Origin of the sequence: Saccharopolyspora spinosa NRRL 18395, assembly GCF_000194155.1 — a bacterium.
Taxonomy (GTDB): Bacteria; Actinomycetota; Actinomycetes; order Mycobacteriales; family Pseudonocardiaceae; genus Saccharopolyspora; species Saccharopolyspora spinosa.
Map to the genome: position 1 here is coordinate 56,698 of NZ_GL877881.1, position 48,412 is coordinate 105,109.

Sequence of the window (48,412 nt, forward strand, 5' to 3'; positions counted from 1 at the left end):
GCTGGGCCGGTGGGGTCGCGGTATCGGATGCCGTCGTGGAGGCATCGCTGCCCGACTCCCCCGATGCGGTCTCGGTGCCTGCCGGGCTGCTGGTCGGGCTTCCGACACCGACCATGCCGCAACGCAGGCCGTGCCGGTGGCCCCGCAGCATCCCCGCATCTCGCTGGCAGTGACGCCGACCCCGCGCAGGTCGCGGCTCTGCTCGGCAGCTTCCCGCCGAGCTGCGAGCTGGTGCCGATCGGGCCCGCGACGGCGGACGGCCGAGTGGCTACGGAAGGTGCCGTCACCGCCGGGCACGACGTGCTCACCACCACCGGGCCGCCTGCCGCACCGTCCGAAACGGGCACCAACGTCGTGGTGACCGACGAGGAGGGTCACCCTGCGTGGCGGGCGTTCGCTGCGGTGCTCCGGCACGCGCCGACCGGTCAGACGCACGTGGTGCGGGCCGGTCCGCCGCCCGAACGTTGGACCCATTGCGGACCGTTGCAGTACCGGTGGCGCGCCGACAACGTTGTCACCCGGGTCGTGCCCGCCAGGTTGGTGCCGATCACGGCATCGCAGATGGCGCAGCACGAGATCGTCGACCGGCTCCCCGAGCTTCCCCGTTTCGAGGAGACCTGCCGAATCACGGCACAGTAGAGCGCGGGCCGTGGGGCAACCTTATTGCCGAGGGTGGCGTGGGATGGGCATGCCGCATTCCGTGCCTGATCCCGGAGGAAGTGCCAACAAGGACCTGCCGATCCGGGCACGTAGCGCTCCGCAGGCCCAGCGTGCGTTGCGGCAGCAGCGGCGCGACTACTCCGACCACGGGCGCAGATGGCGACTCGCGAGAAGAGTCGGTGAGCTTTTCGGCGAGTTCCTCGCCGAGGCGCTCTTGGCGTCGGTGGCGCTGGCCTTGTTCGCCGGCGTGCTGGCAGCAGCTGCCTGGGGCTGGCAGCACAGTCCTGCCGCAACGGTCGTCCTGGTGGCGGGAATCGTTCTCTTCCTGGCCTTCGGCGTGCACCAACTCGCTACCCGGCGGGCCGGGCAGCGGAAACGAGGACGTCTTGCCGCGGCGGCGGTCGGCACCGTCGTCTTCGTTCTCGTCTGGGCGATGTATCTCGTGATCTACCTGCCCTCGCCCTGATCGGGAGGTGCCCGGTCGCCCGGTGCCGATCACATCTCGCTCAGGGGGCGAGGGATTCCAGGTTAGGGACCAGGTCCGCCGGAACCGGCATCGCCGCCATTTCCTCGCGGACTTCCCTTGCCACAGCCTGCACGTCGGAGGACACCGGTTTCAGGGACGTTCCGGTGCTGTGGGCCACCGGCGGATTCCGGGGATTCCTGGCCGTATGTCACATCGGCGTAGAACTTGTTTTCCCGCCGGGCCCGCCAGCCGACCCGCCGGGAATCCAGCTGGAACTTCGTGATGGTCGACCATTCCGAACCATCCGGTCTATGGTTAGTGAAACGTGTTCCACACGCTCCCCCGCCGATGCAGGAGGGATGCATGCGCATCGCCTACACGCCCCAGCAGGAGCAGCTGCGCAAGGAGCTGCGCCGCTACTTCGGCAAGCTCATGACGCCGGAGCTCCGCGAGGAACTGACCGCGCACGGCGACTACGGCGACGGAGTGGCCTACCAGCGGTTGGTCCGGCAGATGGGCGCGGACGGCTGGCTGGCGCTGGGCTGGCCGTCGGAGTACGGCGGGCAGAACCGGAGCATGCTGGACCAGCTGATCTTCACCGACGAAGCGGCGATCGCAGGCGCCCCGGTACCGTTCCTGACGCTCAACAGCATCGCGCCGACCATCATGCGCTTCGGCACCCCAGAGCAGAAGTCGTTCTACCTGCCTAAGATCGCCTCCGGCGAGATCCACTTCTCGATCGGCTACTCCGAGCCGGAGGCGGGCACCGACCTCGCCTCGCTGCGCACCACCGCCGACCGCGACGGCGACGGATACGTGATCAACGGCCAGAAGATGTGGACCAGCCTCATCTCGTACGCGGACTACGTGTGGTTGGCCTGCCGCACCGACCGGGACGCGAAGAAGCACCGCGGCCTGAGCATCCTGATCGTGCCCACCGCCGCGCCCGGCTTCTCCTGGACCCCGGTGCACACGGTCGCCGGGCCATCCACCAGCGCCACCTACTACCAGGACCTGCGCGTGCCGACGTCGGCACTGGTGGGTGCCGAGAACGAGGGCTGGCCGCTGATCACCAACCAGCTCAACCACGAGCGCGTCGCGCTCACCTCGTCGGCTCCGCTGCGGCTGGCATTGGACGAGGTCCTGGAGTGGGCGCGCGAAACGCGGCTCGCCGATGGGCGGCGGGTGCTGGAGCAGGAGTGGGTGCGGCGCCACCTGGCCCGCGTGCACGCCGGGGTGGAGTTCCTCAAGCTGGTCAACTGGAAGATCGCCGCCACCGTCGAGGAGCAGCCTGCGCCGGCCAGCGCGTCCGCGACCAAGGTGTACGGCACGGAGTTCGCCATCGAGGCCTACCGGCTGCTGATGGAGGTGCTCGGGAGCGCCGCCTACGTGCGGAGCGGCTCGCGGGGCGCTGCGCTGCGCGGCCGGATCGAACGCATGCACCGCTCCTCGCTGATCCTGACCTTCGGCGGCGGAGCCAACGAGGTGCAACGGGACATCGTCGCCGCGGTCGGCCTCGGCCTCCCCCCGGCCAAGCGCTGACCCCCGCTGCAACTCCCGAGAGCGCTCAGGGGTCGGCGACAGGACTTCAACGGAGGATTCATGGACTTCTCATGCACCGAGGCCCAGGGCGATCTGGCCGGGCTGACCAGGGAGATCCTCGACGATCACGTGACCGCCCAGCGGCTGCGCGAAGTCGAAGAAGAGCCGGACCGCTTCGACCGTGCACTGTGGAAACAGCTCGCGCGCGCCGGGGTGCTGTCGGCCGCGCTGCCGAGCACCGCCGGAGGCGGCGGTTTCGGACTGCTGGAGCAGTGCTCCGTGCTGATCGAGCTGGGGCGCGCGGTCGCCCCCGTGCCCTACCTCGCCTCGATCACCACGGCCGCGGCGGCGCTGGCGCAGTTCGGCACCCCGGGCCAGCAGCAGCGCTGGGCCGTCCCGGCGGCGAAGGGCGAACTGGTGCTCACCGCCGCGCTGGCCGAGGAGAACAACCCCGACCCGGACCGCCCCGCGTGCCGCGCCGAACGCGTGGCCGACGGCTGGGTGCTCACCGGCACCAAGACCACTGTCCCGGCCGGCACCGTCGCCGACCTCGTGCTGGTTCCGGCGTCCACATCGGACGGATCGAGGGTGTTCCTCGTCGAGCCCGAGCAGTTGTCGATCGAGCGGCAACGCATCGTCGACGCCGACAGCGAAGCGTGGCTGACGCTGGACGGCGTGCGGGTCGGCGACGACCGGGCGCTCGGCGACGATTCGGCGGTGCTAGACTGGCTGCTCACGCGAGCGACCGTCGGCGCGTGCGCCCACCAGGTGGGCGTCGTCGAGCGGGCGTTGGAGCTGACCAGCGAATACGCCCGCGAGCGTGTCCAGTTCGGGCGGCCGATCGGCAGCTTCCAGGCCGTCGCGCAGCGGCTGGCGGACGCGTTCATCGACGTCGAGGCCGCGCGGCTGACGCTGTGGCAGGCGGCGTGGCGAGCCGATGAGGGGCTGCCGTGCGCGGCCGAGGTCGCCACCGCGAAGTTCTGGGCCGCCGAATCCGGGCACCGCGTGGCGCACACCGCCGTCCACGTCCACGGCGGCGTCGGCATCGATCTCGACCACCGGCTGCACCGCTACTTCGTCGCGGCGAAGCGGAACGAATTCTCCCTCGGCGGTGCGGCTGCGCAGTTGGGGCGGCTCGGCGACGTGCTGGCGGGCTGACCGATGACGCTACGGTGACCGAGCTCCTGCTGGCCCGTGCCGACGACGACAGCTAAGGGCTGCGGTTCGAGGACCGCTCCTGGTCGTGGGCCGCGCAGGTGCGCGATTGCGGCGTGTACGCCTCGCTGCTGAAGTCTCTGTGCCGCCCGGACTCCTTCCACATCGGCGTCCCGCTCGGCAACGTGCCGGAGTTCGCGTTCCTGCTCGGCGGCGCGGCGCTGCCGCCGACGCGGAGCGGATCCGCGACGGCATGTACTGGAGCGGCGACCTCGCATACCTTGCCGCGAACGGCTTCTGCCACTTCGCGGGCCGCTCGGCGGACCGGCTGCGGGTGGACGGCGAGAACTTCGGCACCGCGCCGATCGAACGAATCCTGTTGACCCACAACGAAATCACTGAAGCCACCGGGTACGGCACCCCGACCCGAAGGTCGGCGACCAGGTGGTGGCCACGCTGGTCGCGACGCCGGCGTTCGACGCCCGCGACCCCCGGCGACTTCCTCGCCGCACAATCGGATCTGGGTCCGAAGCACTGGCCCCGCTACGTCCGCCTGACCGCGGAACTGCCCCGAACGGCGACAAACAAGATCGTCAAACGCCAGCTGGCCACGGAAGGCTGCGAAACGCCGGACCCGATCCGGCACCGCCCGGGCACCCACTACTCACCGGTGTCCAATCAGGCCAGGTACCCGCCGTCGACGTCCACGACGGCACCGGCAATGAAGGATGCCCCGGCCCGGCCAGGAACGCGATTCCCGCCACGACCTCCTCCAGCTTGCCGAAACGACCCATCGCGTTGGCCGCGCGCTGAACCTCCGCGAACGGGCCGTCCGAATTCGGATGATGTGAACTAGAACTACCACGGTTTCGAATCATCGCCGCTAGACTCGGGACATGGTGAGGAATCCGTCGGCGAGCAGCCAGATCGACCGGGACGTGCGCAAGCTGGTACACCAGTTCGTGCAGGCCCTCGACGTCCACGTGCGCCGCGTCGCCGGAAAACTGGGCCTGACCGCATCGCAGGTCGTCGCGCTCCGCGAGCTGTCCGAGCCGATCACCGCCCGCGAGTTGGCCACCAGGATGTCCTGCGAGGCCTCCAATGCGACGTTCGTGCTGGACAAGCTCGAACAGCAGGGCCTCATCGAGCGCAAGCCGCACCCGACGGACCGGCGCGCCAAGCAGATCGTGCTGACCCCGAGCGGCCGGCGCAGCCGGACCACCGTGCTCAAGCACCTGAACGTCCGGTCGCCGCTGATCCCGCTCACCAAAGCCCAGCAGGAAACCCTGCGCGATCTGCTGCAAGTCCTCGTCACGCGACGCTAGGCGGCCGTCGCGCAGATTTCCTGTCCAATGTGGAGTTAACGTCGCGCGACACACCCGCGAAGTGACAGTGATCACATCCAACCGGGAAATTCGAGTGCGATGTCAACCGGACCGTCGTAGCCGGAGTACACGGTTCATGACGGACACCGCACGGGGGTAACGCGAACCTTGATGGTCGAGGAGTTCTACGCGCTGTCGGCCCGGCAGCCGATCGGACAGCTGTACCTGGTCACCGGTGACGCCCAAGAAGCCTAAGACGTGGCGCACGAAGCATTCGCGCGGGTGTGTAAGCACCCGGAAGCGCCGCTCCACGACGGCGCACCGGAGGCGTGGATGCGCGTCACCGCCACGCGGGTGGCCGTCAGCAGGTGGCGGCCCGGATGGGCGGCATGTCGAGTGCGGAGGATCACGACGGTGCCTGACCCCCGCCTCGTCCCCGACCACCAAGCGCGCCCCTCGGTGGCGGTACACAGCCGCGATCCGCAGCCCCTGATCCCGGCCGGTCCGTCCTCGTCGCGGCTCACCACGCCTTCCGCGTCCCTCCTGCCCTCGAACTCCTCCCCCTCGTCCACCTCGCAACCGCCCGCCTCCTCCAACACGCTGACCCCGACGGAGTTCCGATGAGTACGACCACCTTCGTTCCCACCACTGCCGCGAACTCCGACCGCCGCGCGGTGTCGAACCAGGCGGTCCTGTTCCTGCTGTGGGCGGCGTTCTTCGCCTGCTACGCGTGGATCTCGCTGGAGCGCTACGCCGGGTACGCGTCCATGTCGTTCGACCTGGGGATCTTCGAGCAGGTCGTGCGGTCCTACGCGGAGGGCCGGACGCCGGTGGCGGACCTGCTGGGCCCCGGGTTCGTCATCTTCGGCGACCACTTCAGCCCCGCGCTGGCACTGCTCGCGCCGCTCTACTTCCTGTTTCCCTCCGCGCAGACGCTGCTCGTCGCGCAGGCGGCCCTGTTCGCGCTCTCGATCGTTGCGGTGACCAGAGCCGCAACGCGGTTGCTCGGCGACACCAGGGGGTGGTCCGTGGGCGTGGCCTACGGCTTGTCCTGGGGAGTGCAACGGGCCGTTGACTTCGACTTCCACGAGATCTGCTTCGCGGTCCCGCTCGTCGCGTTCGCGCTCGAAGCGGCGCTGTCGCAGCGGTGGTGGCGCGCCCTCCTCCTGACCGCACCGCTGGTGCTGGTCAAGGACGACCTCGCGCTCACCGCCGCCGCCATCGCACTCGTGCTCGCCTGGCTAGCCAGGCAGCATGACAAGCGGTTCGCCCGGGTCGCCGTGGTGAGCGCAGTGCTGTTCGTCGTCGCCTGGTTCTGCATCACCCTGCTGGTCATCCCGTCGTTCAACCCGACGGGCGCATACCGGTACTGGGACAAGATCTCCGGCGACGTGGGGTTTCCCGCCTCGCTGCTGGAAGGCTGGGACGAGAAGTCCGGCACCGCGCTGTGGCTCCTGATCCCGACGACGGGGCTGCTCGCGCTCCGGTCGCCGGTGCTGCTGGCCATCCTCCCGACGCTCGGCTGGCGGTTCGCCTCCCTCGAGGAGCACTACTGGAGCACGGACTGGCACTACAACGCGGTGCTGATGCCGATCCTCACCCTCGCGATGGTCGACGCGATCGCCCGGCTGCGCGCGACCCACCCGTCCTGGTTGCGGGGCTACGCGTCGCACCTGCCGGGGCTCGTCCTGGCGGCGGCGGTCGCACTGGCCGTCACGCTGCCGATCGGCAAGCAGATCCAGAGCGGCAGCGACCGCTTCCAGCAGGACCCCGAGGCCGCGTCGAGGGTGCTCGCGATGATCCCGGACGGCGCGACGGTCGTCGCCAACAATTCGACGATCGCGCACCTCACCGGGCGCTGCCGGGTCTTCTGGCCCGGCAACACCGACGGGATCGTCCCGGACTACGTCGCCATCCACGAGCCGGACAAGACGGCCGCGGAAGTGCGCGAGGAAGCAGACGGGTGGAACCCGGGAACCACGTACCAAGTCCTGCTGGAGGACTCGGGATTCTGGGCCCTGGGCCGCACCACCTGATGCCGGAAGGACTCAGGGGCGTCGGGCAAGCGACGTGAGCGACTGCAAGGGTGTGCCAAGCGCCTTCGGCGCCTAAAGGGAGGAACGGAGCTCAGCCGGGTTCGGCGGCGGTCTCGCGCCGCGACGGCTCGCGCACGTCGGTCGGCTCGTGCGTCTCGGTGTGCCGCTTCGCCCAGGCGTAGTCCGGTTTTCCGCTGGGTGAGCGGGTGACCTCGTCCACCAGCCACAAACTGCGCGGCACCTTGTAGCCGGCGATCCACTCCCGGACGTGCGCGTCGAGGTCGGCGAGTCCCGGGGTCGAGCCCGCCCGAGGCTGCACCACGGCCGCGACCCGCTGGCCGAGGCGCTCATCGGGCACCCCGACGACCAGCGCGTCGAACACGTCCGGGTGCGACTTGAGCGCGGCCTCGACCTCGTCCGGGAAGACCTTCTCGCCGCCGGTGTTGATCGACACCGAGCCGCGGCCCAGCATCGTGACGGTGCCGTCGTCCTCGATCCGCGCGTAGTCGCCCGGCGCGACGTAGCGCTTGCCGTCGATCTCCCGGAACACCGAGCGGGACTTCTCCTCGTCCTTGTAGTAGCCCAGCGGCAGGTTTCCGGTGCGCGCCAGCCACCCGATCTCGCCGGGCAGCGCGAAGCTGCCATCGTCCCGGATCACCGTGGTGAAGGCGTCCGCGTTGACCCTCGGCCCGCCGGTCTGCGCGTTGTCGCGGCCGATGACGCCGATTCCGCTGAACCCGGTCTCCGACGAGCCGATCGAGTCAGTAATCATCACGTTGGGCAGCGCGTCGAGGTATTGGCGCTGCACCGACGGCGAGAAGAGCGCGGCGCTGCTGGAAATCACGACCAGCGACGAGGCGTCGTAGCCGCCCTCATGTAAGGCCTCGATGAGCGGTCTGGCCATCGCATCGCCCACGATCGCCAGCACGTCGACCCGCTCCCGCTCGATCGTGCGCCACACCTCGTGCGCGTCGAACTGCGGCACGAAAACCACGGTGCTGCAAGCGAAGAGGTTGCCGAAGCTCGCCCACTGCGCGGCGCCGTGGATGAACGGTGCGGCGGCCAGCCAGATCAGGCCACCGCTTTCGGCACCGGTGCGAGCCTGCTGCCACTCGTCGCGCATCGCTTCGCCGGTCATGAAGTCGATGCCGCCGCCGAGCACCCGCCACACGTCCTCGTGACGCCACATCACGCCCTTGGGCATGCCGGTGGTGCCGCCGGTGTAAAGCAGGTAGAGGTCGTCGGCGCTGCGCTCGGGGAAGTCCCGTTCGGCGGATTGACCGGTCAAGGCCGACTCGTACTCGACACCGCCATACCCAGTGCAATCGGCGTCGGTGCCGTCCTCGATGACAAGGACCTCGCGCAGTTGCGGGAAATCCGGCCGGACCTTGGCCACGTGGTCGCTGTAGCGGCGTTCGTGCACCAGCGCGGCGAGGTCGGCGTCGTCGAAGATGTAGCGCAATTCGTTCGGCACGTAGCGGAAGTTGATGTTGATGGGCACCGCGCGGACCTTGTAAGCCGCTAGCATGGTCTCCAGCGCCTCGACGGAATTGCGGGAGTAGACCCCGATGTGCGAGCCCGGCCCGAGCCCGCGGGCCGTGAGGTGGTGCGCCAGCCGGTTGGCCCGCTGGTCCAACTGGGCGAAGGTCAGGCGACGTTCGCCGCAGACCACGGCGACGCGATCGGGTACCAGATCGACGGCGTGCTCAAAGAGATCTGCGATGTTGTATGCCACCCCGTGAAACTAGAACGTGTTATCGTCCTCGGCAAGAATCCGGAAAGCCGAATCACAATTCGCGTTGGTGACGATCCGTCGCGGCGCAACGCTGGCGAGGTCGGTTTACTGCCGCAGATCCCGCGACGCAAGCAGTGTTATCCACCCAGTGGAAGGGTTTCCATGACGTCGGCAACAGAGGTCGTCGAGCAACCGCACTGCCTGGTCGAACGGCGCGGCGCGGTGCTCGTGGTGACGATGAACCGACCCGAGGTCCGCAACGCCCTGTCCGGGCCGATGCTGGAAATCATGCGGCAGGCCTGGGACCAGGTGGACCGCGACGACGACATCCGGGCGTGCGTGCTGACGGGCGCGGGCGGCGCGTTCTCCGTCGGCGCGGACCTGAAGGCGATGACGCAGGCCCACCCCGGCGACACCTCGCGCGGTATGGACATGTCCGTGATCGAGCCCCTGCTCAAGGGCCGCCGCCTCACGAAGCCGCTGATCGCGGCGGTGGAAGGACCCGCGGTGGCGGGCGGCACGGAGATCCTGCAGGCGACCGACATCCGCGTGGCGGGCAAGAGCGCGCGGTTCGGCGTGTCGGAGGCCCGGTGGGGCCTGTTCCCGCTGGGCGGCTCGGCGGTCCGGCTGCCGCGCCAGATCCCCTACACCGTCGCGGCCGACATCCTGCTGACCGGCAGGCACATCTTCGCGCCGGAAGCGAAGGACCTCGGCCTGATCGGCCACGTGGTTCCCGACGGCCAAGCCCTGGACAAAGCCCTGGAGCTGGCGGATCTGATCGCCGCCAACGGCCCCCTCGCGGTTGGGGCGATCCTCCGGACGATGCGGGAAACCGAGGGCATGCCGGAGAACGAGGCGTTCACTGTGGACGCTCGGCTAGGCATGGAGGTCTTCTCCAGCGAGGACGCCAAGGAAGGCCCCCTCGCCTTCGCCGAGAAGCGCAAACCCCGATTCCGAGGACGCTGACACCGCAGCTCAGGACTCGTGAGCACTTTTGGTTGCTATAGAGGCGGTTTGGGAAATCGCGGATGCCGGAGACAGGTGAGCCGGAGAAGATCCGGGAACACCTACGTCGGGTCGGAGCGCAGGCACAACCGGTTCCGTGAAGTCCGCATCGTGGTACACCCGGTGCGCAGCCCGCGCCCACCGAGGCCACCGAGGCCACCGAGGCCACCGCAATCCATACACCCACATCCGCAGCACACCAGAGCGAAGCTGCCGCCCGCAGCGGCGCTCGAAACTCGCTGCGTACGCAAGCCGCCACACCACACCGGCCGCCACCAGACCACCGGCCGCGATGACCAGGGACACCCAGTCCCACGCCCAGTACCACACGCCACCCACGACACGGTCAGCAGCATTGCCGGGTGCCGCAGCAGCCACCCCGCCAGCGCGAAAGCCATCGTCACGCCGCACAATTCGGTCGATGCATTGCTGCCCGCCATCATCCGAGCTGCCAGACACGCCGCCGAACCTTGGACGGGAAACCACTGCGAAGCGCCGACGCGACGCTGACCAGTGCTTACGGTCTCGCGCGCTTCACCTTCACAGCGCGCGATCACCGCAGCCCGCCTCGGCGGGGAGGGAGGCCCAAGCCGACAGCCCGACCAGGCAAAAGCCCTGCATAACGGCAGGGCAACAAAAGACTATCCACTATGGCTACCAAAAGGAATCACCCCAAATGAGAACTCGTTACAAATCTCCGGCAAGCCCCAATGCCTCCGCGACGCCCCGGACGTGCCCGGCTTCGCGACAGCCCACCAGCAACGTGTCCACCCCCGCCTTCTCCCACTCCCGCACCCGGTTCCGCACCGCATCGGCGTCACCGATGATCGCGATGTCGTCGACCATCTCGTCCGGCACGGCCGCGACCGCGTCCTCCCGACGCCCGGCCGCGAACAGCCGCACGACGTCGTCGACGGCAGGTCCGTAGTCCATCCGGCGGAAGAGCTCGGCGTGGAAGTTCATGCCCGGCGCACCCATCCCGCCGATGTAGAGCGCCAGCGACGGCTTCAGCCGCGCCCGCTCGGCCGCCGGGTCGTCGGTGACGACCACCTGGCAGCTGGCCGCGATCTCGAACTCGTCGCGGCTGCGGCGGGCGCCCGGCCGCGCGAACCCCTCGCCCAGCCAGTCCGCATACATCCCGGCGATGCGCGGCGAGTAGTACACCGCCAGCCACCCGTCGGCGATCTCGGCGGTCTGGGCGACGTTGCGCGGGCCTTCGGCACCCAGCCAGATCGGCAGGTCGGCGCGCAGCGGATGGGTGATCGGGCGCAGCGACTTGCCCAGCCCGAGCGAGCCCCGTCCGTCGTAGGGCAACGGGTGGTGCGGTCCGTCGTTGCGCACCGGAGCCTCGCGGGCCAGCACCTGGCGCACGATCGAGACGTATTCCCGCGTCCGCGCAAGGGGTTTCGCGAATGGCTCGCCGTACCAGCCTTCGACGACCTGCGGGCCGGAAACGCCGAGCCCCAGCACGCAGCGCCCGCCGGAGAGGTGGTCGAGGGTCAGCGCGTGCATCGCGCACGAAGCCGGCGAACGCGCCGAGATCTGCGCGACGGACGTGCCCAGCCGCATCCGGCTCGTGCGGGAACCCCACCAGGCCAGCGGCGTGAACGCGTCCGATCCCCAGGACTCCGCCGCGAAAATCCCATCGAACTTGACGCGCTCGGCTTCGATAACGAGTTCTTCCGCGTTCGGCGGCGGGGTCGCTCCCCAGTAGCCGAGTTGCAGCCCGATCCTCATCAGCGAACCTCCTCGTCCGGCCATGCGACACCTCCGGTCATGGTGCCCGGATAATGCTCCAAAATCGAGAACATGTTTCACTTCAGGGCGTGACTGGGCTCTCCGAACCACTCAGCGCACCGCTCGAAATCGGCTTCGCCTAGACGCGTTCCCTGGGCCCGGTGCACGGCCGGTTCGCCACCGCGCTGCGCGCCCGACGCATCGTCGGGGTGCGCGGCAGCGACGGCCGGGTGCACGTGCCGCCGGTCGAATACGACCCGGACACCGCCGCCGTTCTCGACGAGTTCGTGCCGGTCGGACCGCACGGCACCGTCGTCAGCTGGTCGTGGTTGCCGAGCCCGCTGGAAGGCCAGGCCGCTGCAACGCCCGTTCGCCTGGGCATTCGTGCGTCTCGACGGGCGGACACGCCCTTGCTACACGCCGTCGACGTTCCTTCACCAGGGCAGATCCGCACCGGGATGCGGGTGCAGGCGCGCTGGGCCGAGGAACGCGCCAAGGGCATCCGCGACATCGCCTGCTTCCAACCGGAATCCGACGTCGCTACTGGGCACGACGAGCCGGGCACCGAACCCGTCACGATGTTGACGACCCCGGTACACCTGAGCTACCAGCGCTCGGCATCGCCCGAGGAGAGCCGGTCCGGGATCGCAGACTCATGGACGTCTAATGCAAAGCGCCGGGGCTGTCCTCCAGAGAAGCCCCGGAGAACCCGCGGGTGGTCGACTTGCGAAGGTGGGCTGAGCGGCTTCGCCGCTGCAAAGACAAACTCCGAGGAATCCGTCGTGACAGACGTAGCCGTCATCGGGTTCGCGCAGGCACCGAACGTGCGCGCCACCCACGGGACCACCAACGGCGTCGAGGTGCTGGTGCCGATCTTCCGCGCCGACACCGGGCTCGCCAAGGACGACACCGGGTTCTGGTGCTCGGGATCGTCGGATTACCTGGCGGGGCGGGCGTTCTCGTTCATCGCGGCGGTCGACGCCATCGGCGCGTTCCCTCCGATCAACGAGTCGCACGTGGAGATGGACGCGGCCTGGGCCTGTACGAGGCGTAGGTGAAGATCCGCACCAACGAGGTCGACACGGCGCTGGTGTACGGCTTCGGGAAGTCCTCGGCGGCATCACCGATCCGTTGTCCGAAGTGGACATCGCGGAGAGCTGGGTGCCGTTCTCCTGGTTCGAGCCGATGTGGCTGGAGAACCTCGGATTCGCGGCGACCGGCCAGGGCTGGAGGCGCACCGAGGCCGGGGAAACCGCGCTGGGCGGGCGATTGCCGGTCAACCCCTCCGGCGGAGTGCTGTCGTCGAACCGGATCGGCGCGTCCGGGCTGCTACGGTTCACCGAGGCGGCTATGCAGGTGACCAGCAAACCGGGTGAGCACCAGGTGGCCAGTGCCCGCACCGCCCTGAGCCACGCCTACGGCGGTGGCTCGCAGTACTTCTCGATGTGGGTCGTGGGCGCGAAGAGACCGGGGGAACGATGAAGTTCACGCTGTCCGTCGCGATGAGCCCGCTGGACCAGCTCACCGAGCTGGCCCGCGCCGCCGAGGAATGCGGCTACGCCTCGATCGCCCTGCCGGACTCGCTGTTCTACTCGGAGCAGGTCTCGGCGGAATACCCGTACACCCCAGACGGCTCCCGGATGTGGACCGCGGAAACTCCGTGGGTGGATCCGCTGGTCGCCGCCGCGGCAATGGGCTCGGTGACCTCGCGCCTGCGGTTCTACACCTCGGTGCTCAAGCTGGGGCCGCGCAATCCAGTGCTGCTGGCGCGCCAGCTGGCGTCGGTGGCGGTGCTCACCGGCGACCGGTTCGGCCTGGGCATCGGGCTCGGCTGGGCGCCGGAGGAGTTCGAGTGGTGCGGCGCGCCATACGCGAAGCGCGGCGCACGGGTGGACGAGGCGATCGAGGTCCTGAGGCTGATCCTCGGCGGCGGAATGGTCGAGCACCACGGGGAGTTCTTCGACTTCGACCGCTTGCAGATGAGCCCTGCCCCGAGCCAGCCGGTGCCGATCTACATCGGCGGCCACACCAAAGCGGCGCTGCGCCGAGCGGCCCGGGTGGGCGACGGCTGGGCGTCGGCGATGATGGGCATCGACGAACTGCGGACCACCATCGACCAGCTGACCGAGCTGCGCTCCTCTTACGGGCGAGCTGGCGAGCCGTTCGAGATCCAGGCGGTGTGCGTGGACAGCTTCGGCGTGGACGGCTACCGCGAGCAGGCCGAAATCGGCGTGACGGACGCGATCGTGGTCCCGTGGCTGCTCGACGGCCACGGCTTCGACGCAGACCTGGCGACGAAGCAGGCTTCGATCGCGAAGTTCTCGGAGACAGTGATCGAAAACGTTTGACCGGCAACCGAATTCCCCGAGAAACAGCACTGCACCACCGCATGGAGAACATGCGTGAGCAGAAAAACGCGGAGTTGGCGCGACCACAACCTGGACGTTGACGAACTTCCCGAGAACTAGCCACTTCCCAAGAACTAACCGCCGCGCGGCACCGATGCAGACACGCCGTCGGGAACACGGCCGGGCTAGGACTTGGCGCAGTTTCACCGAGAATTCGTCCACGGACCAGGACTTCGGGATCAGGAGGACAGGACATGAACGGTGACGGCAAGGGCGTGCACTGGGCGGCGAGCCGTGAGCCGCACCCGGCTCGCGACGCGGCACTGGCGTCGATGAGCGCGGTGACGCGCGGTGCCAAGGACGAGTGGGTGGCGCTATTCGCGCCGGACGGCGTCGTGGAAGACCCGGTCGGCCCGTCGCTCTTCGACCCCGAAGGCCGGGGCCACCACGGCCACGACGGCATCGCCGCCTTCTGGGACCTGGCGATAGCCCAGGCCGACCGCATCGAGTTCCACATCCACGACTCGTTCACCGCCGGCCGCGAAGTCGCCAACGTCGGCCGGATCACGACGTTCCTCCCGGACGGCAACGCGATGGACGCCGAAGGGGTCTTCGTCTACCGCGTGGACGAAGCCGGCCTGATCCGCTCGATGCGCGCCTTCTGGGAATTCGACCGGGCAATGGCCACCCTGCGCCCGGCCCGATGATCCCTTCGAGCAGAAGACCACCCGAGATCCCAGTTGCTCGCTCACGGGCGCTCGCTCGCTCCGTCCCCGCCCGCGATTCCATTAAAATCGGAGGTCCGATTTCAATGGAATCGCGCGACATCGCACCGGATCGGGCGTACTTCCGCCGATCAGGTGTACTGAACCTGGACTTCCTTGATGCCGTTGAGCCAGCCGGAGCGGAGGCGGCGAGGTTCGCCGATCCGCGTGATGTCCGGCATGTGGTTGGCGATCGCGTTGAAGATCAGGTCGATCTCCAGGCGGGCCAGGTTCGCGCCGAGGCAGTAGTGCGCGCCGGTGCCGCCGAACCCGACGTGCGGGTTCGGGTCGCGGGTGATGTCGAAGCGCTCCGGCTCGTCGAAGACCTCGGGGTCGAAGTTTGCGGAGCTGTAGAACATGCCGACCCGCTGGCCCCGCTTGATCTCGACGCCGCCGAGTTCGACGTCCTCCGTCGCGGTGCGCTGGAAAGCCACCACCGGGGTCGCCCACCGGACGATCTCGTCCGCCGTCGTCGCCGGGCGCTGCTCCTTGTAGAGCTCCCACTGCTCCGGGTTGTCCAGGAACGCGAGCATTCCGTGGGTGATGGCGTTGCGGGTGGTCTCGTTGCCCGCCACCGCCAGCAGGATCACGAAGAACCCGAACTCGTCCGCGGTCAGCGCGTTGCCGTCGATGTCGGCCTGGACCAGCTTGGTCACGATGTCGTCCATCGGGCAGCCGCGGCGCTCCTCGGCCATGTTGGTGAAGTAGCCGAGCATCTCGGCGGCGGCGACCTCCGGCTGGACGCCGTACTCCGGGTCGTCGTAGCCGATCATCTGGTTCGACCAGTCGAAGATCTCCTTGCGGTGCTCTTGCGGGAGCCCGAGCAGTTCCGCGATGGCCTGCAGCGGGAGCTCGCAGGCCACGTCGGTGACGAAGTCGCCGCTGCCGCGCTCGCGGGCCTCGGTGGCGATCCGCTGCGCACGGTCCCGCAGCGCCGATTCCAGGCTGTTGATGGCCCGCGGGGTGAAGCCGCGCTGCACGATCTTGCGCAGCTTGGTGTGCTGCGGCGGGTCGATGTTGAGCATGATGAAGCGCTGCAGCTCGATCTGCTCGCGGGTCATGCTCTCGTTGAACCGGATGACGGCGGTGTTCTCCCAGCTGGAGAACACGTCGCTGCGCCGGGATACCTCTTTGACGTCGGCGTGCCGGCTGATCACCCAGTAGCCGCCGTCGTCGAACCCGCTCCGACGGTCGGGCTGCCGGTTCCACCACACCGGCGCGGTGCGGCGCAGTTCGGCGAACTCGGCCAGCGGCAGCCGTTCGGCGAGCAGGTCGGGATCGGTGAAGTCGAAGCCCTCCGGAATGCGCGGTGCGACCACGGCAACCTCCTACAGCGACGCGTTATCCGACCGGATAAATGGAACGAGTTCTAAGCAAGAGAACCACACTTCCAAGGTTCAGTAAACCCCTGTAACTATCGTTGAATCGAGTGAAAAGCAACATGTTTGATCAAATTTGATTGGCACGCCTGTTTGCGAGTCAGAACATGTTCTACTTTCGGTTCGGCCTATCAGGAGAAGGTCCAGGTGGGCAATCCGGTGATCGTGGGAACGGTCCGCACCCCGATCGGCAAGCACTGCGGCCGGCTTGCGGGACTGCACGCCGCCGAGATCCTCGGCGCGGCGCAACGCGGCCTGCTCGACCGCGCGGGCATCCGCGCCGCCGAGGTCAACCCGCTGATCGGCGGTTGCGTGACCCAAGCCGGCGAGCAATCGAACAACCTCGTACGCACGGCGTGGCTGCACTACGGCCTGCGCCACCAGGTCGGGTGCACCACCGTAGACGCGCATTGCGGATCGGCGCAGCAGGCCACGCACCTCATCGCGGGCCTGATCGCCGCGGACGCGGTGCGGGTGGGCATCTCCTGCGGTGTCGAGGCAATGAGCCGCGTGCCGCTGCGCAGCAACCTCGGCGCGGGCGTGGGCATGCCGCGACAGGAGTCGTGGGACATCGACCTGCCGAACCAGTACGAGCCCGCCGACCGCATCGCCGCGCGTCGCGGGATCAGCCGCGTCGACCTGGACGCCTTCGGGCTGCGCTCCCAGGACCGCGCAGGCGGCGTGGCGCGGGGGCCGCTTCGACGGCGAGATCGTCCCGGTCCACGTCCCCGATGCCGATCCGGTGACCCGCGACGAGGGCCTGCGGGAGCCCAGCATGCAGGAGCTTGGTGGCCTGAAACCCGTTCTGGAGAACGGGATGCACACCGCCGGGACGTCGTCGCAGATCTCCGACGGCACGGCGGCCATGCTGCTGGCCGACGCCGACCGGGCCGCCGAACTCGGCCAGCGCCCCGCGCCCGGACCATCGCGCAGTGCCTTGGCCGACGGCGAACCGTACTACCACCTGGACGGCCCGGTGCAGGCCATGCAGCGGATTCTGGAGCTCAGCGGGATGAAGCTCGGGGACATCGACCTCTTCGAAGTCAACGAGGCGTTCGCCTCGGTGGTGCTGTCGTGGGCCGCGGTGCACGAACCCGACCCGGACCGGGTCAACGTCAACGGCGGCGCGATAGTGCTGGGCCACCCGGTGGACAACACAGGAGCCCGCCTGATCACCACCGCCCTGCACGAGCTGGAACGCCGCGACGCGACGACGGCCCTGACCACGATGTGCGTGGGAGGAGCGCTGGCCACGGGCACGATCATCGAACGCCTCCGCTGAACGCACCGTGACCCGTGCGCACTTTCAGGCGCTATGGGAACCGTTTTGGAATGCGCTGGTAGAAGCGAACGGACCGTTCATGCCACCTACCGACCCAAACAGGCCGTTCGCCCCACACCAACAACTTTCACCACAACACCGGTGGATCCGGGCCTATTGACGCAAACAGGCCGTTCGCTCCACGCCGGTTGGCGGTGCGGAACCGGACCGCTCCCGCTGGGGCTGCTAGCGGAACCTCCAGGCAGAAGGAAATCCCAAACAGTCCCTGCAGCGCCCAGAAGTACTTGCGGGCCCTGATCAGCCGGCGGTTACAGCCAATCGTCCGGGTGGATCGTGGTGAGAAAGGCGTCCAAGTCCGTTGGCGGGGATTCCGGCGTCGGGCTGAGACCGGCGTAGGTGCCCCGGTAGAAGAGCAGCGGGGCGGCCGCCGTAGTTTCGCCCAGGGATTGGACCCGACCGATGGCGATGTAGTGGTCGCCTGCTTCGTGCACCGCCAAGACGTTGCAGTCGATCCAGGTCAGAGCTCCGTCGAGGTGGGTGCACCGGGCGGGACGATGCCAGCGGACGGGACCGGATGCCAGCGGACGGGACCGGGTGCCAGCGGACGCCGGCGAACTTGTCGTCGCCGTTTCGGCCGAACACCGTGCTGACGGGCTGCTGTGACTTCGCGAGGACGTTGGCGCAACCGCCCCGTGCGCTCCAGTACCGGCCAGGCCCGGGACGTTCAGGACGGACAGAACAGCACCAGAGGCAGGTCCAGGGACGGTGCCGCGAACGACTGGCAGGCGAAGCCCACCGGCCGCTCGCCCTCCAACCCCGTCACGACCGTCACCCCGGTGCAGAAGGTGCCCGAGCACCCGCCGGAACTCCGCCGGCTCGGGGGTGAGGGGCACCCGCGTCACGGCAACTCGGGCACGGGTGCCTTTCACCTGGTCTCCGGTCATGAGCTCGCGGCGACGCTGAAGTCGTGGCCCCACAGGCTGACTGCTGTGCTCTCGCGGGCGATCCAGTCCTCGTCGTCGACCTGCCTGCCGTCGCAGCCGAACTCGACGTCGAAGCCGCCGGGCGTCTTCGCCGACGGCATCGTCCTGGCCTGCCAATCCCTCCCGGTCACCGACGAAATCCACATCACCTACGAATGATCCGGTCGGGCACGGGGGTGAAGGCCAACTTCGACCGGCTGCGCCAGCCGAAGGCGCCCATCCCCCGGAACATCCGCCGACGGATCAGGGCGCCGGCGGGATGTTGTGGTTGAGGCGAAAGAGATTCTTCGGGTCGCGGGTCGCCTTCAGGACCGCGAGGCGGTTGTAATCGGCGGGCTCGTAGGCCTCGCGGACTTTAGCGGTGTTGGCGCTGCCGCCCGCGAGGAAGTTGAGGTTGCGACCGCCGGTCGACCAGGGGGACATCTCGCGCAGGACACGGCTCTGGAGCTCGCGGGCCGCGTCGACCGTCGCGTCGTCGACCTTCGAATTGACGCCGAAGACGTACGGCGCGTCCCGGTGTCCAACGCAATTGTCGGCTGGCCGGGACACCGCTCCGCCGAGGTGGCGGACCTCCACCACGCACCGTTGCGGAGCGTCCGGGCCGACCAGGTCGAGGAGAGTCTTGATCGCCAAGTCGTCGAAGTCGCGCAGCATGGAGTTGTCCGTGACGTACGGCATCGGGCGGACCGGGTCGTTGCAGATCGAATCCACCTCCCGGTACGGCATCTCGCGCACCGAGTCGATCAGCGTCGGCCCGACCGCGCGCAGCGGCTCGACCAACTGCTCCCCGGCCGCCGGGTCGCCGGCGTAAGCGATGCGCACGTGCACCACGTGGCGACCGCGCAGCGGCTCCGGCAGGGCCGGGGTGTCCGGGAACGGCACCAGGGCGACCGATGACGTCATCTCGTCGGGCAGGTCGCGGGTCCACACCTGCCAGGCCCGCAGCAAATCCCCGATCAGGTGCGCGTCGAAGTACAGCGCCCCGCCGTAGAGGTGCGACACCGGCATCAGGTCGACCTCCATGCCGGTCACCACCCCGAAGTTGCCGCCCGCCCCGCGCAGCGCCCAGAACAGCTCGGGATCAGATTCGGCGGTGACGCGACGCAACTGCCCATCGGCGGTGACGACCTCGATGCTCCGCACGTGGTCGGCGGCGTAGCCGTAGCGCCGCGAGAGGTGCCCGAGGCCGCCGCCGAGGGTGTAGGACACGGCTCCGACGTGCGGCGCACCACCAGACAGCGGCGCCAACCCGAACTCCGCCGCGGCCTCGACAACCTGACCCCACCGCACGCCCGCGGCGAACCACGCGGCGCGCCGCTCGGCGTCGATCCGGACCTCCGACATGCGGCCGGTCGTGATCAGCACTCCGCCCTTGACCTCAGCCGCGACACCGTGACCGGTGCTCAGCACCGCGATCGGGAGGTCGCGCGCCGCCGCGAACCCGATCGCGGCTTTCACGTCGTCCCCGTCAACCGCGGCCACCACGACCTGCGGTCGGCGTTGGCCGAAGGTCTGGAACCCAGAGCGTTCGGTGTCGTAGTCGGCATCGCCCGGCAGGAGCACCGGTCCTTGCACGAGGTCGGTCAGTGCGGCGAATTCGTTCGGAGCCATGCCGAGAACGCTAACTCGCCTTGAGGACAGATCTTGTCCTCAAGGTGTGGGATTCTGGAGAACATGACGACGACGCTCCCCGCTCGGTTGCTCCGCTTGTTGTCGCTGTTGCAGGGTCGGCGGGAGTGGTCCGGGGCCGAACTCGCGGACCGGCTGGAGGTCACCGGCCGCACCGTGCGCCGCGACATCGACCGGCTCCGCGAACTCGGCTATCCCGTCGAAAGCACCACCGGCACCGCGGGCGGATACCGGCTGGCCTCGGGCAAGAACCTGCCGCCGCTGCTGCTTGACGACGACGAAGCGGTCGCGGTGGCGGCCGGGCTGCTCACCGCAGCCAGCGGAAGCGTGACCGGCATCGAGGAGAGCTCGATCCGCGCGCTGGCCAAGCTGGAGCGGGTGCTCCCGGCCCGGCTGCGCGGCCGGGTGAGCGCCGTCGCGGGCGCAACGGTGCCCGTGCCGGTGCGCGAGGGACCGCGGGTCGACGCCGGGACTCTGGCGGTCGTCGCGGCGGCTTGCCGGGACCACGAGATTCTGTCCTTCGACTACGAAAAGCGGGGCGGCGCAACGGAATCCCGCCGCGTCGAACCGCACAGCATGATCGCGGTGCGCGGCCTGTGGTACTTGATCGCCTTCGACCCCGAACGCGACGACTGGCGCACCTTTCGGGTCGACCGCCTGGACCAGCCGCTGGCCACCGGTCGCCGCTTCGACCCGCGACCGCTACCGGCCGAAAGCCCCGCCGACTACCTGCGCCGCTCGATCATCGACGCGCCCTACCAATACGCCGCTCGGGTCACGGTGCAGGCCTCCGCGGCAACCGTGCGTGAGCACCTGCACCCGTTGCTGCCGAGCAGGGTCACCACGATCGACGACGGCAGCTGCACCGTCCAGCTCGGCGAGGACACGCTGCCCGCGATCACCCGCCGCGTGCTCGACCTCGCGGTCCTGGACGCCGACTTCAGCATCGACGCCCCGGACGACCTGCGCGATCACCTGCGATCCCGACTCCGGGGATTACTCGACGCCCTGAACGGTTAAACCGGGGTCGAGCGCATCCGGGAGAACCGCAACGCCACTGCCCGTGACCACTCCGCGTGCCCGAATTTCCCCCGGGAAGCCGACCGTCTGCACCTTTTCTTCGACGCGATCTCGGCCGACGTGAACTCCTAGAGTACGAAGAGCGGGAGCGAACCATGAGTGTCGGCGTGTTCCGGGCCAAGTCAGCGCAATTCGGCGGCCAGGTCACGCTCCGACTCAGACCCCCGCACATCACCAGAATGGACGAATGTCCGCAAGGCGGCTGCCACGCCCCGGTGCCGAGGCAGGGCGGTGGCGGCCGCATCTGCATCAAGTGCGGCGCGTCCTGCTGACACCGCATCGTGGCCCTCTCCGGCAACGCGGCCAGGTCTTCCCGGTAGTAGCTGGTCATGGTGAACTGGTCGGCGCCGCTGCCCTGGGCCGCCGCCACCACGGCCGGCGAGTGCCGCAGGTCCGCGGCCCGGTCCCGGCTCGTCACCACGATCGCCACCCCGCCGTCGCTTTCCTGGCAGCAGTCCAGCAACCGCAGCGGCTCGGTGACCCAGCGCGACGCCTGGTGATCGGCCAGGGTGGTCGGCCGCTGGTAGAACCAGGCGTTGGGACTGGTCGCGGCGCACTTTCGGTCGGCCACCGCGACGCGGCCGAAGTCTTCGCTGGTCGCGCCGTAGGTGTGCAGGTAGCGGCGGGCGAACATCGCGACCTGCGTGCCGGGCGTGGCCACCGACCGGGTAGGACCAGCTGTTGTCCAGCCCCGCCGAGGTCGGCGTGCCTGCTGCCGCCGCCTGCACCTGCCCGAACCGGCGCCCGGACCGCTCGTTGAACGCCCGCTAGCAGACCACGACGTCGGCCGTGCCGGTGGCGACAGCCATGTGGCGGTCTGCTGCACAGTCGCGCAGGCCGCGCCGTCGCCGTAGTGGATGCGGCTGAAGAAGGTCAGCTCGGGATGCCCAGTTCCCTGACGACGGCGGTTTCGGTGTTGTTGTCCATGTTGAAGGTCACCAGACCATCCACATCGGACGGTTCCAGCCCGGCGTCCGCGAGGGCGGCCCGAACGGCCTCGGCGGCCAGTTGCGGTTCGCTGCGCCCGGATCCCTTGAAGAACTCCGTCGCACCGATCCCGACGATCGCCGCGCTGCCCGAAATCGTGCTCACCGCGCGACCTCCGGCAACGCCGCCCGAACCGTGCCGCTGACGTGCTACGAAGGTCGGCGATACCTCGATGCGCTCCTCCGGCAGCGCATCGCCGATGGTCAGCTCGGCGAGCGACCGCGTCCGAGCCAGCGCCACCGGTATTCCGTCACTCATGGAGCCTCCATCCCGGCAGCACCAGTTCGTCGTCGATCCGCTGGAAGTCGACCGCCACCCGGTGGCCGATCCGGACGTCCTCCGGGGCCACTCCGAGCAGCTCGCCCAGTACCCGCACGCCTTCGTCCAGCTCGACCAGCGCCACGACCAGCGGTAGGTCCTTGCCCGGCATCAGCGGGTGGTGGTGGACGATGGAGCTGTAGACCTCGCCGAGCCCTTCGGAGACCAGGTGCGTCCGCGTCGCGGCGCCGCATTCCGGGCACATCGGCCCCGGCGGGTGCCGCAGCAGCCCGCACCGGCCGCAGCGCTGGATGCGCAGCTCACCGGCCGCCGCGCCCTCCCAGAAGTACGCGGTGTCCCGGTTGATCACCGGCTGGATGACCTTCGGTGGCGGATTGCTGTTGCGGTGCTTCGGGTTCCTTCTCCGGCGGGCGGAACTTGAGGACGCGGAAGGGCATCTCGGCCACCGGCTCGTCGCCGGCGTACCGGGTGTTGCGGGTGGTGACGCACCAGCCTTCCCCGAGGCCGGTCTTCTTCGGCCCGACGACGCTGTCCAGCCTGGTGGACACGGCGAGCCGTTCGCCGTGCCGCAGGTACCAGTGGTAGAGGTCTGCACGCAGTTGGTCGCCACGACCGACGGGTAGCCCGCGTCGTCGAGCACGGCCATCATCGCGTACAGCGGATCGCCGATGTCGCGCTGCGGGTGCAACCCGCTCATGGTCCACACCTGCACCATCGCCGGGGGCGCGACGAGCCCGCCGTGGACCGATGGCGCCGCGCCGGATTCCGAGGTGTAGACCGGGTTCCCGTCCCCGATCGCCGCCACTCAGTTGTGGATCATCGGGAGGTTGACCGGATCGCGCGCGGCTCGCGGGGCGCTGGGGCCGTTGTGCTTCACCAGGTATTGAAACTTGTTCTTGTAGGACCGGCGGGTGCGCCGCAATGCGAGCAGCCGGATGCCGATGACGACGACGATGGCGGCGCTCCGGCGCGGTGAACGACAACATGTTCTACCGGAACTGTCCAGTTCAGAAGGTAGTATTCCGGCGGCACCGAACCGGACCAGACGGAGGACACACGTGACGCAGGGATCGGCCACCGACCGCGAGCAGCACCCCCCGATCCCGGCGAATCTGCGCGAACTCGCCGAGCACGCCACCGGGTTCATGCCGCCCGAGGAAGGACAGGCGCTCTACGAGGCCGCGCTGGAGCACCTCGGCACCGGCCTTGCGGTCGAGATCGGCACCTACTGCGGCAAGTCCGCCGTATACCTCGGCGCAGCGGCGCGAAACACCGGCGGCCGGATCGTCACCGTCGACCACCACCGGGGCTCCGAAGAGCACCAGCCCGGCTGGGAGTACCACGACCCGAACCTGGTCGACCCGGCCGTCGGGAAGCTGGACACGCTGGGCGAATTCCGGCGGACGATCACGCGGGCCGGACTGGAGGACGAGGTGACCGCGATCGTCGGCCGCTCCGGCGCGGTCGCGGAGTTCTGGCGAACCCCGCTGTCGCTGCTGTTCATCGACGGCGGACACACCGACACGGCGGCCAACACCGACTACGAAGGCTGGGCGCACTGGGTGGTGCCGGGCGGTGTCCTGGTGATCCACGACGTCTTCCCGGACCCCAACGACGGAGGCCAGGCGCCGTACCGCATCTATTGCCGAGCCCTGGAAACGGGAGCGTTCCGCGAAACCCGAGTCGTCGGCTCCCTCCGAGTCCTGCAACGCACCACCGGAACTCCGGGATCCCTCCCCTGAGATCCCGCGATTTCAATGGAAATCAGAGGTCTGTGCTCCATTGAGCGCTTTTCGTCCTGGCCGATCCGCAACCGCGACGCCCGAAATCCCACAGTACGAGGCTGCACCCTCGCAACCGGCACCGCCGCGGGTTCACAGCGGCCATCTCGCGAGGACAGCCCCGACGCGACGGGGACATACGTGTGTCGGGGATCCCGGAGTCGAGAAGCCCGCTGAGGTTCCGCACCGCGCCACAACGCAAGAAGAGGTCAGAAAACGCTCTGTGGAAATTGCGGACGGACGGGACCGGTAAGCGATCGGTCAGGTGCCGGGGACGTACTCGAGTTCGCAGCAGGGGACGTTCTCGACCGGCAGGCCCGTCGGGAGCTTCTCACCTCGGAAGATGCCATTTCCCGGCGTCGCGCGGGACAGCGCATCCGCAGCTAGGACCACAGCGGCGCCGGTCCAGGTGGAGCGCTCCTCCGGCCAGCGCTTGCCGTCGGCGTAGACCAAGCCCGTCCAGTACGAGCCGTCCGGGTCGCGCAGGTGCTGCATCGCCGCGAACAGCTCGCGGGCGCGGTGATGCTCGTCCAGCGCATCGAGGCTCAGCACCAGTTCACAGGTCTCCGCGCCGGTGACCCACGGGTGGTCGTCGACGCAGCGCACCCCCAGCCCGTCGACCACGAAGTCCGACCAGCGGGCGAACAGCCGCTGCCGCGCAGCCTCGCCGCGTAGTACACCGCCGAGGATCGGGTAGTACCAGTCCATCGAGTACCGGTGCTTCGGCGTGAACGCCGCTGGGTGGCGGCGCAACGCGTGCCCGAGCCGGCCCAGCGCCACCTCCCAGCCCGGCTGCGGCTGGTCCAGGTAGTCGGCCAGCGCGAGCGCGCAGCGCAGGCTGTGGTGGATGCTGGAACATCCCGACAGCAGCGCCTCGCCGGTCGGGATGCCGGACTCGCCCACCGCCCAGTCGATCTCGCCCCGCTCCCGCTGCGCGGTGAGCACGAAGTCGATCGCGGCCCGCACCACCGGCCACATCCGCTCCGCGAACGCGTCGTCGCCGCTGATCAGCAGGTAGTGCCACACGCCGACGGCGGGGTACGCGCAGAAGTTGGTGTCCGCGCCGGCGTCCTCGATCCGCCCGTCGCGCACCTGCAAGGGCCAGGACCCGTCCGCGCGCTGGGTTCCACGCAGCCACTCGTAGGCGCACTCGGCCTCGGAGAGCAGACCTGTCGCGGCCATCGCCATCGCCGACTCGACGTGGTCCCACGGATCCACGTGCCCGCCCGGAAACCACGGCACCGCACCCGATGCCAGCTGCGTCACCGCGATGGCCTTGCCAGTCTGGACGGCCGCCTCGGCGGACAGCACGCCCGGGACCTCAGGCCCCGGCACGGGCCGCTCCCGGCTTTCCCAGGTAGACCGCGATGCTCTTGCCCATCACCGGGTCCAGCAGGCGCTCGGCGGTGCGGGTGATCCAGGGACCCTTCATCAGGTCCCACACCAGCATCTGGTGGTAGGCCTTCGGCAGCGGGTGGTCGTCGTTGTCGGTGCCCACCGCGCACTTGAGCCACCAGTACGGCGAGTGCAGGGCGTGCGCATGGTGGTGGAAGGCCGGGCGCAGGCCCGCGTCGCGGAGCTTGCCGATCAGCTCGTCGGCGGTGTAGATCCGCACGTGGCCGCCCTCGACCTGGTGGTACTCGTCCGACAGCGCCCAGCAGATCTTCTCCGGCCACCAGCGCGGCACGGTCACCACGACCCGGCCGCCGGGTTTGACGACGCGCACCATCTCGCGCATCGCCTTCTCGTCCTCGGGGATGTGCTCCATGATCTCCGAGGCGATGACGCAGTCGAAGTGCTCGTCCGGGAACGGCAGCGCGAGCGCGTCACCGGAAACGGTCTGCGCGGCGGCGCCGTCGGGCACCTGGTTCTCGGCCCTCATCGCGGCGAACATCGCCGCCACGTTCTCCAGCTCCGCGACGTCCTGGTCGAAGGCGATCACGTCCGCCCCGCGCCGATAGAGCTCGAAGGCGTGCCGCCCCGCGCCGCAGCCCAGGTCCAGCGCCCGCTGGCCCGGTCGCACGCCGAGCTTGTCGAAGTCCACCGTCAGCAAGTTGCTCCTTCCCCGGCGCGCGCCCTCCGCGCGATCGCCTCGGCGTAGCAGTCGACCGTCGCCGCTGCCACCGATTTCCAGCTGTACTTCGCCAAGACCCGCGCCCGGCCCGCCGCGCCGAGCCGCTGCCGCCGATCGGCCGAGTCGAGCAGTCCGGCCAGCGCCGCCGCCAGCGCTTCGGCCTCGCCGGGCGGAACCAGGTCGGCGCATTCGCCGTCCGGCCCGGCCACCTCCGGGATCGCTCCGGCCCGGCTGGCCACCAGCGGCGTCGCGCAGGCCATCGCCTCGACGGTCGGCAGCGAGAACCCCTCGTACAGCGACGGCACGCAGGCCACCTCGGCGGAGCCGAGCAGCTCGGCCAGCGCTGCATCGCTGAGGCCGTTGACGGTGCGCACCACGTCGCCGATGGCCAGTTCCTCGATGCGCTGCTCGGTCGGGCCGCCGGGGGTCAGCTTCGTGACCAGCACCAGCTCCACGGTGCGTTCGGTGCGCAGCTTCGCGACCGCCTCCAGCAGCGTGCCGATGCCCTTCATCGGGGTGTCCGCGCTGGCCATCGCCACGATGCGGCCCGGCACGCGCGGAGCGGTCGCCGGCTTGAACACCTCGGCGTCCACGCCCAGCGGAACCACCCGCAGCTGCTGCGCGCCGACGCCGAAATCGCGGCGGATGTCGAGGGCCGACGACTCCGAAACGGTCAACAGCTGCGGGATGCGGCGGGCCACCCGGGCCTGCATCCGGGTGAAGCCGTACCAGCGGCGCACGCCTAATCGCCGCCAGCCGGTGGCACCGGCCAAATCCACCCGGCGGTCGTGCGTGATGGGGTGGTGCACCGTCGCCACCAGCGGAATCCCGGCGCGCTGCAGGGACAGCAGCCCGTACCCGAGGCACTGGTTGTCGTGCACCACGTCGAACTCGTGGGACCGGGCGCGCAACAGCTTCGCCGCGCGCAGGCTGAAGGTCAGCGGCTCCGGGAACCCGGCGGTCCACATGGTGCCGACCTCCAGCAGGTCGACGACGTCACGCAGTTCCCGCCAGCCCGGAGTGCGGAACGGGTCCGCCTCGTCGTAGAGGTCGAGGCTGTCCACCGCGGTCAGGTCGACCCCGGGATCCAGCTCCGGGTACGGCCTACCGGAGAAAACCTCGACGTGGTGCCCCAGTTCGGCCAGCCCCCGGCTGAGGTGCCGGACGTAGACGCCTTGCCCGCCGCAGTGCGGCTTGCTCCGGTAGGACAGCAACGCGATCCGCACGGTTCACCTCACACAGCCCGCGCCCAGCGGGCTGGGTAGACTGGAACATGTTTCGATCGAACCACGTCGATCACCTTAACCCGTCAGGGTGGTGCGGCAACGAGCCGCGTGGCGACCCAACACGCGGTTCTCGACCAACGAGTCTTCGAGGGGGCCGACGCTGCATGGCAAGCACCTCGCGGAATGTGCTGCAAGCGCTCCGGGACGACGAGACCAGTTCCACGGCCCAGCACGAACGCCGCAAGCGGATCATCGACGCGACAATCACACTGGCCACAAAGGGCGGCTACGACGCGGTCCAGATGCGCACCGTGGCGGAGAAGGCCGACGTGGCGCTGGGGACGCTGTACCGGTACTTCCCGTCCAAGATCCACCTGCTGGTAACCGGCCTGGCCCGGGAGTTCGAGCGGACCCAGGAAAAGATGGACCGCGCCAAGATCCCCGGCGAAACGCCTTACGAGCGGGTCATGTTCGTGCTCAACCGCACCACCCGGACACTGCAGCGCAACCCGCAGCTGACCGAGGCGATGACCCGCGCGTTCATGTTCGCCGACACCTCGGCCGCCGCCGAGGTGGACGCCGTCGCGGCGCTGGTGGAGCGGTTCTTCACCAACGCCATGACCCAGGACGAGCCCACCGACGAGGAGAAGGCAATCGCGCGCGTGATCGGCGACGTGTGGCTGTCCAACCTGGTCGCCTGGGTGACGCGCCGGGCGTCGGCCTCCGACGTCTCCAACCGCTTGGAGCTCACCGTCCGCCTCCTGCTGGCGTAAGCCGGCGGTCGTGAATCTTTTGGGTTGCCGCACCAGAAGACTCACGACCGGCGTACCGCCTCCGCAGGCTCAGCCCTCGCGCGAAACCGCGTACTCAACTACTCCGTCCGGCGTGGATGACGTCAGGATTCCGCGGGTGACAAGGACATCCAGGTGCGCGTTGGTCTCGCCGACCGCGAGGACCTGGTTGAGCAGGTCGAGGTCGAGCAGCTTGTGGTTGCGGCGGGTCCAGCCGAGCTTCAGCGCCGCCTCGTACGCTGTGCCCGCACCGTCGCGGACCACTTCGGCCGTCTGCTCCAGCCTTTTCTCGTGATGTCGGAGCAGCTCCACGGCCCGGGTGTGCGAACTCCCGCCCGCCGGGCCGTGCGCGGGCAGCAGCCGCATGTCCGGATAGGACTGCACCAGCCGCAGCGAATCCAGGTAGTCGCGCAGCGGGAGTTCGGGCCGCGCGGGCTCGACGCCGATGGACGGCGTGATGTGCGGCAGGACGTGGTCGCCGGAGAACATCAGCGACGACGCGGAATCCAGGAACACGACGTGGCCCCGGGTGTGCCCCGGCGTCGGCACGGCGAGCAGGGTTCGGGACACCAGCAGGATTTCGACCTTGCCTTCCAGCCACTCGTCCGGGAGTTCGTAGCGGCTGCGGGACTTCGGCGCCTGCCCGCCGTAGGCCTCGGCCAGCTTGGTGAGCAGCTCGTCGGCGCCCCAGCGTCGCAGGCGCTCCGCTTCGGCCTCTTGCCGGTTGGACAGAAGCGCTTCCACCGAAGGTTGTTCGCCCGCGCCGAGGCTGATGCGCGAGCCGAAGTTGCGCCGCAGCGCCACGGCGAGCGTGTAGTGGTCGCGGTGGGCGTGGGTGACCAGGAAGCGCTGCACGTCCTCGAAGCCGTACCCGAGCTCGCCCAGCGCGGATTCGAGCTGGTCCCGCGCCTCGTCCAGGGCCCAGCCGGAGTCGATGAGCACCAGGCCGTCACCGTCCTCGATGGCGTAGACGTTGACGGCGCGCAGCCCGTCGTTGGGCAGTGGCAACGGAATCCGGTGCACGCCCGGTGCCACCTCGAACACCCCCGATTCGATCCAGGCGTGTCGCGCTTCTGCCGCACTGTCGTTCACCGTTGACCTCCAGCCGTTCGCAGCACACTGCTCCGGCGCAGCCTAACCCGGATTTCCGCGACACCGGGAACCCATCACGGATTCCCTTGGTGCATCAGGCAGCGTGGCCACAGCCCTTTCAAAACCGCATCTGCTGGGCCTGTTTCGGATGTGGTGGCTCCGGGAGTTGGTGAGGCGAGCTTCTGCTTGGCGCGGCTACCGGCTGCACCCCGCCCAATGCGACGACCGGCTGGTGGAGGGCCCGGCTCGCCTTGAACTGCACCTGCGGATCGTCGTTGCCCCGTTGCTGGCGCGCTTGGAACCCCGGGGTGGACGTAGCGGCTTTCCACGCCTCCTCGCTGTCCCAGTGAGCCACGTTGACCGGCTGGAATCGCGCCCGCCGGAGAGCGCCCTGTGCAGTCGCGTGTCGCGGAATCCCGGCGCCTCACTCATGATCCACGCGTGTTCACGCCACTGCTCGACGAACTCGTCGACCTGCCAGGGTGAATCTCGAAGATGTTGATGAACGTGACGCCGTCACCGGTTGGTTCGGTGGATGACAGTTTCAATTGAAACTGTCATCCACCGGAGAGTTGGACGACGGCCCGGCTTTGGCCGGGATCACGTTGAAATCGCCCGACGCGGGACGAGTTCACCGGACAGTTCTTCAGGGTTTGTGGCCTACTGCTCCTGCGATGCAGTGCTGCACCGGGTAGAGCGGGTTGAGCCGCGGACCGGTCGGCCACCAGTCCGCGCAGAGCACCAGACCTGGGTCGACGAGTTCTAAGCCGTGGAACATCGACTCGATCTCGGCGCGGGTGCGGAACACTCCGGTGCCCATCGGGCTGTGCAGGAACGCCTGCTCCATCCGCCGGGCGAGTTCGCAGTACTCCTCGGCCTCCGGGCCGAGGAAGTGGCTGATGGCCACAAAGGACCCGGATGGCAGCGCGTCGATGTACTCCCGCATGATGTCGGCGGGTGGTCGCTCACCGTCGTAGTGGTGCAGCGTTCCCAGCTGGAACAACGCGATCGGCTCGGAGAAGTCCAAGTGTTGACCGACCACCTCGTCCTGGAGGATCCGCATCGGTTCGAAGATGTCCGCCGGGCTGAAGTGGGTCTTCGAGTTCTCCGCCAGCAGCGCGCGGCCGTGGGCGAGGACGACCGGGTCGTTGTCCACGTAGACCACCCGCGACTCGGGCTTGATCCGCTGCACCACCTGGTGGGTGTTCTCCGCGGTGGGCAGGCCGGATCCGCAGTCCAGGTACTGGGTGACCCTGGTTTCCGTGGCGATGAACCGGCTGACCCTGATCAGGAACTGGCGGTTGTCCCAGGCCAGCTGGGCAGCCTCGGGGGTGACCTCCTGGACGCGCCGGAAGACCTCCCGGTCAACCTCGTAATTGTCCTTCCCACCGAGGAACGCGTCGTAGACGCGGGCGATGCTCGCCTTGTTCGTATCGATGTGGATGGGGGTTTCGTCGTCGGACACGGTGAGGTCGGCGGTCATGGGGTCCTCGCTACGGCGTGGGTGTCGGGTGCTCGGGGATTGCATAGCGTACGAGTTTCGTCGCTCTGAGTAAACGTCTGGCGTGCCAACAATGTGAGCGCCGCAAGTCGATCTTGATACGAACGGGTGGACCTGTCGGTGCGGCTGTTTCCAGCGTCGTGGTGCGAGAATCGGACGGCGGTAGATCAGGAGGTGCGACGATGGCTGGGGACGAGGATCCGGGACCCGCGGGCGGCGACGCGGCCGGGCCGGACGGCAGTCCGACGGCCCGGCGCATCATCCTCGGCACGCAGCTGCGCCGGCTCAGGGAGGCCGCGGAGATCTTGCCCGCCGAGGCGGCCTACGCCATCCGCGGCTCGGAGTCCAAGATCAGCCGGATGGAGCTCGGCAAGGTTGGCTTCAAGGAGCGCGACGTCGCGGACCTGCTCACGATGTACGGCGTGACGGACGCGGCCGAGCGGGCCCGTTTCCTCCAGCTGGTCTCCGAATCCAAGCAGCCCGGCTGGTGGAACCGGTACGCGGACGCGATGCCGCACTGGTTCCAGGACTACATCGGACTCGAAGGCGTGGCCGCCCGGATCCAGACCTACGAGCTGCAGTTCGTACCGGGCCTGCTGCAGACCACGGACTACGCGTTGGCCATCGCCAGTTCGGGGCACCCGAAGCTGGCCGACGACGAGACCCGGCACCGGGTCTCGCTGCGCATGAAGCGGCAGAAGCTGCTCGCGCGGCTGGACGCGCCCAGGCTGTGGGCGGTCATCGACGAGTCCGTGCTGCACCGGCCGATCGGCGGTGCCGCCGTGCTCCGCACGCAGATCGACCACTTGCTGGAGATGACCAAGCTGCCGAACATCGCGCTGCAGGTGGTGCCGTTCGCGCTCAGCGGGTACGCGGCGGAGGGTTCGTTCACCATGCTCCGCTTCGCCGAACCCGAATTGCCGGACGTGGTGTACCTGGAGCATCTGAGCGGGGCGCTGTACCTGGACAAGCCGGAAGAGATCGAGCGATACGGCCGTACCCTCGATCGGCTGACGGTGGATGCCAGGACTCCCGAGCAGACCCGCCAGTTGCTGCTGAAATCCCGCGCAGCGATCTGAATCTAGATCATTCGTGCTACACACAGTGATCGTTCGTGTGCGCAGCGCTGTGGTACCTTCCTCCGCAATGGCGTATGCAATTGCATGTGCAGTCGACCGAGGGAGATCTGATGAGTGATCAGTTCGAGGTCCCGGTCGCCGCGCTGGGCGCCGTGACCTGGCGAAAGTCGCGCCACAGCGGAAAATGGGGCAACTGCGTCGAGATCGCGACCCTGGCCGACGGAACCATCGCGCTGCGCCAATCGCGCCAATCGCGCGGAACCGCGCTGATCTACACCCGAGCCGAGTTGGCCGCGTTCCTGCGCGGCGTCAAGGACGGTGAGTTCGATGACCTCGCCAGCTGAGGACCACTACGACTCCTGCGCCCGCCTGCGCGCACTGGTGGCCCGGGGATTCCGGTTGATGCCGCCGGTACGGGACACCGACGGCGAGCTGATGGCATTGGTCTACGTGCGACCGCACGGCGACATCGTCGACGTGGTCGAGCTCCGCGGCGAGGACGACGTGTGCGCCGCGCGAGTCTCCCGCGACCAGCACCTCCGGGACCACGACGTGTACTGGCGCACGACCGGGTCGGCGTGCGATGTCCTGGACCAGGTCCTCGCCCTCCCGGAACGACTGATCACGGTCCGAGCCTGACGCTGCCGTCAGCCGCCCATCTCGGCCAGGAGTTGCGTTGCCTGGTGAGCGAAGGACGGGTCTTCGGTGCGCGCCGCCCGGTCGAGGAGTTCGCGCGCCTGCTGGACTTCGCCGCGCCGGTAGCGGATCTCGCCGACCCGGAAGGCCGCCTCGGCGACGAGTTCCGCGTCCTCGGTGTTCGCCAGCGTGTACTCGTAGTGCTGGACGGCCTCGGCGTATTCCTCGCGCCAGTAATGCATTTCCGCGAGGTGAGCGGCGGCGAGCGCGGCCTTCGGGTGCCCGAGGTCGATCAGCGCCAGGAACCACGGCTTCGCGTCGTCGAGGCTGCGGCGGTGCTTGGCGATCAATCCGAGGTTCATCGCGGCCTTCGCGGACAACTCCTGATCGTCGGAGTCCCACGCCCGCAAGCTCCACTCGCGGGCTTCCGCCTCGTCCTCGGCGTGGTAGGCCATCGACGCCAGCTCCAGCAGCGCCTCCCCCGCGTACCGGTCTTCCGGGGCGGATTCGATCAGCCGCAGGTAGGTCTGCCGGGCCTGGTCGAGATCGCCGTCGTTGCGCAGGGATTGCGCCAGCGCGTAGGTGGCCATCGGCGAGAAGCGGTCGTCGTCGCTGCCCGCCGCTTCGCGGAACGCCTCGATCGCCCCGGCGGTGTCGCCCTCGTCGCGGCGCTTGAGCCCGAGCATCGCCTTCATCGCGGGGGTCAGGACGCCGTCCGGGGTCTGCATGAGTTCCTCGGCGGCGGCCGGGTCGTCGTCCTCCAGCAGCTGGACCAGGCGGTATTTCGCGACCTCGGCACGGTATTCGTCGCCGGTGGCCAGCACCCGCTCGTAGGCCTGCCGCGCGCCGGTCAGCTCGCCGCGTTTGTGCAGCACCTCGCCCAGCGCCAGCACCGATTCCGGCGCGGGCTCCGGGGCACCGATCTCCACCGCGCACCGCAGGTAGATCAGCGCGGCGTCGTTGTCCTCGGCCGCGATGAACTCGGTGGCGGCCTCGTAGGCCCACTCCGCGACGTGGACTTCCGGGACCACTTCGGCCAGTCTGCGCAGGGTATTCGCGGCACCGAGGTGGTCGCCGGCGGTGCGCTGCCCGTCGAGCACGACCCGCACGTTGTTCAGCGCGTCTTCGCCCAGGTCGTCGTCCGAGGCGTAGGACGCGGTCTTCACGAAAGCCGCTACTGCACCGGCCAGATCGTTCTCCTCGTACCGGATCAGGCCGAGCCCAAACTCGCCGCGCGCCGCGATGCCGGGCTCGTCGCACCGGCTGACCCGTTCGAACTCGATCCGCGCCGTGTCCCGATCGCCCTGCGCCAGCAGCTGTTCGCCGAGCCGTCCCCGCGCGGCATCGGAATGCCCTGGCACCCCGAGTTCCGCGGCCTGGCCGAACCAGTGGATGGCCTCGGCCGGGTCGTCGGCGCGTTCCCCGAGCAGTCTCATCCCGGTGATCGCCGTGCTCGGATCGGTCGATTTCGTCGACCGGCGCAGCAGTTCCAGCGCCTCGTCGGCGGTCTCGCCGATCTGCAAGATGCGGTGGTGCAGTGCGGCGCCGAACTGCTCGGGCGATTCGGCGGATTCCTCGGCCCGGTCCCAGATCACCTGCGCCTCCACCACGTCGCCGGCGACGTGGTGGAGCTGCCCGAGCAGCAGGCCCGCGTCCACGGCAGCGACGCCGGAACCTGCGGAGATGGCTTGCCGGCAAGCGGATTTCGCGCCCTCCCGTTCGTTGAGCCGGGACAGCAGTTGGGCCAGCAGCACGCTTGCCAGCGCGTTGGTCTCCGGCTCGTCCGCGGAGCTCGCGCGGCGGTACCAGGCCAACGCCAGCGCGTTCTCCCGCTGCCGCTCGGCGAGTTCCCCGAGCGCGATCTGGGCCTGCGGGACCAGCGCCGGATGCCCGTGGTCGGCGACCATCCGGAAGTACTCCCGGGCCTCCGAGGCGTCGTCCTCGATCGCCCGGCCGAAGACGAGCCCGAGCTCGGAGCAGACCTGCAGGTCATCTCCGGAAGCCCCGCCCAGGATCGGTGCCGCAGCCGCCGGTCCGGTCCACGCCGCGCACCAGAAGTCGGTGACGCGGGCCGAGCCGTAGTGCTCGCCGATCGCCGCCCGAGCGCCTTCGGTGTCGCCTTCCCGCATCAAGCGGAATCCCCGTTGCTCGGCGGTTTCGGCGCCCATCTGCTGGTACACGTACGGCGTGACGTCCGGTTCGTCGAACTCCAGTGCCCGCTCGTAGGCCGCTCGCGCCGCCGCCTCGTCCCCGGTGGCGCGCAGCATGTTGCCCAGTTCCAACGCGGCGGTGGCCTGCACACCTGGCACACCTGAGGCGATCACGCGCTCGAACGCGCGCCGCGCGGCCTCGGTTTCGCCTTGCTTGGCGAGCAGAATCGCGATGTTGGCGGTGGCGTGGGTGCTCTCGATCCGACCCCCGACCGACTCCGCGCGGCCGAACGCTTCGACGGCACCGCCGACGTCACCCAGCTCCGCGCGAAGGTTGCCCAGCTTGAGTGCGGCGTCGGCGGCATTGCCGGTTTCTCCCCCGGCCACCTCGCCCAGCAGCGCCTCGGCCCGGTCCAGCTCTCCCCTGCCCTGCAACAGATCCGCGAGGCTGCGCTTCGCCACTGCCGCTTCGTCAGTGTCGCTACTCAGCGCCGCGTGCTCCCACGCTTCCGCAGCTGCGTCGGTGTCGCCGCTTTCGCTGCGCAGTGCCCCGAGGAAGAGCCAGCCCTGCTGCACGCGCTCCGGATGCCCGGCCTCTACGACCAGCTGCAACGCCCACTCGGTGATCTCGACCGCGCCGCGGCTCTGGTACCGGTGCGCCAGGTTGAGGCAGAGCTGCGTGGCCGTGTAGTGCGGTTTTTCGTCCTCTGCCAGCGCGAGGAAACCGGCCCGCGCCTGCTCCAGTTCCTGCCTGATGGCGTGCATGGCGAAGGCCGCGACTGGCGCGGCGGCGGAGGTGGTGTTGGCGGCCTGGGTGAACAGCGCCAGCGCCGCCTCCAGTTCGTCGGCCTCGACGAGTTCCTCGCCAAGCAGGAACGCCGCGCGCGGCCCGAACTCGGGGTGGCCGCTCGCGGCGGTCCGGCGGTAGAGGTCCAGCAGCTCGTCGTGCCGGCCCCAGGTGCGGTACATCAGCGCGAGCTTGCCGAACACGTCGCCGAGCACGGTGCGGTGCCCGGTCGCCGCGGCGGACTCGTACGCCGCGATGGCGCCTTCGAAATCTCCCTGGTCCAGCAGCAGGTCGCCGAGTTGGGCCGCCGCCCAGGGCCGCAGTGCGGGGTGTCCCTCTCCGGTGACCCGCTGGAGCAGCCCTAGCCCGTCCTCGTGCCGCTGCTCCCGGACCAGCCATCCGGCCAGCAGGTGCCCCGCCTTCGTCCAGACCAGCCGGTTCGGCGATTCGACCAGCCTGGTCAGCACTTCCACCGCGGTCGGCACGTCGGTGGTCATCAGGTGCTCGGCCTTGACCACCGACGCCAGGTCGCGGACCTCCGGCGGAGCGCCGGTGATGAGCTCGTCGAGCATGGTCTCGTCGTTGTTCTCCAACCGGAACAGCGCTTGCAGCACAGGCCGCGCGGCGGGTTCGTCGAGCAGCGCGTGGCGGAACGCGCCGTCCTGCGCCAGCGAACCCTCGTCGGACATCGCAACCCACCGCAGCGCCTGCCGGGCCCGGTCGAGGTCGCCGACGGTCGCCTCCACCAGACCGAGCGAGTTGGCCGCCATCACGGACCAGATTCGCACGTCCATCTCGATGACCTGCTGGTACGCGGCTCGTGCGGTGTCGATGTCGCCGACCACGGCTGCCTCGCGGGCACGCCGCGCCAGTTGCATAGCGTCGTCGCTGGCCGGGTCCTGCTGCGCGTCGACGACGTCCATCATGGACAGTGCCAGCTCGGCTTGGTGCGCGACGTGCGGATCTTCGGCGTCGGTGGCCTTCCGGAACGCCTCGGCGGCGGCCACCTGGTCGCCGTGCTCGTAAAGCAGCACGCCCATGTTGTAGGCGGCCATCGGCGCTTTCTCGGCGTGCCCGGAATCGGCCACCTTGCCGAAGGTCTCGACGGCTCCGGCGATGTCGTCCTCCTCGCGCTGCAACTCGGCAAGCGCGCCGAGCGCCTCGATCGAGTAGCCCGGGTGGCGGGTGTTGATCACCCGCTGGTAGGTGTCCCGGGCCTGGTCCGCCCGGCCGAGTTCGCGCAGCTGCATCCCCAGGTGGATCAGCGCATGCAGCCGGACCTCCGGGCGCGGATCGTCGACGGCGCGGTGGAACGCGTCGGCCGCGCCGAGCGGATCGCCGAGGTCTTCCAGCACGCCGCCGAGCAGCACGTAACCCCAGCCGAGATGTTCGGGGTGGCGGTAGGCGATGATCCGCTCGGCCATCTGCCGCGCCTTCGCGGAATCGTCGACGTGCAGCGTGTAGAGCTTCGCCGCGCCCAGCGATCCGTAGTTCGGGTGGCCGCTGTCCAGCAGCCGCAGCAGGATCGGCTCCGCGTCGCGGTCCCTGCCCTGGTCCAGCAGCCGGCACGCCTGCTCGTAGGCGACCTGGAGGTACTGCTCGGCGGACCGCTCGCCCGGGCCCGGCAGGTCCAGGTCCCTGGCGAGCTCGGCCACGGCGGGGTCGTTGCAGTTCAGGGCCCGGTCGCGGGCCTCGCGTGCACCCGCTGCGTCGCCGAGCATGTGCAGCACCTGCGCCAGCAACGCGTCGGCACGCCCGGCCGTGTCCGGGTCGGCGCCATCGGCGGCGAAACGCAGCACCGCTTGGGCGGCGGTCAGGTCGTCGGCGTCGAACAGCAGCGGGCCCAGCGAAATCGCGGCCAGCTGGGCGTAGATCGGGTGCCCGGAATCGATCGCCCGCTGGTACATCGCGCGGGCCCCGGCGGCGTCGTCGCGCTCGTCCAGCAGCGCGCCGAGCAGACAGGTCGCGTGCACGGCGCTGTCGAAGTCGCCGTCGGCGAGCACGGTGCGCAACTCCCGCTCGGCGGCGGCATGATCACCATTGATCCACAGCTGCCGGGCCTGGGTGACCCGCTGTTCCCAGAGTGACATGCCGCGCCTCCGATCAGGTGATCATCGATCGCGGCGAGGATATCGGTCCGCGACTCACAGTTCCGGTGAATCCCCTGTATCGGAGGCACAACGAAGATCACCCGTCCCGGCGGCAACTCGCGGAGCGGGTCGCACGTCCTACTTGACTGGCCCCCGGGCTCGGGAGTCCGAAGTGGACGCCCCTTCCGGCGCACAGAATCGGGTAGGGGCCAGGGTTGCCCTGGCCCCTCCCACACCACCGGACATGCGGGCCCGCATCCGGCGGTTCGTCAAGCCGTTGTTCTGTGGCGGTGCCAGCGCCAGGACAGGCTGTGCAGGCCGAGTTGTGTCCAGTAGGCGTTGGGCAGGGCCCGAGTCAGGACGGGTGAGCCCGCGATCCGCCAGTAACCTTTGCTCGATCCCGCCCACTCGCGGACGGATCGCCCGGGTATCCCGAGTACACGCAGGTGATGGCGTTTGGTCGCGGTCCTCTTCGATTCCTTCCAACGGACCTGCCGCAACCGACGGCGTAGCCACTCGTCCAGACCTTTGAGCCCCTTCGGGGTGTCAGCGATCCGGAAGTAGGCCATCCACCCGCCGGTGAACCTGTTCAGTGTGTCGATGCGACGGCACATGGACACACCCCAGGACCGCCGGGTGATCTCCCGCTGGTTCTTCCGTCCTCACTTCACGTTCAGTCCTTCCCAGCCCACAACCCTTGATCCCTGGCTGGTACTACGACCTCTGCTGACTTCTGCCCGGTCGGTCACACCCTCACGGACCTGACCGTCGGCGCGGCGACCACCGTCAAGCACAACCGACACCCGGACAGACCTCCCCGGTTAAGGACAGCCACTTCCCCCTACTCCCGCTGCGTCTACGCACCGACCGTCTTGGCAGTGAGGGGCTTTACCTTCCATTGCAGGCTCACCCCAGCCAGCACTCCTCATACGCAGTTCGTGTTCCTCGGCGCAGCGATTCGCCTCGGGCTTCCTTCAGACCCACCTCACGATGACGCCCTTGCCCTCGGCTCGCGGTTAGCACCACCTCTTCCCGCAGGGGACTCACACCCCCAAGCAACTGCCCATGCCGAGCGAACAATGGGAGCGGGCCGCCCGCGATCTGCGGACGGCCCGCTCCCGTCGAAATTCCGGCACGAACCGGAAGTCAGCTGGCGAGCTGCTTGAGCCGCTCGAAGCCTTCCTGGTACTGGTTCAGGTCGGTGTTGCCGCCGATGCCAGCGACACTGCCCTGGTCGGTGTACTGCCAGAAGTCCCAGTTGTTGAAGCCGTTGGGCACCGCCGGGCTGTCCACGCCGTAGGACGCCAGCCACAGCGCGTGGCCACCGAAGGTGTCGGTGCTGCCCATGCACTGCCGCCAGAACGACGGGTTGGCGTAGATGATCGGGTCCTTGCCCGTGCGCTCCTTGACCTTGTCGTTGAAGGTCTTGGTCCACAGGTGCATGTCGGCGACGGACAGGCCGTAGCAGCCGCCGCTGTTCGGGTCCACTTCCAGGTCCAGAACCGGGGGCAGGGTCTTGCCGTCGGCCTGGTAGTCGGCGATGTTCAGGAACCGCTCGGCCTGCTGCTCCGCGGAGGACGAGCCGGGCCGCGCGAAGTGGTAGGCACCCGCGATCAGGCCGGCGTTCTTCGCGCCGTGGTACTGCTCGCTGTAGCGGGGGTTGCTGAAGCCGGTGCCGTCGGTGGCCAGCACGAAGGTGAACTTCTTGCCGTCGGCCGCGACCCGCCTCCAGTCGATGTCGCCGTTGTGGTTGGACACGTCGATGCCCTCGACCGGCGGGCCCAGCGGGGCCTGCAGAACGGGCTGCGCCTGGGGCGCGGGGGCCTCCTGCGGGATCGGCTGCTCGGCCTGTGCCGGGGTCTGCTGCGCCTGGATCGGGGCCTGCTGCTCCTGGATCTGGGCTTGCTGCGCCTGGATCGGGGCTTCCATCGCGGCGTCATCGACCTTGGTCTCGTCCGAGCCAGCCACGGCGCTGCCGATCATCAGGCCCACCACGCCAACGGCGGCGATGGCGGCACCCGCCTGCATGGACCGCGTGCGCGGAGCCCGCCGAACGGACTCGGGGAGCTTCTCCACGTGCGGCGCAACCCTCTCCCGGAGACGCCGCACCGCGGGTGCTTCCTGAATCCGCTGCAGCAGCGGTGCCAGCCACTGCAGGACGCGCTGGATCAGCGGCGCGAGCCACTCGCCTACGCGGTGCGCCGCCGGCCGCACGCGATCCACTGCCGTGCGCAGGGCCTGGTCGGCACGCAGCGCAGCGGAACGCAACCCGCGGTCAGCCGCCTCGTTCGGGTACGAGGCGCGATCGTTGTTTTCGGGGGATCTTGTTTGGTCGGAGGATTCGGGGTTCACGAGCCCCACACTCCAGTACGGAGCGTGTACTTACATCCCGGTTTGTACGTACGCGGGTACCTGGATTAACCCCATCAAGCTACGTTGACCGCTTGATCCGTCACGATTAGTGACACCGAGTCGACTGGTGACAGCATCCTAGCGGCCCATGTCACAGGCCCCGCACCGCAGGTCCGCTTTATCCGCACAGAACAGCAAAACCGCAGGTCAGTGACCGTGAGCGCATTGACGCGCCACGGCAAAGCACCACGGCACCCAACGATGCCCACTGCACTGACCAGGCAAAACGCCCATACCGGCTAGATCCGGTACAGGCTCCGGGACACGTAGCTGGACGCCCGCTTCGCCCGCAGCTCGCACAGCTCCGCCTTCAGCTCACTGGCCTCGACGACCTCCGGCGTCTCACCCGGCACCACCGCGAACAGGTCCACCACGTGCAACGCTTGCTGCACCTCTCCCCCGCGTCGCGCAGCTCGCGGGCCCTGGCAGCACCGCGGCGTTGTCCGTGATCGCCGCTGCCCGCGACGTCGGGGTGGGACGGGTGCAGCGTGGTCAGGTTGAAGTGCCACCAGCCGGTCCCGGACCGCGCGATGTCGCGGAGCACGGGCTCGCGGTGCTCGTACGTCTCGGCCATTCACCGCTGAGCCAGGCCCGCACGTTCCGGGGTTGCACCTGGCGCCCGATGCCAGCCAACTCGGCGGCCTGGGGAACCGCCAATCGACTCGCCTCCTGCCGGCGACGGCCTCCACAGCGAGGCCGCACCGACCCACGGAGCAAAGCGCGCGGTTAACGTTTCGGCAATCCTTCGGAGGCAGATCTGCCACCAAAATCGCTTTCGGCTTCGAAGCACGCGTCCTGAACACGAATCTCAGGGCTTCTCGGCCCCCAGCCCGGCCCCCTACCGCTCGGTGAGCGCGAGCATGCGCGCGGGACTGATCTCCACCGCCGACGGGCTTTCCGAGAGCTAGCAGCAATCGGCGGGCCCATGCGCAAGCACGGGCCCGCCGGTGCGACCAGGACCGGTCACAAGATGAACGTGTCTCCGTGGCCGCCGATGCCGCCGCCACCGAATCCGTTACCACCGATGCCGGGCCCACCAGGACCACCGTGACCACCGGGCCCACCGGTCCCTCCGTTGCCGCCGTCACCACCGGTGCCGCCACCCTGGCCACCACCGGTGCCGCCGCCGTCACCGCCGCCGCCGCCGTTGATGACGATCGGGTTCCAGCCGCCACCCCACGGGAACGTCGACATGACCGTGCGCGCGGGCAGGAACTCCACACGCTGGTCTCCGAGCTCCGCGGAGCTCAATGGTTCGCTGTTGTCGAACACTGATCCTCCCTCGTTCGAATGGGCCCGGATGCCGCGCGGAGATCGATGCCCAGCAAGGTCAAACCCCCAGATCCCCATTCCAACGCCCCAGATTCGTTGGCATCAGCACGGAGGGTAAGAGCATCCACGATTTAGCGCAGTCCGAAAACCTCCGACGAGGAGAATCGCAAACGCGCAAACCGCCGACCAACGCAGGTCCAACTCCTCCTCGACCTGCGGCAACGCACACCGGAGAGGCGGACGAGATCAATTCGGATCGACATCGTCCCCGTTCCGCGAACGGAGCGAGGTCGCAACCTTGTTCGCGAACTTCTCGCAGAATTTGTTTTCCACTACGCCGCGTCCCGTAATTTTCGGCCGCCGCGAGCGTCGAGCGAATCCCTCCATGCGAACGGTCCAGGTTTGGAGCGCGGGTCGGAGGCAACCCGACGTCGTTCTTCTGGGGACGACGCGCACCGGCATCACCAACGCCGGAGCCACCGGCCCGCCGTTGCCGGCTTCGACCGATCACACGAAGATGGCGTCACCGTTGCCGCCGATGCCGCCGCCACCGACGCCGTTGCCACCGATACCGGGCCCACCAGGACCGCCGTCACCGCCGCGACCAGGGGCCCCGCCGTTGCCGCCGTTGCCGCCGTCACCGCCGCCCTGGCCACCACCGGTGCCACCGCCGTCGCCGCCACCGCCGCCGTTGATGACGATCGGGTTCCAGCCGCCACCCCACGGGAACGTCGACATGACCGTGCGCGCGGGCAGGAACTCCACGCGCTGGCCATCGAGTTCCGCATGGCTCAACAGTCGAATCTCGTCGAACACTTATTTCCTCCTTCATGACTGGGCCCGGAAGCCGCGCGAGGAGATCGATGCCGAAACAAGGTCCAAGTCCCCCAAGATCCCCATTCCAACGACTCAGATGCGTTGGCACCAGCACGAATGTTAAGGGTCGTCTTAAATCCGCGGCATCTCGAGAATCTCCGCCAAACCTAATCACAAAGGCGTCCCGTAATTTTCGGCGGCCGAGAGCGTCGGGCGAACCCAGTTCGGGCAAACCTGGCAATGCGAAACGGCCCAGCCCCTGCGCCATGCTGCGATCCGCGACGGAAATGACACGCCGCCGAATACCGGATGAAGATCGACTCGAGCGGGCGGCGGTGAGGCGAACAGAGCACGGCAAGATCACCCGACATCACTCTTTCGAATTCCAGGAACGCCAGTCCTCCCGGCCTAAGCTCTGCGACTGTTTAGCCCAGCAGCGATCACAGTGGGTAAAGGAGTTGCGTCGATGAGTAACCGTCCACGCCGGGCCGTTCCCGCCGAGGTGCCGAGTACGGCGCTCTCCGGCGGCAGTCACATCTCGGGAACGCGCTGGGCCGGCCGGTGGCCGCTGCCCAGCGCCGCCATGCTCGCCGCGGCGTTCAGCCTCATCGCGGTCCCGCCGGCCGACGCCGCGGTGCCCAACTGCACCCGGACCCCCAACGGTTCCGGGGAGAACATCTACTGCAGCCGGGGTGTGCCGGCCGGGAAGACGCTCGAGGGCACCGACGGCAACGACCGGATCGTGCTCAACGGGGCGTTGGCGGGCACCATCAACGCCGGCGGTGGCGACGACACGATCATCATCACCGGTCGCAGCGGCGGCAACGGCGGCAAGGGCGGCAACGGATATCTCGGCGCCAGGAGCGGTGATCGAGGCGCCAACGGCGGCAAGAACGGCGGTAGCACCGGCGGTACGGCCGGCCGGGACGGCCTCGACGCCAGGAGCAGCGCGAGGGCTGGCGGCAGCGCAGGTGTCGGTGGCCCCGGCGGCAGCGGCGCCCCTGCGGTGACTTCCACCGGCATCATCAACGGCGGCCCCGGGAACGACACGATCACCATCACCGGCGGCAAGGGCGGTACGGGCGGCGAAGGCGGCGACGGCGGTCCGGGCAGCACCAACCCGGCCGACGCGCGCGGCGGCGCGGGCGGCAACGGCGGCGCGGGCGGCATCGGCAACCTCGGCCGCATCTACCCCGGCGCGGGCAACAACAAGATCACCGTCACCGGCGGCGACAACGGCGATGGCGGCGCAGGCGGCAAGGGCGGCCCCGGCACGGCGGACACCCGCAGCGGAAACGGCGGTGTCGGGGGCAACGGCGGCGGTGGCCGCCATACCGACAACGGCAACGGCGGAGTCGGCAACGGCCCGACGGGCACGATCGTCAGCACTGGCAACGATGACATCACCGTGCAAGGCGGCAAGGGCGGCCGCGGCGGCACCGGTGGCAAGGGCGGCGACGGCGCGCCGAGCGCCAGCAGCTTCCGCATGGGCGTCGATGTGGAAGGCGACGGCGGGACCGGCGGCACCGGGGGCGGTGGCGGAGCCGCGAACACCGGCAACATCATGTCCGAGGGCGCCGGCAGGGCCACGGTCGAGGTCCTCGACGGCGACGGCGGCGACGGTGGCAGCGGCGGCGACGGTGGCGACGGCGACGGCATCGGGAGCACGCCCGGACTCCAGGGCCAAGGCGGCCTGAACTCCATTGCGGACACCGGCGGCGTCGGTGGCACCGGCGGCCGCGGCGGCCACATCGGCACCACTGAGGATGCCCGTCGGAACCCCTGATGAGCGTCGCGAACCCGAACCAACCGTGGCGGCCCCGCGCTCCGCCGTCCCCTTCCCCCCGTCCGGTGGTCGATCGACGGTCGGACCTCGGCACGATGCGCACACAACTCCACGAGCGGCGGAAAGCCGCTTGCCCGTAAGGGTGAATCGAAGTGCGTCAGGCGTTCGGTGCTTCTAGGTTCTGCCCGTGCGCCAGGAACGTGCCGCCGCGGCGCATCCAACGGGGTGGCCGAATTCCGGTTTTTCCCTGTGATTCCCCTCGAATTGCGAAGGAGCACCAGATGTCTCAGACCTCTCGGTCGCTGAGCGCTGCCGAATTGGAGGAGCAGCGCGTCGAGTTCCTCCCGGCGCGCACCGTCATGTCGACGTTCTGGCTCCCCTGGAGCGGCGACGACGTGCTGGCCCAGTACTACCCGCCCGCGCACACCCACACCGGAACCGTGACCGGGGACGCCAATGTCACCACGACCGGTGACATCAACGGCGGCTCCGGCGGCACCGGCGGCGGCAACGGTGGCGGCCAACGGCGGCAACGGCGGCATCGGTGGCGACGGCGGTGACGGCGGCGATGGCGGCGACGGCATCGGCGGCAACGGCTACGGCGGCCCCGGCTTCGGTGGCACCGGCGGCGGCAACCCCGGCTGACGTCGAGAGATGTGAGCAGTACGGCGTTCATGGCGAAGCATTGGCCAGCCGCTGAACGCTCCAAAGTCGGCGGGCGCGACGTCCTCCACCAGGGACGATGTCGCGCCCGTCGGCCATTTCCGGACCCGATGATCATTCTGGAGTCGCAATGGCCGCCCCGCACCAGGCCGGGTCGCCCCCGGCGGACGAGGACGTCGCGGGCCTGGCGGTGCCAGCGCTCGTGCCGGGCACCGAGCTGATCGGCCGCTACCAAGGTTCCGGGCATCGCGAAGCGCCGTACCTGGTCCGCCGGCCCGATGGTCAGGTCTTGCAGCTGTCGCACCTGCTGTACCTGGTGGCGGCGGGGCTCGACGGGCGGCGCAGCTTCGCCGAACTCGCGGCGCGCCTCAGCGACGAATCGGGCCACGGCGTCACCCCGGGTCAGGTGTTCTTCCTCGTCGAGAACAGGTTGCGGCTCGCCGGGATCGTGGCGGCCGACTCCGGGGCCGGCCGTCCGCCGGGGGCGGCGCCGAAGGGGCGGGATCGGTTGCTGGCGTTGAAGTTCCGCATCGCGCTGGTGCCCGAACACACCGTCGCGGTGATCGCGCGCGTGTTCCAGCCGCTGTTCTGGCCGCCGGTGGTGGTCGTCGTCCTGTTGGCCTTCGCCGTCGCCGACGTCTTGTTGGCCGTGCACGGCGGTGCCGAGCAGGTGCTGAACCAGCCGGAGCAGATCCTGCTGGTGGTGGGCGTGCTGATCGTCGCCGGGATGTTCCACGAGTGCGGCCACGTCGCCGCCTGCCAGTACGGCGGCGCGCGGCCGGGCGCGATGGGCGTGGGCATCTACCTGGTATGGCCCGCGATGTACAGCACGGTCACCGATTCCTACCGCCTCAGCCGCGGCGGTCGGCTGCGCACCGATCTCGGCGGTCTCTACTTCAACGTGATCGCCATGCTCGTCATGATCGTCGCTTACGCGCAGACCAGCTTCCCGTGGTTGCTGGCCGCGCTGCTGGCGTGGCAGGCGACGAGCGTCTGGCAACTGCTGCCGTCGATCCGCTTCGACGGCTATTACATCCTGAGCGATCTGGTGGGCGTTCCCGACCTGTTCGACCGGATGGGTCCGATCCTGCGCAGCCTGCTGCCGGGCCGCCGCCCGCACCCGCGCGTGCAGGAGTTGAAGCCGTGGGTCCGCCGGGTGATCACGGTCTGGGTGGTGCTGGTGATCCCGTTCATGGCGTACTGGATCGTCGCGTTCCTGGTCCTCGCGCCGTACGTGCTGCCGACCGTGTGGCAGGCGCTGGTCCTCCAGTGGAACGGCGTGGACAGCTCGATCCAGGCAGGCGACGCCGCCGGAGCCGTGGTCGGCGTGATCCGGCTGGCCCTGCTGGTGCTGCCTTGGGCGGGCATCACCCTGGTCCTCACCAACCTCATGCGACAGTTCGTCCGATTCGTCGGCAGGTGGCGAGCCCGCCGCGCGCTAGAACCGAGGTAACGCCGCTTCTCGCTGGACCCGCAGTGACCGCGTGGTCTCAATGCGCGAGGATCCGACACGCCGACGTGAGTGCCGACGTCGGGCGCGACCGGCGTCCGGCAGAATGCTCGGTCGGATCTGGCGAAGGTCGCAGAGAAGGCGGAATTAGCATCGTGACGACTGTCCATCAGAAGATCGCCGAGGAGCTCGGCGTCCGCGAGCGCCAGGTGCAGTCCGCCGTCGAGCTTCTCGACGGCGGGGCGACTGTGCCGTTCATCGCGCGCTACCGAAAGGAAGCGACCGGGGCCCTCGACGACGCCCAGTTGCGCACGCTCGAAGAGCGGCTGCGCTACCTGCGCGAACTCGAAGAGCGACGCACTACGGTGCTGGATTCCATCCGCTCGCAGGGCAAGCTGACCGACGAGCTCGAAGCGCAGATCAACGCGGCGGACTCGAAGGCGCGGCTGGAGGACATCTACCTGCCGTACAAGCCCAAGCGCCGCACCAAGGCCCAGATAGCCATCGAGGCGGGCCTGGAACCGCTGGCCGACCAGCTGCTGTCGGACCCCGGCAACGACCCGCAGGAGACCGCGGCTGGTTTCGTGGACGCCGAGAAGGGCGTCGCCGACACCCAGGCCGCGCTGGACGGCGCGCGCTCGATTCTGGTCGAGCGGTTCTCCGAGGACGCCGACCTGATCGGCGAGCTGCGCGAGCAGGTGTGGACGCGCGGCCGGATGGTCTCCAAGGTGCGCGAGGGCAAGGAAGAGGAAGGCGCGAAGTTCGCCGACTACTTCGAGTTCTCCGAGGGGTTCGCGGACCTGCCGTCGCACCGCATCCTGGCGCTGTTCCGCGGCGAGAACGAAGAGGCCCTGGAGCTGTCGCTGGAGCCCGACGACGGCGCGGAGCAGGTGGGCCCGACCGACTACGAGCTGCGGATCGCGCAGCAGTTCGGCATCGCCGACAAGGGCCGCCCGGCCGACCGCTGGCTCTCCGATGTGGTCCGCTGGGCATGGCGGACCCGCGTCCTGACGCGGCTGAGCGTGGACATGCGACTGCGGCTGCGGCAGAACGCCGAGGACGAGGCGGTCCGGGTGTTCGCGGCGAACCTGCGCGACCTGCTGCTGGCCGCGCCCGCCGGGTCGCGCGCCACGATGGGCCTGGATCCGGGCTACCGGACCGGCGTGAAGGTCGCGATCGTCGACGGCACCGGCAAGGTCGTCGCGACGGACACGATCTACCCGCACCAGCCGCAGCAGCAGTGGGACCAGTCGCTGGCGAAGCTCGCTGCGCTGGCGAAGGCGCACCACGTGGACCTGATCGCGATCGGCAACGGCACGGCGTCGCGCGAGACGGACAAGCTGGCTGGCGACCTGATCAGCCAGAACCCGGACCTGAAGCTCACCAAGATCTCGGTGTCCGAGGCGGGCGCGTCGGTGTACTCGGCGTCGGCCTACGCGTCGCGCGAGCTGCCGGACCTGGATGTGTCGTTGCGCGGCGCGGTGTCGATCGCCCGGCGCCTGCAAGACCCGCTGGCGGAGCTGGTGAAGATCGACCCGAAGTCGATCGGCGTCGGCCAGTACCAGCACGACGTTTCGGAGACGAAGCTGTCGCGTTCCCTGGACGCGGTGGTCGAGGACTGCGTGAACGCGGTCGGCGTGGACGTGAACACGGCGTCGGCGCCGCTGCTGACCAGGGTGTCGGGCATCAGCGAGGGGTTGGCGGACAACATCGTCCACCACCGTGACACCAACGGCCCGTTCCGGACCCGCAAGACGCTCAAGGACGTGGCGCGGCTGGGGCCGAAGGCGTTCGAGCAGTGCGCGGGCTTCCTGCGGATCCCGGACGGCGACGACCCGCTGGACTCGTCGGCGGTCCACCCGGAGGCCTACCCGGTGGTGCACCGCATCCTGGGCAGCACCGGCGGTGAGATCACCGGCCTGATCGGCAACGCCAGGGTGTTGAAGTCGTTGCGGCCGCAGGACTTCGTGGACGACAGCTTCGGTCTGCCGACGGTGACGGACATCCTCGCGGAGCTCGACAAACCGGGCCGCGACCCGCGACCGGAGTTCAAGACGGCGACGTTCGCGGAGGGTGTCGAGAAGATCGCCGACCTGAAGCCGGGCATGACTCTGGAGGGCGTGGTCACGAACGTGGCGGCGTTCGGCGCGTTCGTGGACGTGGGTGTGCACCAGGACGGTCTGGTGCACGTGTCGGCGATGTCGAAGAACTTCGTCAACGACCCACGCGACGTGGTGAAGTCCGGCGACATCGTCCGCGTGAAGGTCCTCGACGTCGACATCCCGCGCAAGCGGATCTCGCTGACGCTGCGCCTGGACGATGAGCCGGGTGCCGGGGGCCGCCAGGACCGCGACTCCGGCCGGGGCCAGGGCGGCGGCCGCAACGGCGGCGGCGGCCAGGGCGGCGGGCGGGGG

Annotated in this window: 37 protein-coding genes and 6 pseudogenes; 23 read left to right on the forward strand and 20 right to left on the reverse strand. The window is 69.1% G+C overall.

Annotated elements, in window-relative coordinates:
- The first annotated feature begins 264 nt into the window (after positions 1-264).
- The 4 genes from SSPN_RS47040 (at position 265) to SSPN_RS0133590 (ending at position 3,826) form a co-directional block, all read left to right on the forward strand.
- Positions 265-639, forward strand: coding sequence for a hypothetical protein (locus SSPN_RS47040; RefSeq protein ID WP_143539533.1), 375 nt, complete (start codon positions 265-267; stop codon positions 637-639).
- 43 nt (positions 640-682) lie between these two features.
- Complete coding sequence (locus tag SSPN_RS0133575; RefSeq protein ID WP_010313659.1) at positions 683-1,126, forward strand: hypothetical protein; 444 nt, start codon at positions 683-685, stop codon at positions 1,124-1,126.
- A 363-nt stretch (positions 1,127-1,489) separates the two neighbouring features.
- Positions 1,490-2,668, forward strand: coding sequence for an acyl-CoA dehydrogenase family protein (locus SSPN_RS0133585; RefSeq protein ID WP_010313661.1), 1,179 nt, complete (start codon positions 1,490-1,492; stop codon positions 2,666-2,668).
- 60 nt (positions 2,669-2,728) lie between these two features.
- Positions 2,729-3,826 (forward strand): acyl-CoA dehydrogenase family protein, encoded by a 1,098-nt coding sequence (locus SSPN_RS0133590; protein WP_010313662.1) that lies wholly within the window; start codon positions 2,729-2,731, stop codon positions 3,824-3,826.
- A gap of 52 nt (positions 3,827-3,878) precedes the next feature.
- On the opposite strand, the gene SSPN_RS54005 is transcribed toward SSPN_RS0133590, so the two are convergent.
- Positions 3,879-4,211 (reverse strand): hypothetical protein, encoded by a 333-nt coding sequence (locus tag SSPN_RS54005; protein WP_085982161.1) that lies wholly within the window; start codon positions 4,209-4,211, stop codon positions 3,879-3,881.
- Positions 4,212-4,761: 550 nt separating this feature from the next.
- Between SSPN_RS54005 and SSPN_RS0133600 the strand changes: the two genes are divergently transcribed.
- Positions 4,762-5,148: a MarR family winged helix-turn-helix transcriptional regulator gene (locus SSPN_RS0133600; RefSeq protein ID WP_237710885.1), complete on the forward strand. Its 387-nt coding sequence runs from the start codon at positions 4,762-4,764 to the stop codon at positions 5,146-5,148.
- A gap of 620 nt (positions 5,149-5,768) precedes the next feature.
- On the forward strand, positions 5,769-7,184 hold the full coding sequence (locus SSPN_RS0133615) for a DUF2079 domain-containing protein (RefSeq protein WP_010313667.1): 1,416 nt from the start codon (positions 5,769-5,771) through the stop codon (positions 7,182-7,184).
- Between the two features lie 91 nt (positions 7,185-7,275).
- Here the strand turns inward: SSPN_RS0133615 and SSPN_RS0133620 are convergent, their stop codons facing one another.
- Positions 7,276-8,919 (reverse strand): acyl-CoA synthetase, encoded by a 1,644-nt coding sequence (locus SSPN_RS0133620; protein ID WP_010313670.1) that lies wholly within the window; start codon positions 8,917-8,919, stop codon positions 7,276-7,278.
- A gap of 162 nt (positions 8,920-9,081) precedes the next feature.
- Between SSPN_RS0133620 and SSPN_RS0133625 the strand changes: the two genes are divergently transcribed.
- The gene (locus SSPN_RS0133625) at positions 9,082-9,885 is read left to right on the forward strand and encodes a crotonase/enoyl-CoA hydratase family protein (protein WP_010313672.1); all 804 of its coding nucleotides are present in this window, start codon (positions 9,082-9,084) and stop codon (positions 9,883-9,885) included.
- A 726-nt stretch (positions 9,886-10,611) separates the two neighbouring features.
- On the opposite strand, the gene SSPN_RS0133630 is transcribed toward SSPN_RS0133625, so the two are convergent.
- Positions 10,612-11,661, reverse strand: coding sequence for an LLM class F420-dependent oxidoreductase (locus SSPN_RS0133630; protein WP_010313674.1), 1,050 nt, complete (start codon positions 11,659-11,661; stop codon positions 10,612-10,614).
- A gap of 152 nt (positions 11,662-11,813) precedes the next feature.
- Here SSPN_RS0133630 and SSPN_RS60785 point away from each other — a divergent pair.
- The 5 genes and pseudogenes from SSPN_RS60785 to SSPN_RS0133650 all read left to right on the forward strand — a co-directional run.
- A pseudogene (locus SSPN_RS60785) lies at positions 11,814-12,189 on the forward strand (Zn-ribbon domain-containing OB-fold protein); the annotation flags it as partial.
- Positions 12,190-12,443: 254 nt separating this feature from the next.
- Positions 12,444-12,778 (forward strand): annotated as a pseudogene (locus SSPN_RS55755) (lipid-transfer protein); the annotation flags it as partial.
- Positions 12,775-13,143 (forward strand): annotated as a pseudogene (locus SSPN_RS0133640) (thiolase C-terminal domain-containing protein); the annotation flags it as partial. The pseudogenes SSPN_RS55755 and SSPN_RS0133640, both read left to right, overlap by 4 nt.
- Positions 13,140-14,009 (forward strand): TIGR03619 family F420-dependent LLM class oxidoreductase, encoded by an 870-nt coding sequence (locus SSPN_RS0133645; RefSeq protein WP_010313678.1) that lies wholly within the window; start codon positions 13,140-13,142, stop codon positions 14,007-14,009. The pseudogene SSPN_RS0133640 and the gene SSPN_RS0133645, both read left to right, overlap by 4 nt.
- 254 nt (positions 14,010-14,263) lie before the next feature.
- The gene (locus tag SSPN_RS0133650; RefSeq protein ID WP_010313679.1) at positions 14,264-14,716 is read left to right on the forward strand and encodes a nuclear transport factor 2 family protein; all 453 of its coding nucleotides are present in this window, start codon (positions 14,264-14,266) and stop codon (positions 14,714-14,716) included.
- 149 nt (positions 14,717-14,865) lie between these two features.
- On the opposite strand, the gene SSPN_RS0133655 is transcribed toward SSPN_RS0133650, so the two are convergent.
- Positions 14,866-16,092: a cytochrome P450 gene (locus SSPN_RS0133655; RefSeq protein ID WP_010313680.1), complete on the reverse strand. Its 1,227-nt coding sequence runs from the start codon at positions 16,090-16,092 to the stop codon at positions 14,866-14,868.
- Positions 16,093-16,299: 207 nt separating this feature from the next.
- On the opposite strand from SSPN_RS0133655, the pseudogene SSPN_RS47050 reads away from it, so the two are divergent.
- Positions 16,300-17,434: pseudogene (locus SSPN_RS47050) on the forward strand (steroid 3-ketoacyl-CoA thiolase).
- A gap of 308 nt (positions 17,435-17,742) precedes the next feature.
- On the opposite strand, the gene SSPN_RS47055 reads toward SSPN_RS47050, so the two are convergent.
- The 3 genes and pseudogenes from SSPN_RS47055 to SSPN_RS0133675 all read right to left on the reverse strand — a co-directional run bounded on the left by SSPN_RS47055 (position 17,743) and on the right by SSPN_RS0133675 (position 20,028).
- Positions 17,743-18,171: a flavin reductase family protein gene (locus SSPN_RS47055; protein ID WP_237710920.1), complete on the reverse strand. Its 429-nt coding sequence runs from the start codon at positions 18,169-18,171 to the stop codon at positions 17,743-17,745.
- Positions 18,172-18,374: 203 nt separating this feature from the next.
- Positions 18,375-18,506, reverse strand: a pseudogene (locus SSPN_RS55760) (2,3-dihydroxybiphenyl 1,2-dioxygenase); the annotation flags it as partial.
- A gap of 154 nt (positions 18,507-18,660) precedes the next feature.
- Positions 18,661-20,028, reverse strand: coding sequence for an FAD-binding oxidoreductase (locus SSPN_RS0133675; RefSeq protein ID WP_010313684.1), 1,368 nt, complete (start codon positions 20,026-20,028; stop codon positions 18,661-18,663).
- A gap of 63 nt (positions 20,029-20,091) precedes the next feature.
- On the opposite strand from SSPN_RS0133675, the gene SSPN_RS0133680 reads away from it, so the two are divergent.
- Entirely contained in the window at positions 20,092-21,066 is a 975-nt protein-coding gene (locus SSPN_RS0133680; protein WP_029535991.1) for a helix-turn-helix transcriptional regulator, read from the forward strand.
- 349 nt (positions 21,067-21,415) lie between these two features.
- On the opposite strand, the pseudogene SSPN_RS47060 reads toward SSPN_RS0133680, so the two are convergent.
- Positions 21,416-22,218 (reverse strand): annotated as a pseudogene (locus tag SSPN_RS47060) (thiolase family protein); the annotation flags it as partial.
- A 145-nt stretch (positions 22,219-22,363) separates the two neighbouring features.
- The gene (locus tag SSPN_RS47065) at positions 22,364-23,197 is read right to left on the reverse strand and encodes a bifunctional MaoC family dehydratase N-terminal/OB-fold nucleic acid binding domain-containing protein (protein WP_010313690.1); all 834 of its coding nucleotides are present in this window, start codon (positions 23,195-23,197) and stop codon (positions 22,364-22,366) included.
- 253 nt (positions 23,198-23,450) lie between these two features.
- Here SSPN_RS47065 and SSPN_RS0133700 point away from each other — a divergent pair, with 253 nt between their 5' ends.
- Positions 23,451-24,134, forward strand: coding sequence for a class I SAM-dependent methyltransferase (locus tag SSPN_RS0133700; protein WP_010313694.1), 684 nt, complete (start codon positions 23,451-23,453; stop codon positions 24,132-24,134).
- 300 nt (positions 24,135-24,434) lie between these two features.
- Here SSPN_RS0133700 and SSPN_RS0133705 read toward each other — a convergent pair whose 3' ends face one another.
- Genes SSPN_RS0133705 through SSPN_RS0133715 form a run of 3 tightly spaced genes read right to left on the reverse strand, consistent with a single transcriptional unit; the run spans position 24,435 to position 27,473 of the window.
- Positions 24,435-25,508: a prenyltransferase gene (locus SSPN_RS0133705; RefSeq protein WP_010313695.1), complete on the reverse strand. Its 1,074-nt coding sequence runs from the start codon at positions 25,506-25,508 to the stop codon at positions 24,435-24,437.
- Positions 25,495-26,217, reverse strand: coding sequence for a class I SAM-dependent methyltransferase (locus tag SSPN_RS0133710; protein WP_237710921.1), 723 nt, complete (start codon positions 26,215-26,217; stop codon positions 25,495-25,497). Before SSPN_RS0133710 ends, SSPN_RS0133705 begins: the two co-directional genes overlap by 14 nt.
- 2 nt (positions 26,218-26,219) lie before the next feature.
- Positions 26,220-27,473: a glycosyltransferase family 4 protein gene (locus SSPN_RS0133715; RefSeq protein ID WP_010313697.1), complete on the reverse strand. Its 1,254-nt coding sequence runs from the start codon at positions 27,471-27,473 to the stop codon at positions 26,220-26,222.
- A 164-nt stretch (positions 27,474-27,637) separates the two neighbouring features.
- Between SSPN_RS0133715 and kstR the strand changes: the two genes are divergently transcribed.
- A complete protein-coding gene (gene kstR, locus SSPN_RS0133720; RefSeq protein WP_029535992.1) occupies positions 27,638-28,246 on the forward strand; it encodes a cholesterol catabolism transcriptional regulator KstR in 609 nt (202 codons plus the stop codon).
- Positions 28,247-28,315: 69 nt separating this feature from the next.
- Here kstR and SSPN_RS0133725 read toward each other — a convergent pair whose 3' ends face one another.
- Both SSPN_RS0133725 and SSPN_RS0133730 read right to left on the reverse strand, forming a co-directional pair.
- Positions 28,316-29,356: an MBL fold metallo-hydrolase gene (locus SSPN_RS0133725; RefSeq protein WP_010313699.1), complete on the reverse strand. Its 1,041-nt coding sequence runs from the start codon at positions 29,354-29,356 to the stop codon at positions 28,316-28,318.
- A gap of 646 nt (positions 29,357-30,002) precedes the next feature.
- Positions 30,003-30,839 carry an SAM-dependent methyltransferase gene (locus tag SSPN_RS0133730; RefSeq protein WP_010313700.1) on the reverse strand — a complete coding sequence of 279 codons (837 nt, stop codon included), beginning with the start codon at positions 30,837-30,839 and terminating at the stop codon, positions 30,003-30,005.
- 200 nt (positions 30,840-31,039) lie between these two features.
- Between SSPN_RS0133730 and SSPN_RS0133735 the strand changes: the two genes are divergently transcribed.
- From SSPN_RS0133735 to SSPN_RS47070, 3 genes are all read left to right on the forward strand, one after another.
- Positions 31,040-31,936: a helix-turn-helix domain-containing protein gene (locus SSPN_RS0133735; protein WP_010313701.1), complete on the forward strand. Its 897-nt coding sequence runs from the start codon at positions 31,040-31,042 to the stop codon at positions 31,934-31,936.
- 110 nt (positions 31,937-32,046) lie between these two features.
- A complete protein-coding gene (locus tag SSPN_RS0133740) occupies positions 32,047-32,280 on the forward strand; it encodes a DUF397 domain-containing protein (RefSeq protein ID WP_044576508.1) in 234 nt (77 codons plus the stop codon).
- A complete protein-coding gene (locus tag SSPN_RS47070; protein WP_010313704.1) occupies positions 32,264-32,575 on the forward strand; it encodes a hypothetical protein in 312 nt (103 codons plus the stop codon). Before SSPN_RS0133740 ends, SSPN_RS47070 begins: the two co-directional genes overlap by 17 nt.
- Before the next feature lie 8 nt (positions 32,576-32,583).
- Here SSPN_RS47070 and SSPN_RS0133750 read toward each other — a convergent pair whose 3' ends face one another.
- The 6 genes from SSPN_RS0133750 to SSPN_RS57970 form a co-directional block, all read right to left on the reverse strand.
- On the reverse strand, positions 32,584-37,599 hold the full coding sequence (locus SSPN_RS0133750) for a tetratricopeptide repeat protein (RefSeq protein WP_010313706.1): 5,016 nt from the start codon (positions 37,597-37,599) through the stop codon (positions 32,584-32,586).
- A gap of 269 nt (positions 37,600-37,868) precedes the next feature.
- Positions 37,869-38,240, reverse strand: a complete 372-nt coding sequence (locus tag SSPN_RS63080; protein WP_394378883.1) for a group II intron maturase-specific domain-containing protein — start codon at positions 38,238-38,240, stop codon at positions 37,869-37,871.
- A gap of 505 nt (positions 38,241-38,745) precedes the next feature.
- Positions 38,746-39,951, reverse strand: coding sequence for a lysozyme (locus SSPN_RS0133755; protein WP_101376534.1), 1,206 nt, complete (start codon positions 39,949-39,951; stop codon positions 38,746-38,748).
- 299 nt (positions 39,952-40,250) lie between these two features.
- A complete protein-coding gene (locus SSPN_RS57205; RefSeq protein ID WP_010313710.1) occupies positions 40,251-40,403 on the reverse strand; it encodes a hypothetical protein in 153 nt (50 codons plus the stop codon).
- A gap of 571 nt (positions 40,404-40,974) precedes the next feature.
- The gene (locus tag SSPN_RS0133765; protein ID WP_010313712.1) at positions 40,975-41,283 is read right to left on the reverse strand and encodes a hypothetical protein; all 309 of its coding nucleotides are present in this window, start codon (positions 41,281-41,283) and stop codon (positions 40,975-40,977) included.
- Between the two features lie 507 nt (positions 41,284-41,790).
- The gene (locus tag SSPN_RS57970) at positions 41,791-42,099 is read right to left on the reverse strand and encodes a hypothetical protein (protein WP_010313714.1); all 309 of its coding nucleotides are present in this window, start codon (positions 42,097-42,099) and stop codon (positions 41,791-41,793) included.
- A gap of 466 nt (positions 42,100-42,565) precedes the next feature.
- Here SSPN_RS57970 and SSPN_RS61880 point away from each other — a divergent pair, with 466 nt between their 5' ends.
- The 4 genes from SSPN_RS61880 to SSPN_RS47085 all read left to right on the forward strand — a co-directional run.
- Positions 42,566-43,885, forward strand: a complete 1,320-nt coding sequence (locus tag SSPN_RS61880) for a hypothetical protein (protein WP_010313716.1) — start codon at positions 42,566-42,568, stop codon at positions 43,883-43,885.
- Positions 43,886-44,166: 281 nt separating this feature from the next.
- Positions 44,167-44,445: a hypothetical protein gene (locus tag SSPN_RS47080; RefSeq protein WP_010313718.1), complete on the forward strand. Its 279-nt coding sequence runs from the start codon at positions 44,167-44,169 to the stop codon at positions 44,443-44,445.
- Between the two features lie 233 nt (positions 44,446-44,678).
- Complete coding sequence (locus SSPN_RS0133790) at positions 44,679-46,001, forward strand: hypothetical protein (protein WP_010313722.1); 1,323 nt, start codon at positions 44,679-44,681, stop codon at positions 45,999-46,001.
- A 149-nt stretch (positions 46,002-46,150) separates the two neighbouring features.
- Positions 46,151-48,412, forward strand: a 2,262-nt coding sequence (locus tag SSPN_RS47085; RefSeq protein ID WP_044576514.1) for a Tex family protein, incomplete at its 3' end; no start/stop codon positions are given.

Bases quoted from the DNA above. Each gene is read 5' to 3' on its own strand.
- SSPN_RS0133750 (WP_010313706.1), bottom strand. From the start codon at position 37,599: ATGTCACTCTGGGAACAGCGGGTCACCCAGGCCCGGCAGCTGTGGATC.
- SSPN_RS47070 (WP_010313704.1), top strand. From the start codon at position 32,264: ATGACCTCGCCAGCTGAGGACCACTACGACTCCTGCGCCCGCCTGCGC.
- SSPN_RS0133585 (WP_010313661.1), top strand. From the start codon at position 1,490: ATGCGCATCGCCTACACGCCCCAGCAGGAGCAGCTGCGCAAGGAGCTG.
- SSPN_RS0133615 (WP_010313667.1), top strand. From the start codon at position 5,769: ATGAGTACGACCACCTTCGTTCCCACCACTGCCGCGAACTCCGACCGC.
- kstR (WP_029535992.1), top strand. From the start codon at position 27,638: ATGGCAAGCACCTCGCGGAATGTGCTGCAAGCGCTCCGGGACGACGAG.
- SSPN_RS0133675 (WP_010313684.1), bottom strand. From the start codon at position 20,028: ATGGCTCCGAACGAATTCGCCGCACTGACCGACCTCGTGCAAGGACCG.
- SSPN_RS0133625 (WP_010313672.1), top strand. From the start codon at position 9,082: ATGACGTCGGCAACAGAGGTCGTCGAGCAACCGCACTGCCTGGTCGAA.
- SSPN_RS0133630 (WP_010313674.1), bottom strand. From the start codon at position 11,661: ATGAGGATCGGGCTGCAACTCGGCTACTGGGGAGCGACCCCGCCGCCG.
- SSPN_RS0133730 (WP_010313700.1), bottom strand. From the start codon at position 30,839: ATGACCGCCGACCTCACCGTGTCCGACGACGAAACCCCCATCCACATC.
- SSPN_RS47080 (WP_010313718.1), top strand. From the start codon at position 44,167: ATGTCTCAGACCTCTCGGTCGCTGAGCGCTGCCGAATTGGAGGAGCAG.
- SSPN_RS0133590 (WP_010313662.1), top strand. From the start codon at position 2,729: ATGGACTTCTCATGCACCGAGGCCCAGGGCGATCTGGCCGGGCTGACC.
- SSPN_RS0133735 (WP_010313701.1), top strand. From the start codon at position 31,040: ATGGCTGGGGACGAGGATCCGGGACCCGCGGGCGGCGACGCGGCCGGG.
- SSPN_RS0133575 (WP_010313659.1), top strand. From the start codon at position 683: ATGGGCATGCCGCATTCCGTGCCTGATCCCGGAGGAAGTGCCAACAAG.
- SSPN_RS0133740 (WP_044576508.1), top strand. From the start codon at position 32,047: ATGAGTGATCAGTTCGAGGTCCCGGTCGCCGCGCTGGGCGCCGTGACC.
- SSPN_RS0133650 (WP_010313679.1), top strand. From the start codon at position 14,264: ATGAACGGTGACGGCAAGGGCGTGCACTGGGCGGCGAGCCGTGAGCCG.
- SSPN_RS0133645 (WP_010313678.1), top strand. From the start codon at position 13,140: ATGAAGTTCACGCTGTCCGTCGCGATGAGCCCGCTGGACCAGCTCACC.
- SSPN_RS61880 (WP_010313716.1), top strand. From the start codon at position 42,566: ATGAGTAACCGTCCACGCCGGGCCGTTCCCGCCGAGGTGCCGAGTACG.
- SSPN_RS0133680 (WP_029535991.1), top strand. From the start codon at position 20,092: ATGACGACGACGCTCCCCGCTCGGTTGCTCCGCTTGTTGTCGCTGTTG.
- SSPN_RS0133790 (WP_010313722.1), top strand. From the start codon at position 44,679: ATGGCCGCCCCGCACCAGGCCGGGTCGCCCCCGGCGGACGAGGACGTC.